At 68.2% G+C, this 57,671-nt stretch carries 53 protein-coding genes (2 of these 53 running past the window's edge); 10 read left to right on the top strand and 43 right to left on the bottom strand.

Annotated elements, in window-relative coordinates:
* The 3 genes from ABT352_RS23170 to ABT352_RS23160 form a co-directional block, all read right to left on the bottom strand.
* Window positions 1-179: the 5' portion of a hypothetical protein gene (locus tag ABT352_RS23170; protein WP_350946980.1), read on the bottom strand. It extends 145 nt beyond the left edge of the window; 179 of the gene's 324 nt are visible here — the first part of the coding sequence; the start codon lies at window positions 177-179; its stop codon lies off the left edge, out of view.
* Between the two features lie 54 nt (window positions 180-233).
* Window positions 234-359, bottom strand: a complete 126-nt coding sequence (locus tag ABT352_RS23165) for a hypothetical protein (RefSeq protein WP_350946979.1) — start codon at window positions 357-359, stop codon at window positions 234-236.
* A gap of 74 nt (window positions 360-433) precedes the next feature.
* A complete protein-coding gene (locus ABT352_RS23160; RefSeq protein WP_350946978.1) occupies window positions 434-685 on the bottom strand; it encodes a hypothetical protein in 252 nt (83 codons plus the stop codon).
* Between the two features lie 137 nt (window positions 686-822).
* On the opposite strand from ABT352_RS23160, the gene ABT352_RS23155 reads away from it, so the two are divergent.
* Window positions 823-1,323, top strand: coding sequence for a hypothetical protein (locus tag ABT352_RS23155; RefSeq protein WP_350946977.1), 501 nt, complete (start codon window positions 823-825; stop codon window positions 1,321-1,323).
* 288 nt (window positions 1,324-1,611) lie between these two features.
* Here ABT352_RS23155 and ABT352_RS23150 read toward each other — a convergent pair whose 3' ends face one another.
* The 18 genes from ABT352_RS23150 to ABT352_RS23065 all read right to left on the bottom strand — a co-directional run bounded on the left by ABT352_RS23150 (window position 1,612) and on the right by ABT352_RS23065 (window position 20,606).
* A complete protein-coding gene (locus ABT352_RS23150) occupies window positions 1,612-2,154 on the bottom strand; it encodes a hypothetical protein (protein ID WP_350946976.1) in 543 nt (180 codons plus the stop codon).
* Window positions 2,145-2,942: a hypothetical protein gene (locus tag ABT352_RS23145; protein ID WP_350946975.1), complete on the bottom strand. Its 798-nt coding sequence runs from the start codon at window positions 2,940-2,942 to the stop codon at window positions 2,145-2,147. Before ABT352_RS23145 ends, ABT352_RS23150 begins: the two co-directional genes overlap by 10 nt.
* A gap of 115 nt (window positions 2,943-3,057) precedes the next feature.
* Complete coding sequence (locus ABT352_RS23140) at window positions 3,058-3,708, bottom strand: hypothetical protein (RefSeq protein WP_350946974.1); 651 nt, start codon at window positions 3,706-3,708, stop codon at window positions 3,058-3,060.
* A 218-nt stretch (window positions 3,709-3,926) separates the two neighbouring features.
* Window positions 3,927-4,817: a PIN domain-containing protein gene (locus tag ABT352_RS23135; protein WP_350946973.1), complete on the bottom strand. Its 891-nt coding sequence runs from the start codon at window positions 4,815-4,817 to the stop codon at window positions 3,927-3,929.
* Between the two features lie 257 nt (window positions 4,818-5,074).
* Entirely contained in the window at window positions 5,075-5,377 is a 303-nt protein-coding gene (locus ABT352_RS23130) for a hypothetical protein (protein ID WP_350946972.1), read from the bottom strand.
* Window positions 5,378-5,388: 11 nt separating this feature from the next.
* Window positions 5,389-6,999, bottom strand: coding sequence for a hypothetical protein (locus ABT352_RS23125; RefSeq protein ID WP_350946971.1), 1,611 nt, complete (start codon window positions 6,997-6,999; stop codon window positions 5,389-5,391).
* A gap of 170 nt (window positions 7,000-7,169) precedes the next feature.
* Window positions 7,170-7,484, bottom strand: a complete 315-nt coding sequence (locus tag ABT352_RS23120) for a hypothetical protein (protein ID WP_350946970.1) — start codon at window positions 7,482-7,484, stop codon at window positions 7,170-7,172.
* Window positions 7,485-7,487: 3 nt separating this feature from the next.
* Window positions 7,488-7,940 (bottom strand): hypothetical protein, encoded by a 453-nt coding sequence (locus tag ABT352_RS23115; protein WP_350946969.1) that lies wholly within the window; start codon window positions 7,938-7,940, stop codon window positions 7,488-7,490.
* Between the two features lie 48 nt (window positions 7,941-7,988).
* A complete protein-coding gene (locus ABT352_RS23110; RefSeq protein WP_350946968.1) occupies window positions 7,989-8,459 on the bottom strand; it encodes a hypothetical protein in 471 nt (156 codons plus the stop codon).
* Window positions 8,459-9,103: a hypothetical protein gene (locus tag ABT352_RS23105; RefSeq protein ID WP_350946967.1), complete on the bottom strand. Its 645-nt coding sequence runs from the start codon at window positions 9,101-9,103 to the stop codon at window positions 8,459-8,461. The genes ABT352_RS23110 and ABT352_RS23105 overlap by 1 nt, the downstream gene beginning before the upstream one ends.
* Window positions 9,103-9,789 (bottom strand): hypothetical protein, encoded by a 687-nt coding sequence (locus ABT352_RS23100; protein WP_350946966.1) that lies wholly within the window; start codon window positions 9,787-9,789, stop codon window positions 9,103-9,105. Before ABT352_RS23100 ends, ABT352_RS23105 begins: the two co-directional genes overlap by 1 nt.
* The gene (locus ABT352_RS23095) at window positions 9,789-9,968 is read right to left on the bottom strand and encodes a hypothetical protein (RefSeq protein ID WP_350946965.1); all 180 of its coding nucleotides are present in this window, start codon (window positions 9,966-9,968) and stop codon (window positions 9,789-9,791) included. Before ABT352_RS23095 ends, ABT352_RS23100 begins: the two co-directional genes overlap by 1 nt.
* Window positions 9,969-10,034: 66 nt before the next feature.
* Window positions 10,035-12,932 carry a hypothetical protein gene (locus ABT352_RS23090; RefSeq protein ID WP_350946964.1) on the bottom strand — a complete coding sequence of 966 codons (2,898 nt, stop codon included), beginning with the start codon at window positions 12,930-12,932 and terminating at the stop codon, window positions 10,035-10,037.
* Window positions 12,932-17,185 carry an RHS repeat domain-containing protein gene (locus ABT352_RS23085; protein WP_350946963.1) on the bottom strand — a complete coding sequence of 1,418 codons (4,254 nt, stop codon included), beginning with the start codon at window positions 17,183-17,185 and terminating at the stop codon, window positions 12,932-12,934. Before ABT352_RS23085 ends, ABT352_RS23090 begins: the two co-directional genes overlap by 1 nt.
* A gap of 1 nt (window position 17,186) precedes the next feature.
* A complete protein-coding gene (locus tag ABT352_RS23080) occupies window positions 17,187-17,585 on the bottom strand; it encodes a hypothetical protein (RefSeq protein ID WP_350946962.1) in 399 nt (132 codons plus the stop codon).
* A 10-nt stretch (window positions 17,586-17,595) separates the two neighbouring features.
* Complete coding sequence (locus tag ABT352_RS23075; protein WP_350946961.1) at window positions 17,596-18,435, bottom strand: hypothetical protein; 840 nt, start codon at window positions 18,433-18,435, stop codon at window positions 17,596-17,598.
* Window positions 18,436-18,523: 88 nt separating this feature from the next.
* Window positions 18,524-20,155 carry a major capsid protein gene (locus tag ABT352_RS23070; protein ID WP_350946960.1) on the bottom strand — a complete coding sequence of 544 codons (1,632 nt, stop codon included), beginning with the start codon at window positions 20,153-20,155 and terminating at the stop codon, window positions 18,524-18,526.
* A 145-nt stretch (window positions 20,156-20,300) separates the two neighbouring features.
* Window positions 20,301-20,606, bottom strand: a complete 306-nt coding sequence (locus ABT352_RS23065; RefSeq protein ID WP_350946959.1) for a hypothetical protein — start codon at window positions 20,604-20,606, stop codon at window positions 20,301-20,303.
* 129 nt (window positions 20,607-20,735) lie between these two features.
* Between ABT352_RS23065 and ABT352_RS23060 the strand changes: the two genes are divergently transcribed.
* On the top strand, window positions 20,736-21,110 hold the full coding sequence (locus ABT352_RS23060; RefSeq protein ID WP_350946958.1) for a hypothetical protein: 375 nt from the start codon (window positions 20,736-20,738) through the stop codon (window positions 21,108-21,110).
* A 71-nt stretch (window positions 21,111-21,181) separates the two neighbouring features.
* Here the strand turns inward: ABT352_RS23060 and ABT352_RS23055 are convergent, their stop codons facing one another.
* The 4 genes from ABT352_RS23055 to ABT352_RS23040 form a co-directional block, all read right to left on the bottom strand.
* Window positions 21,182-21,376, bottom strand: a complete 195-nt coding sequence (locus tag ABT352_RS23055) for a hypothetical protein (RefSeq protein ID WP_350946957.1) — start codon at window positions 21,374-21,376, stop codon at window positions 21,182-21,184.
* A complete protein-coding gene (locus tag ABT352_RS23050) occupies window positions 21,376-24,489 on the bottom strand; it encodes a phage minor head protein (protein WP_350946956.1) in 3,114 nt (1,037 codons plus the stop codon). The genes ABT352_RS23055 and ABT352_RS23050 overlap by 1 nt, the downstream gene beginning before the upstream one ends.
* Window positions 24,489-25,994: a hypothetical protein gene (locus ABT352_RS23045; RefSeq protein ID WP_350946955.1), complete on the bottom strand. Its 1,506-nt coding sequence runs from the start codon at window positions 25,992-25,994 to the stop codon at window positions 24,489-24,491. Before ABT352_RS23045 ends, ABT352_RS23050 begins: the two co-directional genes overlap by 1 nt.
* A gap of 235 nt (window positions 25,995-26,229) precedes the next feature.
* Window positions 26,230-27,582: an NsdA family TPR-like regulatory protein gene (locus ABT352_RS23040; protein ID WP_350946954.1), complete on the bottom strand. Its 1,353-nt coding sequence runs from the start codon at window positions 27,580-27,582 to the stop codon at window positions 26,230-26,232.
* Window positions 27,583-27,753: 171 nt separating this feature from the next.
* Between ABT352_RS23040 and ABT352_RS23035 the strand changes: the two genes are divergently transcribed.
* From ABT352_RS23035 to ABT352_RS23005, 7 genes are read left to right on the top strand one after another with little or no spacing between them, the layout of a single operon-like run.
* The gene (locus ABT352_RS23035; RefSeq protein WP_350946953.1) at window positions 27,754-28,737 is read left to right on the top strand and encodes a glycosyltransferase family 2 protein; all 984 of its coding nucleotides are present in this window, start codon (window positions 27,754-27,756) and stop codon (window positions 28,735-28,737) included.
* Window positions 28,734-29,972, top strand: coding sequence for a methionine adenosyltransferase (locus tag ABT352_RS23030; RefSeq protein WP_350946952.1), 1,239 nt, complete (start codon window positions 28,734-28,736; stop codon window positions 29,970-29,972). The genes ABT352_RS23035 and ABT352_RS23030 overlap by 4 nt, the downstream gene beginning before the upstream one ends.
* 56 nt (window positions 29,973-30,028) lie before the next feature.
* On the top strand, window positions 30,029-30,880 hold the full coding sequence (locus ABT352_RS23025) for a sugar phosphate isomerase/epimerase family protein (RefSeq protein WP_350946951.1): 852 nt from the start codon (window positions 30,029-30,031) through the stop codon (window positions 30,878-30,880).
* Complete coding sequence (locus tag ABT352_RS23020; protein ID WP_350946950.1) at window positions 30,877-31,926, top strand: Gfo/Idh/MocA family protein; 1,050 nt, start codon at window positions 30,877-30,879, stop codon at window positions 31,924-31,926. The genes ABT352_RS23025 and ABT352_RS23020 overlap by 4 nt, the downstream gene beginning before the upstream one ends.
* Window positions 31,913-32,782, top strand: a complete 870-nt coding sequence (locus ABT352_RS23015; protein ID WP_350946949.1) for a nucleoside/nucleotide kinase family protein — start codon at window positions 31,913-31,915, stop codon at window positions 32,780-32,782. Before ABT352_RS23020 ends, ABT352_RS23015 begins: the two co-directional genes overlap by 14 nt.
* A complete protein-coding gene (locus ABT352_RS23010) occupies window positions 32,782-34,401 on the top strand; it encodes a carbamoyltransferase family protein (RefSeq protein ID WP_350946948.1) in 1,620 nt (539 codons plus the stop codon). The genes ABT352_RS23015 and ABT352_RS23010 overlap by 1 nt, the downstream gene beginning before the upstream one ends.
* A 17-nt stretch (window positions 34,402-34,418) precedes the next feature.
* A complete protein-coding gene (locus tag ABT352_RS23005) occupies window positions 34,419-34,883 on the top strand; it encodes an NUDIX hydrolase (RefSeq protein ID WP_350946947.1) in 465 nt (154 codons plus the stop codon).
* On the opposite strand, the gene ABT352_RS23000 is transcribed toward ABT352_RS23005, so the two are convergent.
* Window positions 34,873-35,859 carry a GNAT family N-acetyltransferase gene (locus ABT352_RS23000; RefSeq protein WP_350946946.1) on the bottom strand — a complete coding sequence of 329 codons (987 nt, stop codon included), beginning with the start codon at window positions 35,857-35,859 and terminating at the stop codon, window positions 34,873-34,875. The two genes, ABT352_RS23005 and ABT352_RS23000, sit on opposite strands and share 11 nt — an antisense overlap.
* On the bottom strand, window positions 35,856-36,494 hold the full coding sequence (locus tag ABT352_RS22995; protein WP_350946945.1) for a hypothetical protein: 639 nt from the start codon (window positions 36,492-36,494) through the stop codon (window positions 35,856-35,858). The genes ABT352_RS23000 and ABT352_RS22995 overlap by 4 nt, the downstream gene beginning before the upstream one ends.
* Before the next feature lie 153 nt (window positions 36,495-36,647).
* On the opposite strand from ABT352_RS22995, the gene ABT352_RS22990 reads away from it, so the two are divergent.
* The gene (locus tag ABT352_RS22990; RefSeq protein ID WP_350946944.1) at window positions 36,648-37,991 is read left to right on the top strand and encodes an NsdA family TPR-like regulatory protein; all 1,344 of its coding nucleotides are present in this window, start codon (window positions 36,648-36,650) and stop codon (window positions 37,989-37,991) included.
* 15 nt (window positions 37,992-38,006) lie between these two features.
* On the opposite strand, the gene ABT352_RS22985 is transcribed toward ABT352_RS22990, so the two are convergent.
* The 16 genes from ABT352_RS22985 to ABT352_RS22910 form a co-directional block, all read right to left on the bottom strand.
* Window positions 38,007-38,132 carry a hypothetical protein gene (locus tag ABT352_RS22985; RefSeq protein WP_350946943.1) on the bottom strand — a complete coding sequence of 42 codons (126 nt, stop codon included), beginning with the start codon at window positions 38,130-38,132 and terminating at the stop codon, window positions 38,007-38,009.
* 132 nt (window positions 38,133-38,264) lie between these two features.
* Window positions 38,265-39,350: a DUF6744 family protein gene (locus ABT352_RS22980; protein WP_350946942.1), complete on the bottom strand. Its 1,086-nt coding sequence runs from the start codon at window positions 39,348-39,350 to the stop codon at window positions 38,265-38,267.
* Between the two features lie 51 nt (window positions 39,351-39,401).
* Window positions 39,402-41,024 (bottom strand): VWA domain-containing protein, encoded by a 1,623-nt coding sequence (locus ABT352_RS22975; protein ID WP_350946941.1) that lies wholly within the window; start codon window positions 41,022-41,024, stop codon window positions 39,402-39,404.
* A 15-nt stretch (window positions 41,025-41,039) separates the two neighbouring features.
* The gene (locus ABT352_RS22970) at window positions 41,040-42,266 is read right to left on the bottom strand and encodes an AAA family ATPase (protein WP_350946940.1); all 1,227 of its coding nucleotides are present in this window, start codon (window positions 42,264-42,266) and stop codon (window positions 41,040-41,042) included.
* A 157-nt stretch (window positions 42,267-42,423) separates the two neighbouring features.
* Window positions 42,424-42,813, bottom strand: coding sequence for a DUF7715 family protein (locus ABT352_RS22965; RefSeq protein WP_350946939.1), 390 nt, complete (start codon window positions 42,811-42,813; stop codon window positions 42,424-42,426).
* Between the two features lie 382 nt (window positions 42,814-43,195).
* The gene (locus ABT352_RS22960) at window positions 43,196-43,996 is read right to left on the bottom strand and encodes a recombinase family protein (protein ID WP_350946938.1); all 801 of its coding nucleotides are present in this window, start codon (window positions 43,994-43,996) and stop codon (window positions 43,196-43,198) included.
* A gap of 121 nt (window positions 43,997-44,117) precedes the next feature.
* Window positions 44,118-47,189, bottom strand: coding sequence for a type I restriction endonuclease subunit R (locus tag ABT352_RS22955; RefSeq protein ID WP_350946937.1), 3,072 nt, complete (start codon window positions 47,187-47,189; stop codon window positions 44,118-44,120).
* Window positions 47,189-48,388: a restriction endonuclease subunit S gene (locus ABT352_RS22950; RefSeq protein WP_350946936.1), complete on the bottom strand. Its 1,200-nt coding sequence runs from the start codon at window positions 48,386-48,388 to the stop codon at window positions 47,189-47,191. Before ABT352_RS22950 ends, ABT352_RS22955 begins: the two co-directional genes overlap by 1 nt.
* Window positions 48,381-49,955 carry a type I restriction-modification system subunit M gene (locus ABT352_RS22945; RefSeq protein WP_350946935.1) on the bottom strand — a complete coding sequence of 525 codons (1,575 nt, stop codon included), beginning with the start codon at window positions 49,953-49,955 and terminating at the stop codon, window positions 48,381-48,383. The genes ABT352_RS22950 and ABT352_RS22945 overlap by 8 nt, the downstream gene beginning before the upstream one ends.
* Window positions 49,956-50,764: 809 nt before the next feature.
* Complete coding sequence (locus tag ABT352_RS22940) at window positions 50,765-51,697, bottom strand: AbiTii domain-containing protein (protein WP_350946934.1); 933 nt, start codon at window positions 51,695-51,697, stop codon at window positions 50,765-50,767.
* A 153-nt stretch (window positions 51,698-51,850) separates the two neighbouring features.
* Entirely contained in the window at window positions 51,851-52,873 is a 1,023-nt protein-coding gene (locus tag ABT352_RS22935) for a site-specific integrase (protein ID WP_350946933.1), read from the bottom strand.
* 190 nt (window positions 52,874-53,063) lie between these two features.
* Window positions 53,064-53,531 carry a hypothetical protein gene (locus ABT352_RS22930; RefSeq protein WP_350946932.1) on the bottom strand — a complete coding sequence of 156 codons (468 nt, stop codon included), beginning with the start codon at window positions 53,529-53,531 and terminating at the stop codon, window positions 53,064-53,066.
* A 116-nt stretch (window positions 53,532-53,647) separates the two neighbouring features.
* Window positions 53,648-54,825, bottom strand: a protein-coding gene (locus ABT352_RS22925) for an IS3 family transposase (protein WP_502992890.1) whose coding sequence is annotated in 2 segments (ribosomal slippage) — window positions 53,648-54,567 and window positions 54,567-54,825 — 1,179 coding nt in all. Because the reading frame shifts where the segments join, the coding sequence is not laid out codon by codon here.
* 29 nt (window positions 54,826-54,854) lie between these two features.
* The gene (locus tag ABT352_RS22920) at window positions 54,855-56,333 is read right to left on the bottom strand and encodes a P-loop NTPase family protein (RefSeq protein ID WP_350946929.1); all 1,479 of its coding nucleotides are present in this window, start codon (window positions 56,331-56,333) and stop codon (window positions 54,855-54,857) included.
* 609 nt (window positions 56,334-56,942) lie between these two features.
* Window positions 56,943-57,128, bottom strand: a complete 186-nt coding sequence (locus tag ABT352_RS22915; protein ID WP_350946928.1) for a hypothetical protein — start codon at window positions 57,126-57,128, stop codon at window positions 56,943-56,945.
* Window positions 57,129-57,329: 201 nt separating this feature from the next.
* Window positions 57,330-57,671, bottom strand: partial view of a hypothetical protein gene (locus ABT352_RS22910; RefSeq protein ID WP_350946927.1) — the 3' portion only. The gene runs 195 nt beyond the window's last position; 342 of the gene's 537 nt are visible here — the last part of the coding sequence; its start codon lies off the right edge, out of view; the stop codon is at window positions 57,330-57,332.

Here is a 57,671-nt window from a genome sequence, read left to right as displayed (position 1 = left end):
ACGCCGAGGAGCGCTTGGATCAGGGCGGCATCGCGTTCCCGGTCGGCTTCGCTGACGGACTTGGAACCACGGTTTCCGGGGTTGCTGCAGCTGGCTGCCAGCAACGTCCGGGAGGTGGTCAGGGAGTCGATGGCGGCCAGCAGGTTGTCCTGGCCGGTTTTCGGGTGTGCGGGGGGCATCGGTTCTCCTGGCAGACAGGCGAAAGGCGCCCCGTTCTGGGGCGCCTTTCGCGTTTACAGGTCATGGAGGTCGAACAGGCCGTCACCTTCGGTTCCGGTGGCGGCGTGGGCGTCGAACAACGGCGGCGGCGTTGGTTTGATGCCGAAGTCCGTCGGCGTGGTGTCGATCCATGCAGGCATGCGAACCTCCGCAGCTCATCCAATGAATGCAATTCATACACTACACATGTGTGGTGACTGCTGCAAGTGTTTCACTACACCCTGCGGGGAGGGCGTTTTTTCGTGGAAGTCTCGGTCACCCGGGATGGGCGCGGCAGGTGGCGCAGCTGCGCCCGCACCTGGGCGCCGGTCCCCGACCCCATCAGCAGGTGCGCGGAAACCTCGGGGCGGCAGGTCCGGCAGGGGCTGACGAAGTCACGGCCATCGGATCCCGTCAGGGTGATCCACCCGTACTCACAGCCGACATGCAGGCACTCGCAGGTCGCGAACGGGCAGGGGATCGCCATGTCACCCACACCTCCTAGGAGGGGACAATGATGATTGACATCCTTCATGTGGAGGATACGCGTCGCGACCGACAGAAACACCTGCATAAGTGCGATCACACGGTGTGCCCGTCACTCACGGGACACAATCGGCTGCCATGAGCGACGACGTGTTCGATGTGCGGGCACTCCTGCCCGGCCTCGACGAATTCCCCCCGACCCTTTACCTGTCACCCGAAGTCGGCGACCCGGCGGCCGACCTGCTGCCGCTGATGACCCACCTCGGGCTGGCACCCCTCACCCTCACCGGCGGCGGCGGCCACACCACCATGAGCCTCTACAAGGCGCAGGGCCGGCAGTGGCAGGTCAGCATCGGCGCCCGCCGCGACGTGGAAGTGCACTGTCCCGGCCCGGCGGGCGGCGACCTGCCCTTCCTCACCGGGGTCACGATCACCGACCCGGCGCCGTGGTGCGGCGCGGCCCTGGAACAGGGGCGGGCGCTGCTGTTCGTCGGCCCGCCCCTGCCATGGAAGCGCGGACAGGTGAGCATGCCCCAGGTGCTGTCCATGCTCGGCACCCGCGCGGCGTGCGCCGGCATCGTCCCGGTCCGGCCCGCCCACCTCTGCGACCCCTTCCAGAACACGGCCGCCACCTCCTGACGGCGGGCACGAAGAAGGGCTTCCGCCCTCGACAGCGGAAGCCCTTCGTTCACGCGCGGCGCCTACCCCCACTGCACCGCCGGAGCCCACCAGGACAGACCCGGAAGCGCACGGTTACCGCAGGTCAGAACAGTCATGACTTTTTCCTTCCACGGGGGCTATTGATGCAATTCATACACTACAGGCGTGGGGTGTCAGTTGTACATTGTCCCCATATCTCAATTACATAAAGAAGCGCCTGGGAGGCCCGCTTCGGGCAGGAGCGCGCCGCAGCGGCACCGCGTGAAACTACTCCGGGCAACAGTCGTACGCCGACACCGTGACGGACATCTGACCGCCCACGCAGCCGCCGTCGGGGCCGAGGGGCCGCCACGCGCCGACGAGAAGTTTCCGCGCTGAGCGGCGCCCCTCCTCGCTGTCACGGAAACAACAGGTCACAGCGCGGCGCATCGCGGCCGCATCATCCAGGATGACCTCAGCGTCGCGGGTCATCCGATCCGCGCTCGGAAACCGCCCCCGATTGTCGACCTTCGCGGCGCACCGGTAGGCGCCCACCTCCAGCTCGACCGCCCACAGATTCAGCGGGCACCTCTCCACCTGGGCGACCCGCTGCGGCCACGCCGCGGTCGTCGGCCACATCTCCGCCACCCGCACCCACGCCTGCCCGTTACCGTCGCCGCAATCGCAGCACAAATCCGCGGCGACCTGCGCGCCGGGCAGAATCGAGCACCGGCACGCCGCCCCGCCCACGCTGGCCGCCAACGCCTCGCAGAAGCAGCCCAGCAGCTCCTCCGCGAGACCGAACGCCACCTGGTCGACGTTCACGGCCATGACGTCCTCCTCAGCCGGGGCCGATCCGGCGACAGCACCCGGGACCGTTGCCGCAACCCGTACGGGTTCACCGCGCTGAGCCACAGGTCGACTTCGGGGATGCCGGTCCGGCCGCGGTCCAGGAAATCCATCGGGTCGACGAAACCAACTGTCACCCCCTGCCGGGTGATCGTCGTCACCCGTTCGGGGAGCCGGCAGCAGTCGTCGCCGTTGCACGCGTTCAGCAGCTCACACGCGTACGTCGAGTAGGCGTGCATCGCCGCCTCGTCGAGCGGCAGCCCCCGCGTGTACGTCACCAGGAAACCGCCGCCGCCGACCTCGTCGACAGGGGCGGTCAGGTCGGCGCATTCGGGCCAGCATTCGCCGTCGACGCGCACCAGTTCGCGGTGCAGGTCGATCCGGTACGCCTCCGGCGGCAGCTGCACCCCGTCGACCACCACCCGCACGATCTCCTGCGCCGGGCCTTCCAGATCGACTTTGCACACGTGGCAGCAGGAGCAGGCGCCGGAACAGACGCGGCAGTTCACCCACCCGGCGCCGGTCAGCACCGGGTAGAACGGCGGCCCGACCCCGATGTCCAACGGCCCGCCGCCACCGCACGTCTTCCCGCACGGGCGGACCGTCAGCTCGCACACCCCGTACTGGTTGCCGGCCAGCGGCGACAGGATCCTCGCGGCGATCCTTCCCAGGCGGGTCCGCAGCGCCGGGTCGGCGTCCGCCCAGCCCGGGCAGCACGACGGGTCCGGGTCAGGGTCCGGCCAGCAGGGACCGTGGTCGATTACCCCCACAAGCCACCCCTCTCCCCCAACCACACTGTTACAAAAACGCCCCTTTTCAGGGGTGAGGGCTCCGTCTTCGAAGGCCGAGGGCGGAGCCCTGGGGCCGGAACGCCCGGCCGTGCCGCTACGCGGCCAGCGGGACGCACCCGCAGGCAGGCTCGGGCGGCGGCACCGTCGTCAGGTGCAGGTCCATGTGGTCTTTCGACCCGATCGGGGTGAGCAGCGGCCCCGCAACGTTCGCGGCATTGGTCGCGTCGACGTCGTGCGGGCCGACACCCCAGCCGGACCCCTTCTCCGACCGGCCCGACAGGGTGAACGTCGTCTCGCCGTTCTGAATCTCAAAATCACCGATGATCATGTCTTTGAGCCACGGGATCAGGAAGTACCCGTACTGCGGCAGGCCCGTCGCGCCGCAGCGCTCCCCCGGCACCTCCGACCAGATCTCCAGGCCGACACCACCCGCGCAGAGAATGTCCTCGCCAATACGGTTTCCGACACTGGTGCCCTGCCAATCCAACACCGTCTCATAACCCGACAACAGGGTGAAAAGGTCTGGGTCCACACCGCAGAGGTTGATCTCGAAGTTCACCCATTTCAGCTGGGGGCAGTCCTTCGATGCTATGCAGATCTTCCCCGCGGCGTTCTTCACCTCGATCTCATCGCCCTCCGCGATCTCAGGCGAGTACGACGCGGTGATGAGCCCGTCCGTAGTAACAACGGAGCAGGGACCCACGACCGGAATACCGCACGCGTCGACCTTGGTCGCACGGACCACCAGCCCGTGAATCGACTTCCAGCATGTCGCCGGCAAAGGACGCACCTCCCATCGGAGTTCGCGCCCGGCCCACGACCAGCGGCAATCTACGAGGTCAGGCTATCCGCTGCGCCGCTCCCCTTCCGCCTTACCTCGCACGCGGCATGTCTGCCCCAGGCCAGTGCGCGGCCAGCCGATCATCCCTGCCGACTGGCCGCCGCTGTTCAGCCCGCACCAGGCTAAGAACGGGCAGGCTCCTGGCCCAGAGTATGCTGCAGCTTGACAACGTTCAGGCCCGCCGCGCGGGCACGGGTCGACTGGCCGGTGTCGTAGGTGAGCAGCGTGACACCGCCATCCACGAGTGGACTGATCGCCACCGCCCTGTCGATGATCTCGTCATCGGTGTTGGGCAACCGCACATGCCCCGGCGGGTCAAAAAGAATCTCCGCAGTGAACTTACCGACAGGCGCAGGGTTCCCGTCGCTGTCCTTAGCCAGAGCACTCCGCTCCCGGATCACCGCTATTTCAGCGGGCGCCTCAAACCTCCGGTCGATGAAGCTCAACGTATACCCCGCCCGCCACCGCACATGGTTCTTACCGCTCTCCTTCAGCTGGTCGAGTTCGTCGATGACCGCCATCGGGAACAGCAGGTGAACCTGCTCCCCTTCCACCACGTCCAGCAGAGGGCCGGGGTTCACCTCTTCCAACTTCTCCGAATGCTGAATGTAGAAGGTGGTGTCCGCGACGACGAAACGACCGCCGAACGACCAGCGGCCCACCTGCTGCGTCAACGCCTGGACGGCGGCGGCGAACGCGGCTTCCCGCTCCAGCATTTCGAGGTAGACGTTGCCCGCGAGCGTCATACCGAGAGCACCAGTGATCGCACCGGCAGACATGATCGCCTGCTGGAGTGCCCAATACCGGTCGGTGAAGATGAGCCTGTTCATGTCCGCCGTGCTGATCTGGCCACGAAGGGCTGCGGCGGCTTCCTGCGCCCACCGCAGGAAGCCCACGCACCGCTGAAACGAGTCGCCTTGACTCTGAACAGCGTTGACCAGGTCGAGATGGGCGCGGTGAAGAACACCTTGAACGTTTTCCTTTTTCGCCCCAGGCAAGACGGTTATGAGCATCCGTCCAGCATGCCATCCTCAGACCACCCGTATGCCACGAACAGCACCGTGCCGAGCTTCCGGTGTGCCCGTAGGATCGCCGCACGGCGCTCGGGCTTCTGGCCGGGTCGACGGCGGGTGGGGGCTGACCACGTCATGGTGTGCCGGTGCCGGCCGACTACCCCGGGCTGTCCCGCGCCCCGCACAAGGCCGCCCCCGGCTCAACACGCCGGGGGCGGCCCTCCTCGCCAGGCATCGAGCCGGGCGGCACGCGCGTCTCAGCGATTACGACGTTCCGCGTCGTAACCAGACAGACGCTGCGCTGTTGCCTGCGGAATCCCGGCGGCGCGCAACGCCTCGTAGTCCTCCTCGGCCCGCTCAGCTTCGGCCTCCTCCAAACCGGCGACGTGCTCGGCGACCCTGGTCTGCCACCCGGCGTAGGCCTCCTGGAACTCCTCCTCGGTGATTTCCACCGCCCCTTCGGGCAGACCCCCGGCGCCCGGCTGTGACTCGTTGATCTCACCGATGCTGCCGCCCTGGCTGCGGAAGTACCGCGTGTGCTCGCCGTTACGCGTTTCCATACGTTCCCCTTCTACAGTGCGAACACCATCGCACGGATGTACGACTGAATCCTGTTGTAGGTGGCTCCGGCCAGGCCGAACCCCAACGCGATGTCCAAACTCACGGTGATCGTGGCGCCCGGCGGAATCGTCGTGTTGCCCAGCACTTTGGTGGTTTGAGTGTGGACGTCCGACACGGTCGCGGAGCCACGATTTTCGAACCGGTACATTTCGTCGCCGTAGACGAAGTGGCCGGCCCTGCCGCCCGGTGGAATAACGAAGTCGACGTCGACTTCGACCGACGTGATAGCGATCGCTGGCCGACACGTGTCCGGGTTCGTGATGTCCAGCGTCCGAGTGGTCACCACCGTGCCGCCTGTCGTGGTCGTCGCCGGCACGACAGGGTTTGCGGGAAACAGCTCGTTGAGCGTGGTGGTGAAGTACTGGTACTTGGCGCGCGGCTCCGCCCGGAGCTGTCCGGAGCTGTCGCAGTACACACCGCCCGCGTTGCCGTTGACGTCACACGGGTAGGGCCACGCCTGCACCGCGGCCCTCAGCGGAGCTCCCGCAGACCCGTCACCAGTTAGGCCGCACTGGAGCGCGAGCGTCGATGCTGTCACTCGTAGCCCGTTCGGGCCGCACTCCAACGTGTTCGCCGGGTCCGGGTCGACGACAGGGGAGGCCGTGATCGGGTTACCCGCCGAGCCGTCCCCTGACATGGCGATGCAGTCGCTGTCTGCGGTGACGACGCTCGCCCCGCCGCCTGTCGGCACGTAGATGCCGCCATCGCCGCCGAAGGCCGCGCTGTTCCCCGCATCCGTGCTCAGGCGCGCACGCATCTGGTTGGCGGCGTCGTCGTACACCAACCCATCGCCAAAGGCACCGCCGACACAGTCCTGCACCGCCTCGCACATCACCGCCACCCCGGCCGGGCCGGTCGTGAGCAGGTTACCCGCGGCGGGATCACGAATCACAGCGGCGGTGATCGGGCTCCCCGCCGACCCATCCCCGGACATGTCCACCGTCGGCGAGTCCTGCACGGCCACCGTCGAGCCACCACTGGCCGCCACGTAGAGGCCGCCGTCGCCGCTGATGGACACCTGGTTACCCGCATCGTCGGAGATGTTCGCGGCGATCTCACCAGTTGTCGGGTCGTAGCTCACCCCCGGCCCGGCGGACAGGCAGCCGCGGACCTGCGCGCACTCCACGTAGAGCCCGTCCGGGCCCTCCTCGATGAGGTTGGTGCCACCGCCGGGCGGGGTCGGGTCCAGGATCACGTCACCTTGGACGACGTACGGGTTGCCGGCCGACCCGTCGCCGGTCAGCTCCAAGTCGAGGGTGGGGCTGTCCTGCGCCTGCAACGAGGTGCCGCCGGGCGGGACGAACAGCCCGTCGTCGGAGCCGAGGGCGACCTGGTTGTCCGGGTCAGCCGAGATGGCGGCGCCGATGACGCCCGTGGCGGGGTCGTAGGTGGCACCGGCCCCGGCCGACAGACAGGGCCGCACCTGCTCGCAGGTGACCGCGGCGCCGGTCGTGCTGATCACGTACGGGGCGGTGGTGCCTCCGTCGCCTTCCACGGTGATGTTGTCGCCGGCGACGACGATGCATTCGCACCGTCCGCCGCCACAGCCGCATCTGCTCAAGGGTGCTCCTGTAGGGAGTGCCTGAGCCCGGCCCGCAACCAGCGGCTGTTCCACAGACTACCGTTGGGCCTTCTTCCAGGGCTTGCCTTGGCTGTGCGGCCGGTGAAGGACGGAGCGCAGCCAATAGTCAGGGGCGGAAACACCCGCCAGTTCATCAAAGGGCTCGGCGTCTAGATCGAACCCGCCTCGACGGCCATGCAGTGCACGGTCACCCCCGAGGCGGGCTGCGGCACCTGGACGACTGAGATGCCGAGGAGGGTCACCGCTGGGGAGCGGCGGACGTTGAACGTCACCGAGCTCGCTGACAGGGAGGTGATCCGACACTCCGTAAGGTCAGCGACGCCCGTCTGTGTCGCATGAGTGATCACGGGCACGCCGGTGAAGGCCGGATTGAAATTGAAGACCACGTTGCCCGAAGCGTTGGTGATGCCTGTGGCGGCGAATACACGCCGTCTTGCTGGCGTGTATTCGCCACTGGTGGCCACTGGTTAGATCTCGCGCGTGGAAAGCACGGCGAAGTCGCTGCCGACTACACCGGTGAAGGTGAACTCGTCCTGCAGGCTCTCGCCGGCTTCGCCTCCGCGGTCCACGCTCCAGGTGGCCGTGGACCCAGCGGGAAACACCACCGCTGCTCCGCCACCGATGCTCACGGTGGGCGCGCCAGCGAACACCATGAACGTCACCGAGCGGGCGCCCGCCGCGATGGTGACGGCGCCTGCCCCAGCCTGGCGCTGCGCCGTGCTATCGATCTGCGGATTCACTGCGGGCGTCTGCTGGGCGTCGCAGCGGACGACGGTGCCGGTCGGAGTGTAGGCCGTGGTCCCATCGAGCGCGGTGTCCGTGACGACGGTCGCGCCATCCTCGGTGCTGTAGCGGCGCAGAAAGCTTCCGGCGTCGTCACACAGGATCTCGTACTCGTCATCGGACGTGGCTGCTGCCACGCTTCCGCTGGTACCGGACATGAGGAAACCTCCAAGAGGGGTGAGGGGCTACGCGACGCGCGCGTAGCGAAGGGTGGTGCGCTGGAGAGTGTCAGAACCGATACCGGCCACCTCAGTAGTACCCGCGATGTCGATCCGGGCGGCTTCCAGCCGGACCGTCCTCGGCGAAGTGGCCTTGTACTCGACGCTGATCGCAGCGGAGCTGTTCCACTGCAAGGCAGTGGCGGCACCCTGGGGGTACTCGGCGATCTGTACGACGATGGCCTCGCTGTTGGGGATGATGGTGCCCGCGGTGACGTCCCACAGCCGGGCGGCGATGACCGCGTTCTCACCCGTGGACATGTTGCCGAGGTTGCCCCGGACGACCGCGTCCAGGTGGTAGGTGCCGGGCGCGGGAAGTGCTAGGGACAGCCCGAGGTCGACGAATGCGCCGGAGGCGGCCGACCCGAGGTCAGCGCCTGCCGGTAGTACGGCGAAGCCGCTACCGCCGGTGTCGATACTGGCGGCTGTTCCGGTCATTAGTCGCTGACCTTTCGGAAGCGGAAGTTATGGGCCCAGAGGACTTTCTGTGAGGTGGTTCCGGAGTCGGTACGCCAGGACCCCTCAACACGGATCGTTGTCGGGCCAGCCACCTGGTGTAGCGCCGCTGCCGAGGCGTTGGCCTGGATGCCGTTCGTGCCCTCGGCGGCCTGATCGGTGAACAAGATCACTCGCCGCGCCGTCATCGGGACCGTGGCGCCGGAGGTGACGTCGAAAATCTGGGCGTCGATGATCGCGTTGGTGACACCGGTTCCCCACGCGATGGACCCCTGCACGTCCGCGACCACCTCATAGATGCCTATCTCTGGAAGCACCAGCTGCGCGCCGGTGACGGGGACCCATGTGTTGGCGGGAGCGCCGTCAAGGGCCACAGCCCCCGATGCCTGTCCGGAGACGGGCGTGAGCCGGGCGCCCACGGTCCAGGTCTCCGGGCAGGAGCCGTCAGCCGGCGCCTGAACGTCGATGTCCACGGAACGGTCCGTGCCGAGCGCCCTGCCCGGGGCAACGCCCTGGATGACCGCGCCCGGCACGAGGAGTCCGCTTGGCGTCTGCTGGAGGGCGTTACAACCGGCCGGGTCGAGTACGACCGCACCGCCGCGCAGCGCAGCGTCCGTACCGGTCATCAGTCGCTCGTCTTCTTCCAGCCAAGCCGGGTATTCCCGGTCTGGATGGCGGTGACGTTCACGGCCGTGCCGTTGATCGTGTTCCGGTTGGCTTCGAGCCGGATCGTGATCGGCCCGGTCGCTGTCACATACTTATGGAAGGTGGAGAGCGCCACCTGCGTGGTCTGGCCGCTGCTCGGGGATGCCTCGTTGACCTGCTGCACGGTGTAGTCCGTGCCGGGGATGGCGTTGCCGCCGGTGACGTTGAACAGGCGAGCGCTGATGTTGACGGCGAACGGTGCGGTAGACGCCCCCCTCGCGATCGAGGACCGCACGGTCGCGGTGACCTCGTAGACGCCAGCCTCCGGGAGCAGCACCGTCAGGCCGGTGGTCACCCACGTGCCGTTGGCGACGGGGACCAGGTCCACCATCGCCGGGAGGAACGACTCTCCGAGAACGGGCGTGAGCCGGGCCCCGACCTGCCAGGTGGCTGGGCAAGCGCCGGCCGCCGGGGCGGTCACGTCCACGTCAACGGACCGCTCCGTGGAGACGGCGCCGCCGGGGGCGAGGCCCTGGAGGGCGACGGACGGCACGAGGAGGCCGCTCGCCGACTCGGTCAGCGCGTTGCAAACCGCCGGGTCCACGGTGGCCGCCGAGGAGGCGGAGCGGACCACCATGGTTCCGCTGCCGCAGCACTTACCAGCCATCAGTTACCTCCGACGGTCGAGGCGTTGATGGAGGCGGGCAGGCTCGCCAGGTAGGTGACCTCGTCCACCTCCTCGTATCCGAGATCGAGGTACGGGGCGGCGTCCCTCAGGTTGTAGACCACCTGAACGCTCTCCCTCTCTTTGGCGAAGTAGCGGGGGTTTGGGGTGGACTCGCTCATGACGGGATGTCTCCTCTCAGCTGAAGAGGCCGTCGCTCAGGGTGCGGACGGCGGCCCCGGGGCAGGTCAGCGGAACGTGTAGTTCAGGAGGTACTGTGCGCCAGCCGCCGCGCCGGCGAAGGAGGCCGCCGCCAGGGCGCTGTCCTCATCCTTGGCGACGGACCACGTCATGGTGACCCCGGCCGGGATCGGCACTGCGGCACCGTCCGTCATGGTCGCGTTCACGACGCCCGCGAGGACGGTCAGGCTGACGCTCTGCAGGCCGGGGAAGCTCCCGGCCAGGCTCTGCACCGCGGTGCCCGTCACAGACCGTACGCCGGTGCTGAGCGGCGTCGACGTGGCGTCCTCCTCTGCGGTGCACTCCACCGGCGCGACCGGCGTGAATGGCTTGGTGAGGTCGCCGTCCTCGTAGGTGCCGAGGAGGACCGGCGCGTCCGTACCGCACGGGTCGATGGCCCACAGCTCGGTGTACATGACGTCACCGACGCCGTCCCCGTCCTCGTCCGAGCACCCGCACCGCTCGATGACCTGCTTGGTGCACGAACTGCTCGTGTCGCCGCCGCAGCAGCCACCCGGCTCTACGGTCATGCCTTGGAACGAGAGCGCCGAGCACGAGGTGCCGCCGCCCTGGTTGATGACGCTCCACCCCACCGTCGCTGGCGGGTTGTCCCAGTACAGGTAGCCGGTGCCGTTGTTCTCAGAGGGCACGATCCTGGTGTGGGCCGCGTTCCACCCAGCGGTGCCTCCCAGGCGGGTCGGGAGCGGGTAGGTCGTGTTGATCGCGACCGGTTCGAAGGCGTCGAAGTCGAGCAGGTCGACGCGGAGGTAGCTCATCTCCTGCGCCACGGCGTCCAGGGTGAGCGTGTACGCCGCCGTGTTGGAGAACACCAGGTTGTTGATGTCGTAGGCGCCGCAGGCTCCGCCGGCCGGCGTGGAGACGTGCACGCGGATGGTGCCGACCCGTGATGGGTCGGTCTCCGGGGCCACGGTGTAGATGAAGTCCTGCCGTGCCACACCGGCCGGATCCTCCGCGAGGCTCACGACCCGCCACGGGACCTCGATCGTGGACGTCAGGCCCTCACCGGTCTCGCACTGGCAGTCCACGACCTGGACAGGCGCGTACGGGGTCGTCCCGTCCAGGCCGGTGTCGTGGAAGCCCAGCAGGGCGCCGGCGCAGTCGTAGGCGAGGTGGCGCAGGAAGGGCACGGCGCAGCGCCGCCCCTCCTCGTCCGGCTCCACGGTCGGGTCCAGGTCGCACAGCCGGATCGTCTGGACGCTGGTCGTCGGGCAGCCGTCCGGGCCGCAGCTCCCCACGGTCCCGACCGGCGCGTACGGGCTGGCCCCGTCCAGCTCCGTGTCCAGGACGCTGATGACGGCTCCGGTGCAGTCCCGGCACACGGTGCGGAGGAAGGCATGCGTGCCGTCCTCCGTGACGTCACACAGGACGGTCTGCTCGCAGTCCCGGCACTCGTCGACGGTGCTCGCCGGGGTGCACTGGCCGACCTCGCCGGTGACCGTGTACGGCTGCCCGTCGAGGGTCGTGTCCACAGTCTCGACGACTTCACCACTTGCGCAGTCCGTGACCAGGGTCCGCAGGAACTGGGTGCTGCTCGTGACCTCGCAGCCCTCCAGCTCCAGCGTGGCCGTGAACTGGTCGGCCGCCCACGATTTGGGGCCGAGGTGGTACGTCTCCAGGATGAGCGCCACGCGGATGTCGCCGGCGGCGATGTCGGCCGCCGTGACGGGCGCGGAGACGGTGAGCGTCCCCTGCCAGCCGACCGGAGCCCACTCCAGCGCGTTGTGCGTGGCAATGGCCGTCGTGCCCCGGAAGAGCCTCAGCGCGCCATCCCACGCCTGGCCTGTGTCCGGCCCGTTGTTCCTGACGCGCACGGAGATCGTCAGCGTGCCCGAGGCGCCGTCACAACCTGCCATGTCGGCCGTGATCTGCCCGGTGGCGCCCAGGTGCTCCTGCACCGGGCCCGGCCCGGCCGGGTAGATAAACGCGCCGCCCGACCACAACGCTGTGTACGGGCCGGGATGGTTCTGAAACTGCGTCTGCCCGACGTCGGCCACCACCCCGTCCACGATCGTCGTCGGGATATCGGTCGAGGAGGCGGCGGGGACGTCGCAGACGAGGAGCGTGCTGGAGTTGCGGCACTCCTCGGCGCTGCTGCTACCGGCGCAGGTGCCGACGTCCCCCACGGGCGTGTACGGGGCACCGTCGAGGTCGTAGTCCGAGTGGCCGGCGATCGCGCCGTTCTCGTCCCGGGCGAAGTCCCGCACAAACGGCGTGACCGCGCCGTCCGTGGCGATGTCGCACAGTTGCACCAGGTCGCGCTCGGGCTGCTCGACCCCGGCCGGGCAGACAGTGACAGTGCCGGCCGGGGTGTAGGTGCCACCCGTGACGGCGTCGACCAGGCGGACGGCGGAGATCGCGCCGTCCTCGTCGTAGGTGTACTCGACGAGGACCAGGCCGAGGACGTCGCCGGTCGCCTCGTCCACGTCGCAGAACGTGCCGCTCACGGTGATGGTGCGGGAGTCGCCGCAGGCGACCGTCCCAGCCGGCAGGGAGCCCGCCGACCAGGCGCCGGTGACGAGGTTGATCCACCCTTCGCTGGTCACCACGCCGTCGCAATCCCGCTGCACGGTGACGGCGATCGGCGTCCCGTCGGCCAGGCACAGGCCCACGCTGGCGACCGGCGTGGTCGGCGAGGAGCAGTCCGCCGTCTGCGGGCACGGCCCCAGCGTGCCGGCCGGCGTGTAGGCGGCGCCGGTCGCCGGGTCCACGACCCGCGTGCCGACCCGCTCGCCGGTGTTCGTGTCGTAGACGGCCTCGACCAGCGCCTGCCCAGCAACACTCCCGTCGGACAGCACGTCGCACAGGACGCTGCCCTCGACGTCGAGGCGCGGCGTCGCCGCCGCCCCGGAAACGATGACGGGCCCTTGCCCGCAGCAACCAGCCATTACAGGGTGACTCCTTGCGTCCAGGTAACGGTGACGGTGCCCGCGCCCGCGCCCGCCGAGATAGTGAGCGGTCCAGCGAGAAGGACATCCGCGTTACGGCCGACGCTCCACGTGGCCGCCTCGCCCGCGTGCAAGGTGCTCGCCCCATCAGCGGTGACAACAACGCCGCTGCCGCCGTGAGCGACCGCCGTGACCGACTGCAGGCGCGGCACCACGGAGGCGTCCCACGAGGCGCCAGCGGCGAGCTCCACCCGGCGGGCCTGGACCCCGGTCACGGGAGGAGCACCCTTAACCGGGCACTCGGTGGTCGGCGCGACCGGCGTGTAGGGCGCCGTCAAGTCGTCGGTGTACGTCCCCAGGCTGGAGATGGCGCCAGAACAGCCGTCAACCTGGAGAAGCTCCACATACGTGACGTCGCCCAGGCCGTCGCCGTCGGTGTCGTCCCAGCGGCACTCCTCCAGCAGATGCTGAGGGCATCCGCCGCAGTCGCCCACCTGGCCGGCCGGAGCGTACGGGGTGAGGGCGTCCAGGGCGGTGTCCACGACGGTCGGGGTATCCGCGCCTGGCTCATAGGTGAGCTGCCGCAAGAACGGCGTGGACGAGCCGTCCGAAGCGACGTCGCAGAGTCGGATGACTTCCGTGTCCGGGCCGGGCGCGGCGCCTCCGCCGCCGTCACCTCCGCAGCCGCCCTCTACCCCTTGCAGCGTGTACGGCGTGACGCTGTCCAGGCCGAGATCCTGGGTCGAGGTGAGGCCGCCGTCGCAGTCGAAGGTGAAGCGCCGCAGGAACGGCGTGCGCGTGAGGGTCAGCGCCGCCGTCCGCACCTCCAGCGGCATCAGGAACAGGTCCCGGTCGTTGACCGGGCCGCCGGTCGTCTGGTCGGTGAAACGGATCGTGACCGCGCCCGTGGCGGGGGCGATGAAGGCGAGCGGCGGCAGGTCTTCGGTCAGCACGCCGCCCGGGAACACGTTGGACCCGTTGGAGACGTTCCGGGTCCTCGTGGCGAGCACCGTCGCGCCGTCGAGGACGTCCAGCCGATAGACCGCGTTGTTGCTGGCCGGGTCAGGAGCTCCCGCACCGATCCATGCGGACGCGAAACTGAACTCGTACAGCACGGCCGGAAGCAGCCCGCCCACGGTCAGCTCAGCCACGCCGTTGGCCACCTGGTTGGCCTGGGCAAACCACAGCGTCGTGCCCCCATTGGCGGCCACCACGTTTCCGGTCAGCGTGAAGGCGCTCGCCGGGGTCGGGACCGGGGCCTGCGGGTCGTAGGTCAGGTCACAGAGCTGTACGACCTCGGTATCCCCGCACGGCTCCGGGGACGGGCAGCACTCGCCGCCGCCAGCCGCCGTGCACTGGCCGATGCTGCCGGTCGGCATGTAGGGGGTGCCGTCCATCGTGGTGTACGTGACCGACTCGACGGTGCCGGACTCGCAGTCGGTGACGACGTTCGCCAGGACCTGGGTGGCGCATCCAGTCTGGTCGTAGGTCGTCTCGGCCGTGAACGCGGAGAGCTGCCACGACGTCTGCCGGGCGGTGACGCCGTCGCAGGAGTCGTAGGTGTCGAAACCCAGCACCGCGGCGATCTGGCCCGCCGCCAGGTCGGCGGCGGGCACGTCCGCCTCGACCGTCAGCGTGCCCGCCCAGCCGACCGGGGCATTGTTCGGCGGCGCGTGATGGGTGACCTGCGTGGTGCCGTTGAACAGCATCAGCCAGCCGGTGGGGCCGCACGCGGCCGTCGGGCCGAGCTGGGCGACGTCCACGGACAGCGTCACGTGCGCGGTGCCGGTGTCACAGTCCGGGCGGGCCGCCTGCACGGTCGCCGCCACGGTCCGCACCACGCCCGCCGGGTGCGGGCCCGGCGCCGGGTCCGGCCCGATGGTGACGCTGCCCCCACCCCACAGGGCCGGCACCCCACCGGGCACCGGGACGGTCGGCGGGCCCCCGACGTACGCGTTCGGGTCGGTGCCGGTGACGGTCGGCGTGGGCGTGCCGCCGGTCGGCAGGTCGCAGACCAGCAGCGTGGAGGTGTTGCGGCACGGTTCGGGCTCGGGCTCCGTGGGCTGGCAGACACCGACCGTCCCGGCCGGGGTGTACGGCGTCACCCCGTCCAGCGCGGTGTCGGCGACCGTGGGCGTGCCGCCGCCGGCCGGGAAGGTGAGGGCGCGAAGGAACGGCGTGCTGGCGCCGTCCGGGGCGGTGTCGCACAGCTGGACGACCTCGGTGTCCGGCTCGACCGGCCCGGCCGTCTCCTCGGGGGCAGGCTGGCAGACGCCCACGAGCCCGGTCGGGGTGTACGGCGTAGAGCCGTCCAGGAGGGTGTCCGTGGTGCTGACGACGTCCCCGGCGCAGTCCCGGCATACCGTGCGCGCGAACTCGGCACCGAGGGAGACGTCGAGGGCGCCGAACACCCAGTGTCCGAACACCCGGCAGTCGACGTTCACGGCCCGGGTGCCCAGATACCGCGCCGAGAAGGAGGTCACCCCGGTCAGGCGGAAACGGGCGCTCGCCGCGCGGGTCGGGGTCGTGACGGTGCAGGCGGTGAGGGAGTTGTCCGCGCGCAGGATGCTGGTGGCCCAGTCGTAGGTGTACCCGGCGGGCAGGCTGACCGGGACCGCCCCGGCCGGCAACTGGACTTGGTTCTCTCCGGCGCCGGTAGCGGGCGACCAGTTCATGATGACGCTGAACTTGACGTTCACGGGCCGATCGAATGTCCACACGGTGGTGGGGACGACCGGGTTGGGGAAGAGCGCCGTGCCCCACCAGGCCGCGCCGTCGCCCTGCCTGGTCGGCGGGAAGGCGTTCGGGGCGGTGACCGCGTAGGTGACCCCGTTCGGGAGCGTCCCCGACGCCGCTGTCCCGGCGATGGTGGCCGGTGGGCTGGCGTCGGTGTCGCACAGGACGACGGTCTCGCAGTCGTGGCACTGGTCGACGCAGCGGCCGACGGCCCCGGTCGGGGTGTACGGGGTGCCGTCGAGGAGGTAGTCCGTGTGGCCGGTGATCTGCCCGTTCTCGTCGCGGGCGTAGTCCCGGAGGAACGCGGTGACGGTGCCGTCGTCGGCGGTGTCGCAGAGCTGCACCAGGTCCCGCTCCGGCTGGGCGACCCCGGCCGGGCAGGTGGTCACCTCGCCCTGCGGGGTGTAGGTCTGGCCGGTGGTGGCGTCCACCAGGCGCACCGCGGCCACCGCGCCGTCCGACCCGTACGTGTACTCCACGAGGACCAGGCCGAGGACGTCCCCAGTGACCGGGTCTACGTCGCAGAACGTGCCGGCGGTGGTGATGCTGCGGGGGTTGCCGCACGCCATCGTCCCGGCCGGCGGGTCCCCTGCGCTGTAGGTGCCGGTGGTGAGGTTGAGCCAGCCGTCCTGGGTGACCGTGCCGTCGCAGTCTCGGGTGACCAGGACTGCGATCGGCGTCCCGTCGGCGAGGCACAGGCCGAGCGTGGCCGCGGGCGTGGTGGGTGCCTCGCAGTCCGAGACGGCCGGGCACAGGCCCACGGCGCCGGTGACCACGTGCGGGGTCTGCCCGTCGAGCGCGACGTCCTCGTACGAGGCTTGGCCGGTGAGGAAGGTGTAGCGCCGCAGGAACGGCCCGGATGCGTCGCACAGGGTCACCGTCTCGGTCTCGGGGCAGCCGTAGACGCATTCCACCGGCGCGATCGGGGCGTACGGGGTGGACGGATCTGCCTGGTAGGTCAGCACCAGTTCGGCGCTGCCGTCGGCGTGGACGCACCACAGCTCGCTGTAGGTGGTGTCGGCTTGGCCGTCGCCGTCGGTGTCGTCGCATCGCTGCACGCAGATCGTTTCGACGCATCCGGCCGAGCACGCGGCGCAGTTCCCCGCCGTGCCGGTCACCGTGTACGGGGTGACCCCGTCCAGGGTGGTGTCCACCGAGCTGGTGACCGTGCCGTCACAGTCCCGGACCAGGTGCCGCAGGAACGTCTGGCAGTCGCCGTCTGGGAGCAGGTCGCACAGCTGGACGGTGGTGACGGTTGCGCACCCGCTGTCGCATGGCCCCGCCTCCGCCGGCGAACCCCCTGGCGTGAAAACGCCCGTTTGGGGGTTGATCCAGCCGGTGGCCTGCGGGTCGGCGGGGGTGGTGCCGCACTCGACGCAGCCCGAGCGGACGACCAGCAGGATGGGTGTGCCGTCGGGCAGGCACAACGCCTGCGTGGCGATCGCCGGGGCACAGCACGACGGTGGCGCGTCAGAGTCGCCGCCCCCGGGCGGGCACGGTTGCGGCTCGACCGGCATGTCATCGCCCCTTCTCGCTCTTGCCGCGGCCTCGCCGCCTGGCTGAAGCCGACACCGAGCCGGCGGGCTGGTCTTCCTGCACGGCCGCAGGCTGAGAGGCAGGCTCGCCGCTGGCCGGCGGTGGCTGCTCCTCCTGCTCGCCGGTGTCCTGGGCGGCAGATGAGGGCGGCACCTGCCCCTGGTCGGCGGCCCCTCGCGTAGCTCGCGCGTCGGGGGCAGGTGCCACGTACAGCTGGCCATCCAGCCAGGCACCGGCGAGGAGGTGCTCAGGGATGGCTGGGATGAGAGCGTCGGGGACGGCGAACTCGACCGGTGAGGTGGTGCGGACCTTCGGTCGTTGCTGCACCGCCCACGCCGCGAAAGCCTGACGGAGGTCTCGACGGGGCCAGATTCTGATCACGCGGTCTCCCTCAGGGGCAGCACAGGCACAGGTCGACCAGCACGGCTTCGACGGCGCACGTCGTCGAGGGGACGAACGTCCTCTCCGCGAGCACCAGCCGGTCGTTGTTGCGGATGTTCACCGAGGCGGGCGCCTGGCCGGGGATGACGTCAACGGGGCCGCGCCGCACCACCACCGGGCCGGACGCGTACAACCACGCCTGCCCCGCCGGTGCGGGTGTCCCATCCGGGCCGGTGTTGACGGCGTAGCCGGCGCCGAGCACCACGCAGTTGCCCAACCAGGTGCGCAGCCGGGAGCCTTGCACCATCAGCTGGCTGAATCGGCCGAGCAGCGCGGCCGCGCCGGCCGGGACGTGGATGACGCCGACGCCGCCGTAGTCGGCGGCCAGCCACCCCTCCAGGATCGCGATGCCCTGCGTGACCGACACGGGTCCGGCCGCCGGGGTGCGGTCCACCGCCTTCGGGGCGAGCACGTCGCGCCAAAACCACTCCTCCAGGGCGCGGCCCTCGCCTTGGGACAGGCCGGCGCGGGCATGCTGTTCCGCCTCCGCGTACGAAAATCCCGGCGCCGAGCACACCGCCCCGGCGTAGATGGTGACCGGGCCGGCGGTTTCACTGTCGGGCCTTTCGAACGTTTTCGGGCCGGGTGCCGGCAGCGGGTTGCCGGCGTCGTCGGTCGGGCACCAGTCGGTCGGGTGCGCCTCCTTGCACGACAGGCTGATCCAGTCGACGCCGAGCAGCTCGTGCGGGTCCTCAACGTCGAGGATGGTCGTGCAGCCGCCGAGCAGGCCGTTCGGCATCGGCGTGCCCGGGATGGCCTGGACACGGCGCCGCATGCCGGGGTGCGGCATGCTCCCACCTCCTCACGAGGGGTTCGTGCGGTGCCTGGGCGCGGGGGAGGGTCCGCCTCGCGCCCGGGACGATCCGGCCGGGGTGAGATCAGGCGATCGGGCAGGCGGCGGTGATCTGCGCGGCGGTGGCGCCGTTCGGGCAGATCGGCATCGTGACCAGACGCAGGTCCGGCCCACGATTGATCAAAGCGACACATTCCTCACTAAATAGGGCCGTGTAGTCGTTGACCTGGAACTTTGTGCTGTCATGGATGACGCCCAGGCTGATTTCCCCGCCTCGGCCGGCCTGCAGCGACCCGGCCACGTAGATGAGGAACTGCAGCTGGGCGGGCCAGTCGACGGCGGGGGTGTTGCCGCCGATGTCAGTCGGGACCGCCGGGCCGAGGCCTCGCGCCCACTGGATACGCACACCCAGCGTGGCGAACAGGTCGACGAGCTCCTGCACCCGCACTTCGTCCAGGCGGCGGCCGTTCTGCCGTGCCAGGTCGGCCAGCATCAGGCTGCGCGACCACCACGGCAGCGTCACCTCGATGTTGATGCTGTCGCACAGGCTGTGCCGTTCCACCATGTCGGCGGCCTGCAAAGCGATCGCGGCATACACCGCCGATAGGGCGCCGAAAGTCGGGGCGATAGCGACCGGGGTGGCCTGCGCCAGGGCCTGCTCGAACAGGTGCTGGCGGATCCGCAGCTCGTGGGCGACCATCACGTTGCGCTGGTACCAGGCGACCAGCTCAGGGAAGTGCCGTTGGGTGAGGATGCCCGACTCCAGGCAGACGCCGATCGCGTCACACCGGACCTCGATCGGATCCGGGCACGGGATCTTGAAGCAGGGTTTCGTCGACCCGGCGATGTCGTCGGCCTCGGTGTGTACGAACGTCATGCTCGCGACGTCGAGGCTGGGGATGGGGAAGTACCTCAGCCCGCCGCGCGCCAGCTGGATCTCCGGCAGGTCCCACAGCATCTCCGGGCAGGCGATGCTCGCCAGGTCGTACACCGTTTCGCTGGGCGCGCACCAGCCGCCCGAGGCGACCAGGTCAGTGCCCGGCAGGCGGGACTGGTCGGAGGCAAGAAGCACCGCCCGGGTGCCCTCGGTACCCGACGACGAATCGTTGACGATCAGCTCGCGGTTGAACGGCAGCCGGTAGGAAGCGGTCAAACCGACGCCGCCGCCCGCGGTCTTCAACGCGTTGGCGCGGCGGATGATGCCCTCGGTGACGCCGTCCATGTCCAGCGGCTGCCCCGGCTGGTAGCCGGGCACGTCGACGGACGCGGTGATTTCCGGGCCGGGCGGAGGAGGAGGCGGCAGCACCGACGGCATGCGGCGCCGCACCCCGGACAGGTCCAGTGCCGGGCGGCGCTGCACCACGGCGGACGACGCGGTCACCGGCTCCTCCACGGGAGCGGCGGGCTCCTCAACGGCGGCCGTCTCCCCGCCCTCTGCGGCGGCCTCCACCGGCTCGTCGCCCGGGGTGCCACGCACCTGGGCTGCCAGCTGGTCGATCTCGGCGGCGGCAGCCTCAGCCGCCTCCAGGCGAGACTGCATCTCGCTGCGAATGTTGTTCACCGCAGCCGACAGGCGGCGCAACTCGGCCAGGTCGTCAGCTGACACCCGGTCACTCGTGGACAGCGCGTCGAACGCGGCGACAGCACCCGCAAGGAGCTCTGACAGTTCGGCGTCGTCCAGGGCAGTGATGTCGTCGGGCAGCTCGAACCGCTCCACGGTCTCTCCCAAAGATTTCGGAGAGCCCGGCCCACGACCAGCGGCTATTGCCGGTAGCGTACCCGCAACCTGGCCTTTCGGGCGTCTACCCCTTCAGGGGTGGCCGCGTTTCGCCGACCCGCCCGGCACACCCCCGGGGCCGCGGTTATTCCGCCACGTCGTACACCGGGTTCCACCCCGCCTCGGCCAGGGCGTACAGCTCGACGTCATCGCAGATGAGGTGCTGAATGTCCCGGCCGACCTGTTCGAAAACGCTTTTCATCGAATCCCCCAGATCGGGGTGGCGCAGCAGCAGCTGCAGGCCGCCCATCACCACGTACGCGTCCCGGCGGCTCACCCGAACATCAACGGGCGGGAGACCAGACCAGCGTTCGTAGGCGCTGAGCAACAAAGCCACCCCAGCCGCCTCAGCCGCCTCGCTACCGCAATGACCGTTTTCGTTGTCCGTCACCTCGGTTACGGTACGCCGACCGCCTACCCGCCGGGGTTCACAGCCCGAAATCCGCCGGGCGGAAGCGTGCACCAAGCCCTGGCCGGCCGGTTCGGGTAAAAGTCTTCCGCGCTGGGTACCGTCGCCGTCATGGCTTCTCCTCCCCCCGAGACAGGCCGGCTGACGTACACCGACGAGGACGTCATGGCCTGCCCCCGCTGCGGTGGATCCCTTGGCCCGCATCTCAACCACGTCTACGTCGCCGCCCGGAAGGAAGGCGGGGAATTCACCAACGTCCACGTCGACGCGAGAACCGGCGAGGTCGACGCCCTGTTCGCGATGGTTGCCCCGGTGGGCAGCCTCGGTGAAGGGCGCCGCCACCGCATCGCCCTCACCGGCTGGTGCGACTCCTGCCAAGGAGAGTTCGCCGTCATCTTCACCCAGCACAAAGGCACAACCCTCGTCGAAACCATCCCGATCAACGAGGGGCCGATCTACCGGACGGGCCACCCCGGGGGGCGGTAACAGCAGATCTCACACGCTTCGCAGGTCGGCGCCGCTGTGCCTCCCGTTCCGCATACCGCAGTCGCAGCCGGTCATCTGTTCGGGGCGGCGGAACCGCCGGACTCCTGCGGTGCCTGCTTCGCGGTGACCTCGCCGCCTGGGTAGCGGCTGGCGACCCCGTCCGCGGCCGGCCGGGACGTGCTTTCGTACACGACCCGGCCGGAGGCGTCCTTCACCTGCCACACAGGCCGGTTGGCGGCGCGGGCCGCGCACGGCGTGCACGCCATCACGCCGCCTTGATCTCAGCGGCGAGCGCTTGTGCGATCTGCGCGCGGATCGGCGCCAGCCCGGCAGCCAACGCCTCGATTTCAGCGCGGGCCGCTTGCCGGCGTTCCATCTCGTCGACCACAGCGACAGCCAACTGCTCGTAATCGACAACCGGAACCGCCGGGACCGCCAGGGCGGGGGCGGCGGCCGCGGTCAGCGCCAGGTTCGCTCGGCCGATGACCGCGGACGCGGCCAGCCGGGACGGATGCCCGGGGACCGGCACCGACAGGACCGCCCGCAGCGCCCATCGCCCGGACTGCTCCTGCCGCATGTGGTAGCTCGGCTGGCAGGCGGTGAACACCGTGCGGTCCCAGTCGCTGAGCCAGGGCGCGGCCGCACCGCTGAACCACATGCCGCGCTCGTTCATCCCCACGGTGATCACCCCGGCGACGGTGCGTGAGTCGTCGAACTGGCAGGCGGCGGTCTCGCATTCGGCGCCGTCCCGGTGGTGGCCGACGTTCATCGTGAACGCGCCGACCTTCACCGTTGTGCCGTCGTCCAGGTTCATCCTGGCGCGCAGGAAACCCGTCAGGTCGATGTCGCCGAGGCTCTCGATCGTCAACCGGCGGCCGGGGAACCCTTCGTGCGGCACACCGGCCTGCGCCACCCACCCGTAGATCCGGCCGTCGGCGTAGTGGACGCCACCCGAGTCCGGCGGCAGCTCCTTCAGCGTCGGCTCGTGGAACCACGCGGCGGGCAGAGCGGGCAGGGCTTGCAGCTCGTGCCACGCGGACGCGGTCAGCGGGTCCATCACCTCGAGTTCGCTGCTGCTGTCGCACTCCTCGCAGTCGCCGGAGGCGGCCAGGCCCGGCGCGGGCGCGCCGACTGGGTCGAGGGTGATGCACGCCTGCGCGAACGCGGGCATGGCCACCAGGGTGGCGCCGCGTACCCGCGCCTTCGTGATGCGCATGACGAAGTCACCGGCCTGCTCGGAGAACAGCACTTCGCCCGGCTTGTCGTCGCCGTCGCCGGCGGCCGCGGCGATGCCCGCTGCGGTGAGCGCCGCCCGCAACCCGTCGCCGCTCATCGCGCCCTGCTCGCCGGTCGTCCACTCCACCACCTGGGTGGCTCGCACCGACCAGGCGCCGCCCGGCAGCTGCGTGACCGACGCCTCCTTCAGGGACGCCAGCAAAACCACCTCGTCCTCATCGGGGTGCTCTTCGCGGCGGCGCCGGTCGACGAGCTCCATGTCGACGTCGTCCAAGTCGACGGACACCCCCAGCGGCGCCTGCTGCTCCAGCAGGTCGATCGCCGCCTGCCCCGCGCCCCGGTCCGGGTACAGGACGCCGCCTCCGGTGATACGGCCACCTACCCGGTTGATCTGCTGAATCTCCCCGGCGAGGACAGCGCCCTGGTGGCCGCCGCGCATTTCGTCGGCGTACTGCAGCGGCCACGACTCGCCGTCCCAGTACAGGGCGCGCGGCGCGAAAATCCGGCCGTCCCCCGTCTCCTCGTCTTCGAACGCGAGCGCCGTCTCGCCCGGCGTGGACCAGCGGCGGGGCGGCTGCGTGGCAGCGGAAAGGTCCTGGTCAGGCATGGCGTCTCCTTCAGAAGCCGCGAGTGGAATGTCGGTGATGTCGCCGTTGAACACGACGCGCAGCCGATCAAACGTGATCGGCCCGGTCCGGTCGACCAGCCCGGCAAGCTGGGCCAGGTCGTCGCTGTAGGTGAGTGTGACGTGCGCCACCCACGGGGTGTGCTGGGCCGGGAACGCGTACACGTCGCCGACGCAGTACGTCACCGCGTTTTTCACCTGTGCGAGGTGTTCGCCGCCGACGCCGAGCACAAGCGCCGTGTCCGGCTCGGAGCCACCCGGGTTGAACGCGCTGAGCGCGAACCCGTCGCCCTGCACGGGCAGCGGCACACCGTCGACGTCGCGCAGCTCCGCGACACACCCCCGCAGCCGGTCCACGATCTCCTGCCGGGTTTCGGCGTCAACGTCGTCGCCGTCGCCGAGGAACAGCAGCGTCAGGTGCAGGTCGTCGGCGAGTTCGCCGTCGTCGACCAACAGCCGGTCGATGTCGGCTTGCGACGGCACCAACGCCACCATCGCCCCGGTGTACGGGCCGCCCGAAGCGGCACTAATGTCCCTCACAACCCCTCGCTTTTCGAACGCGTTGACGACATCGTTGATTTCCTGGTCTGACAGCCCCTGCCGGCCGGTGTCAGGCGGCGGCTCGGACGACTCCTCGGAATGGAACGTCATCGCACACCGGCAGTTCACCGTGTTGCCTGGTGAAGCGATCGGGTCGCCGGGGAAGTCGAGGAACTCGCCGCCCACACGAAACACCCCGTCCAACGGCACCACCTGCCCGTCAGCGCGGAAATGCGCGTCGCGGGTGCGCAGGTCCAGCGTCGCCAGCCAGCTTTTGAACAGCGGCCGCGACCCGGACGGCTGGGAGCGGGCGACATGCAACGCCGCCCAGTTCCACGCGGCCAGCGTTTCCGTACGGGCGATACGGGCGGCGCGGGCCTCCCCCAGCTGGGCTCCGCCTTCCCGGAACGTGGCCTGCAGCCGAGCCCGCAACCCGTCCATGGTGTCGCCGGCGGCGACCCCGTCCGCGAGGGACTGCCGGGCCGCCCGCCACAGGCTGTCGCCGACGTCACGCAGCCGGTTCTCCGCGGCGAGCAGGTAGTCACGAACCACGTCGGGCAACTCCAGCGGCCGGTTCATATACAGGTCGACCAGGTCTGGGATGTCAGCAGGCCGGTCCGGTTCGCCGGCCTTCACCAGCGAAGGATCAGGCGGCGGGGTGCTGGGCTGCTGGTCGGGCACGCCGAGCGCCCGCCGCGCCGCCACCAGGGCGGCACCGAACACGGTCAGCAACGCCAGCACGATCACGAGGAGCGCCGCAGCCCACAACTCCGAGACGCGGCGCGCGTCAGCGTCATCAACCGGCTCCCCCTGAGCCACCAGATCCCCTACGGCGGTGGATGCTCGCAGGGAGGCCGCGTACTGGGCGGCGACCCGATCCAACGCTGCCCGCACAGCGCGCCCCACCATGGGTTCCAGCCCGGCCAAAGCCCGCGCCACCTGATCACGCTGCCCGGCCCGCGGATCACGCCCGGCCATCACGTCTCCTTGGAGTGCAGCAGCACCAGGCCATACAGCACATCCCGTAGCTCATCGTCGTTCAAGCCGTGCCGGCGCTTCATCTGCTCGACCAGGTCGCGCCCCCTGCCGTCCATGTGGGCGAGAGTCCCCGCCGGGTCGTGCACGGCTGCGGCAGCGGGCAGTGTGTCCGGCATGTTCTCGGTCTCGTCGACCGGCAGCCCCGGCTCCCGCCCGATCGACTCGTCGCGGGCGTCGCGGGCGGCGCGAGCCTGCTTCTCCTCCAAGGTGGGTGCGTCGTCGTCGTCGAACCCCGTCTCCCGACGCAGCGCCTGATCAGAGATGACCCCGCGGTCGTGCACCTCCAGCGCGGTCTGCGGCCGGTTCGCGCGGATCCGCAGCAAACTGGTTTCGTACCAGACCAGCGCCTGCTCAGCGTCTGGGTGGCTCTCGTCTTCCAGAGTGGGTCGCAGCCACTGCGTGGTCAGCGCGTCAGCGAGGGTGCCCAGGCGCGGCTCCACCGCCAAAGTGATCGCTTCCTCCTTAAGTTGCCAGCCACTCCAGTGATTGACCTCGCCGGTGCCGAGCAGAATTTCCGCAGGCGTGTCCAATCCGGTGGCGAATCGGCGGATGGTTTCCTCGCGGAGCTTCGCCGCCAGGTCGTCGAAGTCCGACTCAAACGTCACCCGTTCGATCTTGCCGATCGCGTCGGCCGGCACCTCCAGAATGATCGGCACCGCGGCCGCCGCACTCTCGGGATCCTTGTACGCGGTTTCAGCGACCTGCATGAACACGTCGATCAGGTCGTCTTCTTCGCCGTCCAGCACACCCGGCTTGGACGGGAACCGGGTGCCGTGCGGCACCAGCAGCACGCCGCGCCCCGTCAGCCGGGAACGGGCGATCGACGCGACGGCCGCGTTCAGCAGCCGTAGTTCTTCCAGCAGGCCCAGCGACGACCGGATCGGTGAGTCCGCTTCGATGTGCCGGCGCGGATGCGGATCCCACACGCGGATCGCGGCCGGCGCCAGCGGGTCAGCGGGTTTAGACGGGTCGTGCGGCGGAATCGGCACCGGCTCGCCGTCGATCTCCGCCTCCAGGTCCTGGCCTTTCGACGTCACCTCCAGCACCGACAGGACCCTCCAGTCCTCACCCGTGCGCTGCCCGGTGCGGGCGTCCTCGGTGGGGCGGATGATGATCCACCCTTCGCCGGCGACCACAAGGTGCGGTCCGAACGCGGCCAGCAGCTGCGACTGCCCGGCCGGGCCGCCGGCGATGGACGCGACCAGCTCGGACGCCCGGTGGCTGTCAGGCAGCGGTTTGACGGTGCCGTCGTCGTCGCGGACACCGGCGAACAGGCGGCCTTTGCCCATGGCGTTGCCGATCCACTTCGACGCGAACCGCACCTCCGGCGTGGTGTCGTAGTAACTCCACGCCCGGTGCTGCCACGACTGGTCGGGTTGGGCGGCCCTGAACCGGCGTTGCGTCCACCGCTGGGCGGCCGCGACGAGTTCCCGCGCCACCTTCACGCTGGGCCGCCGGGCTGGTAGCTGGTCACGTCACAGGCCCCCTGAGCAGACGCAGGTGCCCGGCCCTCAGCTCAGCGGCGCGCGGCCCACACTACCGGTCGCCCTCGCGCCGCCACAGTTGGACGCAACGCCAGTAGGCCCGGCCGGTCAGAGCGGGCCTACTGGTAATGCTGTTGGCGGCCAGGTCAGGCGGCCATCCTGGAGCGATACAGCACCCGCTACCTGCTGATCGGCGTTAAGCGGTGCGCTCAAGGAAGTCCCGGACGGCAGCGGTGCCGGAATGGGCGCTCACCCGTTTACGGAAGTCCACGAGCGCCCCAGAAGGACGAGCCGAGTCGACCCCGCTGCTTTGGGCCAATGCCTGAGACGCCGTCGCGCAGGCCACGTCCAACTCCCCCAGCGCCAAATGCGCTTCAGCCGCGCGAGTGAGGTACAGAGCGTTGTCTCGGACGTATCCCTCGCCCGCGTAGGCGGAGTGCCGAGCGGCGGCGAAGTGCTCCAAGGCGCGGCGTGGGTGACCAAGGTCGAGTGCGGAGGAGCCGGCGAGCATCTCGATCTCACCCGCGGTGAGCCAGTAGGCCCACGGCGGATCATCGTCGTGGGGACCATCGACGTAGGCGTCTCGGGCCGCGTCGAGTTCGTGAGCACACGCCTTCAGATCACCGGTCTTGGAGAGAGCCCGAGCGGCGCGGGCGTGCAACATGGACCGCACGCGTGCCGTGGAACACTTGGAGGCTTGGTCCTGGGCGGTGCGGACGAGATTGACCGCGTCTTGAGGGTTGCCCGTCGAGTACGTCTGGATGGCCATGAAGGCCAGCACGTTCGCCCCGACCGCAGGGTCAGCGGCGCTGGCCGAGGCGCGCAACGCGAGGACATAGAACGATTGAGCGCCTGCGTGACGGCCTGCGTCGAAATGGATCCAGCCGCAGATCCGCGAGGCCTCGGCCAGGGCGGAAAACAGGCGGCGGCCCGCGCGGTCGTCGTAGACCCCATCGGCGGCGAGTTTGTTCATCAGGTTGAACTCGGCCACGGCCAGCGGTCGCAGTTCACCGCCGCCTAGGACGTCGTCAAGGTGACGCAGGTCGCTGAGCCGTTGTTCCAAGCGTGTCACCATGGCCGTCGTCAGCTGGCGGCGGCCAGAGGCCGAAGCGGCGGGCACATCCTGCAGCGCGCCGGCCCAGTTCGCCGCAACAGCCGTGAGCGTCGCGCCGGTGGCGATCAGAAAACCACGTCGATCCATGGAACACCCCTGGGAAGCGGCCATTGATGCCACGGTACCTGCTGAAGTCCACGGGCTGTAGAGCACCGCGTGATCGTCAGGGAAGGCCAGCAATAACCAGTGCGGCCATTTCAGCTCCTGCACGGCTTCACGAGGAACGCCATGCAGGTCGGCCATGGCGAGTTGGGCGGTGACTTCGGGAACACACGTTCCGGCTTCCCAGCGGGCGGCCTTCTCCCGCCGGGTGGCCATCGAGCCGTAACCGAGGTCACGGTGGCGGGTGTCGAGCTTCTGCAGGTACTCGGTAGCCGACAGGCCGAACTGGGCGCGCAGCGCGGCCAGAGGGTGCCGGTAGAACTGATCGCGCATCCGGTGCTCCTCATGAGATCCCCGATGCCTGCTCCGCCACAGTAACGGGCGCACCACTACGCGTGGAGACCGTCGGCAACACCAAGGCAACACCGCGTGGCTTTCCTCACGGCCGGTATCGGCGTGACAGTTCAGTCATCGCCTCTCGTACCTCCCGCATTGGAGGACTTCATGAATCGATCTGACCCGCTGGTGTCAGTCGTCGTCAGCGCCCGCGGCAATGGTGGGCGTCTGCGCAACCTGCTGAACGCGCTGGCTGCTCAGACGTTGCCGGCCGATCAGATGGAAGTGGTCATCGTCGACAACGACCGGCCGGGACCACGACGCCCCATCGCCCAGCTGATCAACGGGGGCGTCTGGCCGTACACCGTCCGCCTGTTCCAAGAGCCGGAGCCGGGTTTGAGCGCCGGCCGAAACCGGGGGATCTGCGCCGCCCGCGGCCGTTACATCGCCATCACCGACCCCGACATCACCCCCGACCCCGGCTGGCTGGCCGCGCTCCTGGCCGCCGCCCAGGAGGAGCAGGTGTTTTGTGTGGGAGGCCGCAGCATCGTCGACTACCCCGACGGCAGCGCGCTCCCGCTGAACGAGCCGCTCCGCGAATGCCACGGCGCGGTGAACTGGCCCACGCAGCGCACGCCCGCTGATTGGCCGTACTGGGTCACCGGCTGCAACCTGCTCTTCGAACGGCAGGCAGCGCTGGAGATCGGGCTGTTCCGCACCGACCTGGGCCGTAAAGGCCGCTGGCTGGGCGACTGCGAAGACCTCGAATTCGTCGACCGGGCCCGCCAAAACGGTCTGAACATCCTGATCGAACCGGCCGCGCTGGTCACCCACCCGGTGTACTGGCCGGAGACCACCGCCCGCTACTTCCTGCGCCAAGGAGCCGGCCACGGCGTGTGCGTGGCCCGCATGCACCTGAGCGTGCGTGTGGAACCCGCCGCCATCCGCGCCGACCGTGAAGCCATCCTCGACGCAGCCGTTGGGCTGGTCATGAGCTGGGGATTCCTCGACCAGGGCCGCGCGGTGCAGTCGTTTCGCGACCTGACCCGGATCGCCGCCTACCACGGCGAGCGTGCCCGGCTTCGGCTACTGGGCCGCCGCCCCTCTCTGCCCTCCTCCACCGTCCGCCCTCCCCAAGGAGTCGCCTCGTGAACATCGTCACCGCCTGCGGGCTGCCATTCACCGCCACCTCTGGACTGGAGCTCGTCGAACGCAAAGGCGCCGGTCACCCCGACACCTTGACCGATGGCGTCGCTGAGGCGATCTCCCGCGCCTACAGCCGCTACTGCCTGGAGCGCTTCGGCGCGATCCTGCATCACAACACCGACAAGACCGCGCTGCTCGGCGGAGCCGCCGAGGTCCGCTTCGGCTACGGGCAGATGACCGCCCCCATCTCGGTCCTGGTCAACGGACGCATGACCAACCGGCTGGGCGAGCAGACCATCCCGGTCGACGACATCATCCGAAACGCCACCTACGACTTCCTCTCCGGCGCCCTGCCGCTGCTGGACGTGGAGAACTGGGTGCGAATCCAGCCGCGTCTGTCGCTGGCCTCCAGTCCCGGCGCGGTCCAGGGCCCGACCAGCGACCAGCAGGCCGGGCGGCAGTTCTGGTTCGCTCCCCGCAACCTGGAGGACCTGGCCGAGCGGCACCGCATGTTCTCCAACGACACCTCCGCCGGGGTGGGCTACGCCCCGCTGGGTGTCGCCGAACGGCTGGCATGCGAGGTGGAGTCCCACCTGACCGGCGAGGTGTTCCGTGCCGCCCACCCCTACTACGGCACCGACATCAAGCTCATGGTCACCCGCTGCGATGAGCAGGTGAACATCACCGCGTGCGTGCCGCAGATCGCCTGCCACACCCCTGACCTCGACACCTACATCGCCCGGCGCGTCCAGGCGCGGAACCTGATCGCGGAGACAGCCGAGCAGATCGCCCCCGATCACCGCATCACGGTGGCGATCAACACCCGTGACAACGACGCCCGCCAAGAGCTGTACCTGACCGCGACCGGTTCCTCAATCGAATCCGGCGATGAGGGCGTCGTCGGACGCGGCAACCGCTCCAACGGGCTGATCAGTATGTTCCGGCCGATGAGCATGGAGGGCGTCTCGGGCAAGAACCCGGTCTACCACGTCGGCAAGCTTTACAACCTGGCCGCCAACGAAGCCGCGCAACAGCTGTATGAGATGACCGGCCGGGCAACCGCGGTCGCACTGGTCTCCCAGGCTGGCCGCGACCTCAACGACCCCTGGCAGGTCCTCGTCCAGCAGTCCGGAACCGAGCAGGTCGATGAGGTCCTGGCCGGGCATGTGGTGGCCGAGGTCATGAACAACCTGGACGAACTGCGTGCGGCGCTGCTGACCGGCAAGCTGGTCACCGCATGAGTAGCCTCGCGCCTGACCGGTTCGCTCCGTGCCTGAACCCGGCCACGCTGTCGGGTGTGGAGCTAACGGACTTCGTCGCCATCGCCGCGGCGGCCGGATTCCCCGCGATCGAATTGTCCATCCAGCAGGTGCAAGCCCACCGCCCGCACCGGGTGCGTAACCTGCTGTCCGCCCACAAACTGACCGTGGCGGCGGCAAGCGGCATCCTGCCCGCTGGGCCAGTGCTTCCGCACCCGCTGCTCGTCGACGACGCAACGTATACGGCGTGCCTCGCCGGCCTGGGCGAGCGGCTGGAAGCCTTCGCGGAGATCAACTGCCCGGTGGCCACAATCGTGTTCAACCCGCGCACGGCCCTGGAGCCACAGGCCGCCATGGACATCGCCGCGGACCGGCTCGCGGTGCTGGCCGACGCCGCCGCCCAGCACGGCGTGGCCCTGGCTGTCGAAGCCGTCAGTATCCGCACCGGCCTGGACACCACCCTGGACGGACCTCACCGGCTGGTGAGCAGCATCGCTGAGCTGACCACGCTGCTGCAGCACGTAGGGCGCGACAATCTCACGCTGCTGGTGGACTCCTTTCACTGGGCCGCAAATGGCGCCCCGGCAGAGCACATCACCGCCCTGGCGCCCGGCGCGGGGGGTACCGTCCGCATCGGACACGTGCAGATCGCGGACATCCCCTTCGGTGAGGCACCCGAGCACCTCACCGACGCGATGCGGCAGTTTCCCGGCGAGGGCGCCGCCCCCTGGGACCTGCTGGAGGAAGCCTTGACGAAGGCCGGCTACCACGGGGCGGTTTCCGTGGAGCTGTTCAACCCCGCGCTGCGTGCCCTGCCCGTGAAGGAGATCGTCTCCCGGGCTCTGAACGGGGCCCGTCACTGCTGGAGCACAGCGGAGGTGTCTCCATGACCCTCACCCATCGGCCGTGGCGACTGGTGGTCGCCGGGTGCGGCGCCGCCGCGTTCGGCCTGCACCTGCCGCACCTGGTCGGTGACCCGGCGTTCGAGGTAATCGCCCTCACCGACCGTGATCCGGCTCGCGCCCGCGCCGCCGCGCAGCACTTCGCGGTACCCCGGGCCGCCGCCAGCATCGGGGAGCTGCTGGAGGGTGCCGACATGCTGGTGGTCCTCACCGGTGTGCACGAGGAACTCATCGACGCGGCCCTATCAGCTGGGGTCCATGTCTTCACCGAGAAACCGGTGGGCTTGGACGTCGACCGCAGCCGAGCCCTGGCCAAGCAGGCGCGTAAGGCCGGGCTGTTGCTCGAAGTCGGGGCGATGCGCGCCCATGACCCGGCCCTGCACGCCGCGCTGGCCGCGGTCCCCGAACCGGCCGGGGGGTGGCTGGTCAAGGCCGACGGGGTCGACGAAGCCACCCGCCGGCGGCTGCTGCCAGACGGGTTCGCCCCCTACACCTTCGCCGACGACCCGCCCCAGCCCGTTCCGCCGGGCCTGGAAGGCCACCAGGTGACGGCGCTGCAGATCTTGCTGTGGCAGGGCTACCATCTGCTGACCGCCCTGGTTCTGGCTGCTGCCGGCGTCCAGCCGGTCGCCTGTGTCGTAGCCCCTGCCAGGCAGTGGCTGCACGCCACCCTGCGCGGCCCGGCCGGGCAACTGTTCACGCTGATCATCGGCGCCACGCCAGCAGGTGTCTTCCGTGAGCAGATCCACCTGGCCGACGCCGTCGAGGCCGCCACTGTGGATTTCGCCCGCCCGTATGAGTCGGCTGCCGCTACCCGCCTCACTACCGGCGCTGACGGTAAACGCGCCGGCTTCGGTGACCCGTTCGCCGCCATGTGGGCGGCCATCGATAAGCGGCTGTCGGCGCAGCACCCGGCCGACCTGCCGACCAGCGCGGACCTCGCCATCAGAGTGGAAGAGCTCGCGCTCGGCCTGGCCACCATGACCACGCTCTGCCCGCCCCACACGAAGGACATCGATCATGCCTGGAGCTGACGCGCCCATACTCGTTCTGGACGGCCCCCCGGGGGCGGGCAAGACGTCCCTGCTCGCGCGGATGCTGCCCGCCTTGGGCGATGGGTGCTTGTGGTTCACCGAACCCAACGCCCGCCTGGCGACGGGGCTACGCGCCCCCGTGCACCCTTCGCCCGCCGGGCACTCGCTGTGGTTCCTGCGGCACGAACTGGACAAGGCCCGCGCGATGACAGCTCTGTCGGGCGACCCCGCCACTGAGCTGCTCATCTCCGACCGTAACCACCTCGGCGCGCTGGCCTACTGCTGGGCCACCCAGGCTGCGGACTCGCTGCCCTACCGCACCGCCGCGGACTTCTACACCCGGCGCATCGCCCCCTGCCTGCCCGCACACGTCCTGACCGTGATCTTGCTGGTGAGTCCCGGGCAGAGCTTGGACCGGCGGGGCAACGTCGCCGAACGGCCTCGCTGGCAGCAGTGGTTCGACGAGGGGCTCCTGGAGCGGCTGCACACGTTCTACACCGGCGTCGCCCCCACCCTGTGCCCCTCCCCTCCGCTGATCATCGACACCGATGGTGTCTCACCGGACGCCGTCCTGGCGCAGGTTGCCGCCCTGCTCGGCGACGCCGGGCTGCCCGGCGTCGCCCAGTCTCTGCTCGCCAGCACAGCACCGGCTGCCCGGCCTGAGCTGGCGCCGCACTTCGCCGACACCTACGAGGCGCTCGGCGGGCTGGAGGCGCTCGGCCATCCCATCACCAAGCCGATGAACCACCGGGGCGGAAACGTCCAGTTGTGCCAGCTCGGCGCTCTGCACCGCGCACCTTCCGGCCGGACCACGCTGTGGGACCTGCTGGCAGATGACTCCCTGCGGGCGGCGTGATGAGCGCCCGCACCCCATGCGTCGCCGGAATCAACCTCGGCCACGACGGCGGCGCCGCCCTCATCACCCCCACCACCATGATCGCTATCAGTGAGGAGCGGCTCAACCGCACCCGCTACAGCCCTGGCTGGCAAGCCGCATTGCTGTACTGCCTGCAGGCGGCCGACCTACGGCTGGACGACCTCGATCTGGTCATCGTCAGCGGCATCGGCCACACACCGCCCGAGCCCGCCCAGACCGGCTTGCAGCACCTGGGCGTCGACAGCAACCACATCAAGATCGTCGACCATCATTTGTCGCACGCCTACACCGCTTACTGCCTGTCTCCGCACCAGGAAGCGACCGTGCTGGTCATCGATGGCGCCGGTAACAACGGCGACACCGAGACCTACTACGCCGCCACCACCGACGGCATTCACCGGCTGGGCGGCAACCCGCCCGGCCGTCGACGCGCAGGAGGTATCGGCGCCACCTACGAGGCGTTCACCAACTACCTCGGCTGGCACGAGCAGGAAGCCGGCAAGACCATGGCGCTGGCCTCCTACGGTGACCCTCACCCCTACCCCGAGCCGCTGTTCGACGTACGGAATACCGACGTCTACGGCCGCCTGAACGCCACCCACTCCCGCGGCGTCGCCGAGTTGATAGCCGCCACCGGATGGGACTTCGGCCCGCCCGGCAGCCGCGGCACCCACCCGCGCGGAATCGACGCCGCCGCCTACCTGCAATTCCAGACCGAACAAACCCTCTGCGCACTGGCCGAGCAGGTCATTGCCGAAACCGGCCTCCCCGATTTGTGCATGGCGGGCGGGGTCGCGCTCAACTGCGTCGCCGGAGACAAGATCCGCCGTATGCCGGGCGTCGATGGCTACTTCGTGCCGCCGCCGGCCTCTGATCGTGGCCAGGCTCTGGGGTGCGCGCTGTACGGCTGGCACCAGCTCACCGGCGCCATGCCTCGCCGTCCACTGGCCGCTGACACCTTCGGCCGCCTCTACACCGACGCCGAGATCGAACAAGCGTTGCGCCGCGATCCCCGTTCCGGTCTCGTCGAGCGCCGCCGCACCTCCTACGCCTGGCATCGCGAATCCAACATCGCCGCCACCGCCGCCCAGCTGATCGCTGACGGCAAACTGATCGGCTGGTTCACCGGCCGCAGCGAACTGGGCCCGCGTGCGCTCGGCCAGCGCTCCATCCTGGCCGACCCGCGCACCATCGCTGCCCGCGACGCCCTGAACGACCGCATCAAGCACCGTGAACCGTTTCGGCCGTTCGCTCCCGCCGTCCTATCCGACCACGCCGGCGACTGGTTCGACCTGGACGTAGCCTCCCCGTTCATGCTTCTGGCACCCCAGGTCCACCCGGACAAGGCCCACCGGATCGCCGGTGTCGTCCACGTCGATGGCACCGCCCGCGTACAAACCGTCGACCCGGCCGTGACTCCCGCCTTCGCCGGGCTGCTCGACCACTTCCACCGCATCACGGGCGTGCCCGTCCTGCTCAACACCAGCTTCAACGACCGCGAACCCATCGTGGAAACCCCTGCTCACGCACTGGCCACCTTCCAGGCCAGCGACCTGGACGCCCTCTGTATCGGGGATTACCTCGTCACCAAGACGTAGCCTGCGACAATAGGCGCATGCCCACCCCGACCCTGCGCCACGCTGCCCGCGTCATCACCCTCGATGAGCACGACCGGCTGCTGCTGCTGCGCTATGAGGAAAACGGCGGATTCTGGGCCACCCCCGGTGGCTCCCTGGAACCCGGTGAAGACCATCACAGCGCAGCGCAGCGGGAACTTCGCGAGGAACTCGGCGTCAACGACGTCACGCTCGGCCCTGAGCTTGCCGTTCGCAGCAAGGACCACCTGGTCGGCGGCCAGCCGGTTCGGCAGGTCGAGAAGTACTACGCCGCCCGCGTCCACGCCGATGACGTCGACCCTGAGCATGCGACCCAGCCTGATGACATCCGCGCCTGGCGCTGGTGGACCCTCACTGAGCTGGCCACCAGCGACCAAACCGTGTACCCGATCGGGCTGGGTGACCTCATCGCTGGATACCTTCGCGACGGCGCCCCGGCCACACCGCTCGAACTCACCGATTGAGCCGGAGCGTCAGCGGCGCCTGGTAGGAGCGGACTTCCTCCACCGTGGTCAGGCCTGCCGCGTGCAGATCAGCCAGCAGGGCACGTTCGGTGGTCGAGACGACGGCGCGAGCCACCAGGGCGTCGTGCCGGGCACCTGCGTCGAGAACTGCCGCGATCAGCGGGCCGACCAGGGCCGCCCGGTCTGCGCCGGGGTGAACGAGCACCTCAGCTAGCAGCGCCTCCGCCGGCTCTCCGGGGTTGGCGTGGATCAGCGGATACATCAGGGCGGCCGCCTGTAGCTCCCCGTCAGGGCTGGCCACACCGACCAGACCATCGGTGACGAACCGCTCGTCGGTGCTCCACCGCCGGTAGATGCCTGCGGCGACCAAAGGCTCACAGGTGGGGTGGACCGCGTAATACAGACGGCCCAGCGCGGCGGCATCCGCCGCGTCCAAGACCCGCACGTCCGGCAGGTCTCCACCCGGCGCGGGAATGGTCAGGGTATGCAGCAGGGCGGCAGTGGAGTGCAGGCGCCACCCGGCTTTCGTGAAGAACGCGCAGCCGTGCCGTCGGGTCGCCGGGATCTCCGCGGTGACCAGGCCCGTCTCACGATCAAGCAGGCATGCGTTGACCTGCTCCAGCAGGACGGTGCCCAGCCCTTGCCTTTGCCAGCCCGGGTCGACCACCGGCCCCCACAGGCGACCCGGTACGCCGGGCCCGGCGGGATAGCACAAGGCTGCCGCCGCGACCAGGTCGCCGCCCGCGGTACGGGTCAAGAACATCAGCGTCGGAGGGGAACCCTCGAAGGTCCGCAGCAGGGACCGCACCAGGGCCGCCGTCATCGGCCGCTGATCCGGCCAGCCGCGCAGCGCAGCATGGCCGAGGTCGGCGAGCTCCGCGTCCAGGGGCGTACCGGGCTGGTAAACGGAGATGCTGACCGGCAACGTCACCGGCGCACTGGCGTAGTCAACTGGCGACGCACAGCTGTTACTCACGAACGTTCCTCCTTGAAAGCGATCAGAGAATCGAAGAAGTTCGGGCGTTCGAGTACCAGCCGTGTCGACAGGCAGCGGGTCCGCAGCAACTCCTGCAGCTCACGAACGGCCTGGGTGTCGGGCAGCGTGCCCTCACGAACGGCCCGGCGCAGCGCGAGCAGCCGGGGAAGCCTCGCCTCGAGTTCGGCCAAGCCGACCGTTTCACGACCGAGCCACTCCGTAAAGCGCTCCTCGGTCATGACCTCCCACACCGCGATGTCCTGCCATGTCCCGTCAGGGCCTGCAGCGGTGACCAGGTGCGGGAGGCGGCACAACCCGAGCCGAGGCAGGGGCGGCCGCAGCGGGCTCGTCACCCACGCGCCGTGCAGACCATGCCGACGTCGTACTTCGTGCAGGTGCTTGGCGAAGGCCAACGCCAGACCGGCCTGGGCCAGGGCGGCGCCGACCGGAGCGACCGCCACGGCGTCAACCCAGGAGCGGCGGGCAACGCCGAGCGCGACACGCACCGCGGCAGCCGGGTCGTGTTCCTCGTACCAAACCCGGCGCCCCGTGGTGCTGCTGGTGACGATTCCCGGGCCGAACAGTTTGGCCGCGTCAGCGGCAGTGAACCACCGCTCTCCCTGCTGGGTAATCAATCGTCGGCCCCTCCCGTCGCGCTTCGCTCTCACACCGTCACGTTCTGGTCTCACTGACGAGTGAAGGGCGCAACGACCTGATCGAACAGGGCTTTCGGTATTGGATGGTTTTGGATCCTCGGGCCACATGGAAAGCGACACGAGGGGATAGAAATGCCGAGACAACGACACCACCCGGTGAAGAACACCGCCCTGCGGGAGGCGATCGCGGCCGCTGGGAAGCCCTACACACACATCGCGAAAACGATCAACGCTGTCGGGGCTGAAACTGGGCAGGGTATGTACTACGACCCGGCCGCTATCGCACACTGGCTGTCGGGGACCATCCCTGCGTCGGCGGCGGTTCCCGTCATCGTCGAGGCGTTCGCCCGGCTGCTCGGCCGTGACCTCGCCGCTCACGACCTGGGGTGGCCACACAACGAAGCGGCACCTGAGAATCCGTGGGAGTGCGATCCCATGACCTGGGTGACCCGCTTAGGGAGGGACGACATGCTCAACCGGCGATCGCTGCTCAGCGCTGGCCTGTACTCGCTTGCCGCGCTGAACCTGCCGCCCGCACTCCTCACCACCGTTGACCGTCCGGGGCAGCCTCGCCAGGCCGGCGACTCCGACGCCGAACGCATCCGCGTGATGAGCAGCCAGTTCTCCGCCGCTGACGACCTGTTCGGCGGCGGCCACGCACGCACCGCCGTCCTCGCCTACCTCGTCCACGAGGTGGGGCCCCTGCTGCAGGGCACCACCGGGCAGGCCCGGCCCGCGCTGTTCTCAGCCGCCTCCCAGATGACGTATCTGGCGGCGTTCATGGCCTCCGACGCTGGGGACTCCCCCGGGCTGGCGCAGAACTACTACATTCAGGCCGCCCGGCTCGCCCAGGAAGCCGGCGACCCGGTGGCGAAAGCGACCGCTTTGCGGGGCCTCGCGGTCCAAGCCGTCGAGCTCGGCCACCCGGCCCGCGCCGTCGACCTCGCCGAGGCGGCGGCGTCGACCCTACGCGGCGGCGGCCCGCTCCGGGTCCGCGCCTGGATGGCCGGCATGTGCGCCGAAGCACACGCCGCCAACGGCAACCCCAAGGCCGCGCTCACCGCGCTACGCCAAGCCGAAACAGATGTGGAACGCGCCGATTCCGTGCCCGAGTCGCAGTGGACGGGCGCCTACCGCCGCGCCGCCCTGGAGCACCAGACCGGGATGACGCTCGCCCACCTGGCGGACCTGCCCGCCGCCCAGCGGCACCTCATCGACTCCAACCGTGCCCGCCGCACCGTCGAACGCCGCTCCCGCGCGCTCATCACCTGCCGCCTCGCCGACCTGCAGGTCCGCCAGCGTCACCCCGACGAGGCCGCCGCCACCATCCTGCAACTCCGGGCGGATCTTCCGCTGCTCACCTCGGGGCGCGTCAAAACCGAGCTCGGCCGGTTGCGGGCCTCCTGGGTTCCCGCCCGTTCCAACCCCACCGTCGACGAGGCCGACCGGCTCATCGCCTCCTTGTCCGATCGCTGATCCGAACACCAGCCGCTAGCTGCCGCCGACCTGCACGGCCTCCTCCCCCGCGAACACCACCTGGCCGGGCAGGCGCCCCGGCAGGGGGGCGGGAAAACCGTGCGGGGGCGGCGCTGAGCGCGCCTGTAACGCGGCGTCCACCGCCCGCAGGGGTACCAGGTGGGGGTTGAGCCGGGGAAGCCGTACGGTTCCGCCGACACGGAAAACCCCACCCCCTCTGTGCCTGCCGGCCGGGGGGTGGGGTGGTGGTTTCCGCTGCGCCGCCTGGTCGCGTCACCCGCTGCGGGCCAGCAGGTTGCTGAACTGGGCGTTGACCAGCAGCAGGGCGTCTTTGGTCTCCTCCAGGGAGGAGCTGAGCAGCGTGGAGTGTTCGGCGGTGGCGGCCTGCAAAGCCCGGAACCGCTTGTGCAGGCCGGCGATCGTGGCGTCGGAGTGGCCTTCCCGCTGGGCTGCGGCGATGTCAGCGGCGAGCTTGTTGAGGTCTTCTTTGGCTTTCGCGGTGAACGCCGCGATGACCATCTCTCGCATCTCCTCCTGGTCGGGGAGGGGGACACGCACCAGGTGGCTGCCTCCGCCCATGCGTTCGGCCAGCTCGCGCAGCGCCGCCAGCGTGTCGGCGTGGGCGCGGTGGACGAAGTAGACGCCTCCGGTGGCGCGGACCCGTACCGCCTGTAGCGCTTCCACGTAGGTGCGGATCACGGTGCGCAGCCGGTCACTGGTCAGGTACCTGCACTGGTACCGGAACTCCTCTTCGATCTTGTCGAGGGTTTCGCGGACCTTCGTCTGCTCTTCGGGGGCCAGCGCGGTGATCGCGGCGTGGTCGGGGATGACCTGCAAGGTTCCCTTGCCGGGTTTGCCGGAGTCGAGCGGGTCGCGCCAGAACACGACCTCCGCGAGCCGGGTGTCGTAGGTGAGCCGGGAGCGGCCTTCGTCGCGGACCTCCCGCACCAGGTGTCTCACCAGCCGCAGCCCCTCACGGCTGACGTGGCGGATCATCAAGGTCGCCTCCCGCTCCTTGTCGCCCGGCGCGCGGCGCCGCCGCCCGGCCGGGGCGCCGTCCAGCGAGTAGGTGACGCGGACCCCGGTCTTGCCGGTCACCCGCTCGTAGGCGTCGATCTCGCGGATCTCGCCGGGCACGAACGCCGAGTCCAGGCCCAGCTCCAGGAACCAGCGGTGCATCATGTCGACGGTCACTTTCCCCTCGAAAATCGAGTACAGGACGAGGTGCCCCAGGATCGGCGTCTGCCCACCCTCCAGGGAGGCGTAGTTGCTGAACGCTGCGAGCGTGTCGAGGGCTCCGCCCTCCTGCGGTGCTGCCTGCTGGGCTGCCTGCGGTGCTGCCTGCGGGTCGATGCTCATGATCCGATTCCCTTCTGCTGCTTTAACGGGCGTTTCAGTACCGTGGTGGGGTCAGATGAGGCGGAACAGGTCGGCGGCCGTGTCGAGGTCGGCCAGGTCGGTGACGGTTCGTACGCTGTCGCAGAGCTCTTCCAGGGCCGGGCTGGGGCGGACGGCGACCGCCACCCCGAACACGCGGTGGCCCAGCAGCGCCTTGCGCCGACGCCACTGCGTCATCCACTCGTCGTCGACGCCGCACTCCCCGTCGGTGATCAACACGATGTCGCCGTGCCGGGTTCCGTCGCCGTCGTACTGCCCCTGCAGCACGTCGGCCGCCGCGTCCAACGGCGCCTGGAAGCTGGTGCCGCCGCCGAAGAAACGCTCGGCGAACTCCAGCACCTGCTCCAGGTCGGCGCGGCCCTCCCGGAACGTGAACACCTCCACCTTCTGGGCGTTGGCGAACAGGACGCCAACGAACGTGCGGCGGCTGGCGCGGGCCTGGTCCAGCAGGGCCAGCGCGCACGCCTTCGCCCACGCCTCCCTGGTGACGCCGCTGCCGTCCTTCGACGTCATCGAACCGGAGCAGTCGACGCAGGCGATGATGGCGCCCTCCCCCGCGATGTCCTCACCGCGCGTTTCGTACGTCATCAGCCGCCGCTCGGCCAGACGGCTGACGAAGTCGCCGCGCAGCGGCGGCACCGCCAGCGCGGCCAGCTCCGAGGGGACCAGCCGGCACAGGTCGTCGCCGAGGGTGACGCCGACCAGCTCGCCGGGCGCGCCCCGCACCTTGCTGGCCCGCTCCCCTTTCGCCATGGCGCGGAACCGGCCGATCAGTGACGCGAACTCCGCCAACCGGTTACCGGCCAGCCGCTGCGCGAGCTGGCTGCGCTCCTCGAAGCTCATCCGCTGCAACTGCCCGGCTTGTACTCCCCACCCGGCCAGAACGTCGGCTTCGTCGCTGGCCTGCTGCGCGGCTTCGGCGGCGGCGGCGCGGGCGGCGGCGTCGATGCGGGGGCCGGCTTCGGCGAGCGCCGCGTGAGCGTCCACGTCGGCCTGGGCGGCGGCCTGGTCGGCGGCTTCGGCGGCGGCGATCGCCGCCGCCACCTGCTGTTCGGCACCGTCAGAAACACCACCGCCACCGCCACTGTCGCCGTCGGCTGCTGCTGCGGCGGCGGCTTGTAGGGCGTCTTGCACGGCGTGTGCCGCCTGCGCGGCGAGCTGGCGGGCGTCTTCGGCGGCTTGGGCGGCCTGCTGCGCCTGCCGGGTCTCCTCCAGCATGGCGCGCAGCGCGGCGCTCTGCGCCAGTACCGCCATCGCCGCGGCGTAGGGGTCGCCGACGGTGTGGCTGCGCAGCTGCGTGAAGTCGGCGCTGCCCAGCAGCGCGGACACCACCCGGTGGTTCAGCAGCCTGGAACGATCCATCTCGGAGCTGGGCCGCAGCTGGGGCGCCGCCTTGTAGGCGGCGCTCCACACGTCGCGCAGCAGGTCGTCGGTGTGGTCGTGCCGGTCGGCCAGGTCGTAGGCCAGGTCGCGCAGCGCGCCCGCCTGCTCGTAGGTGTCGCGCCACGCCATCTCGTCGAACGGGTCGCTTGCGATGGCGCTGGTGTGCAGGGTGGGCGGGGCGGCCAGGCCGAGCCACCGCCCGGCGCGGGCCGCGAGGTCTTTCAGCGCGGTCAACGGCTTACGTTTGATCATGTCGTTTGCCCCTTCTCAGACGGTGATCATGGAGGCGTCCATGCCGAGCGCCTCGACCATCACGCGGGCGTGCACGGCGCGGCGCTTGGCGTCGATCTCGGCGATCTGGGTGGTGGAGCGGCCCGCCGCCTTCGACTGCTGAAGCAGCTCCTCCAGGCGCTGGCCGGCCTTGCGGAGCTTCCCGTTCGCCTCGTTGATGGCCCAGTCGGCGACTTCCTCCCGCGACTTGCCCGCGAGCGCGTCCAGCTCGACCTCCAGCGCGGTGACGCCGTCCAGCAGGGTCAGCGCCTCACGCGCGTGCGGGTTGATGAGTTGCAGCACCTCCCGTTCCACGGCGGGCTGGTCTTCGGGGGCGTCCCACAGCACGTGAGTGAGGATCTGCAGGTCGTTGACCTCGACGCTGGGGCGGCCCTCAAGGAACGCCAGCGCCTGCAGCAGCCGCATCGCCTGCCGCCACCGGCGGTCGGAGGCGATGATCCCGGTGCGGCGCAGCGCGGTACGCAGCTTGCACACGATGTCCACGATGGGGTCGGTGACGGCGACGGCGGGCACGTGGGTTCGGATGGCGGTCTGCAGGTCGGCCAGCGCCACCGTGGTCGGCGCCATGGCGACGGGGGCGGAGGTGGAGCGCAGCAGCCGCGCGAAGTTGCTGAGGTCGGCCAGGTAGTCGACCCTGATGCGGACGAGCAGCCGGTCGTAGATGGCGGCGCTTTCCTCACCGGACGGCAGCTCGTTGCTGGCCGTGATCGCGGTGAGCAGCGGGCATTCGATCGGGGCGCCCCCGTTCTCCGGGTGGTACAGGCGCTCGTTGAGGAGCCCCAGCAGTTCGTTCAATGCCCCGGGCCCGCATTTGAAGATCTCGTCGATGAACGCGATGTCGGCCTGTGTGGCACGGCCCTCGAACACCTGCGTGTAGGTGCCCTGCATCAGGGCGGCCACGTCGATCGGGCCGAACATGCGCTTGGGGTCGCTGTACTTGCTGAGCAGGATCTCCCACATCCGGGCGCCGGTGATGCGGCCGGTCAGCTCCCGCGCGAGTTCGGATTTGGCCGTTCCGGGCGGGCCGAGCAGCAGGCTGTGCTGGCCAGCCAGCATGGCGGCCACCAGCGTCTGCACCACCCCGGAGCGTTCCATGTAGCGGTCGGAGACCTCGCTGACGATCGCCCGCAGCTGGGCGGCGGTGACACTGCCGTTTCCGGGGTCGGCCGGGCCGTGCGGGTGTTGTGCTGCTGTGGTGGTCATTGCCCCTCCTGGTCGGTGCCGGGAGCCCTGAACAACTCCCGATATATCTTCATCATATCTAGTTATACTATTGATAGTCGCAGGTTTCGGGGAAAATAACTCTGAATTCCCCGCCGCCGGGAGGGCGCCCCACGAAGGGGCACCCTCCGGCGGCCGGCTACGCGTCGTCCACCACGTCCCGGACGCGAAGCTCCTCCCCCCGCACCTCGACGACCGCGCCGAGCGGCAGCCGCCCGGCCAGGGCGATCAGCGAGTCCGCCTCGACCGCGATCGCCGCCTCCATGCCGGGGACAGGGAAGGCGTACGCGGAGACCAGCGCCTGGACGTAGTCGTCGCGGCTCATGTCGACCTCGCGCACCAGGGCGGTGGTCGTGGCCTTCGCCGAGTCGAACCCGGCGAAGGACCGGGCGCAGCCGCACCCTCCGGCAGGGTCGCCACCGTCGCGGGCACAGGGGGACGCGAAGCGGACGAGCTCACCCTCCTCTCCGTTGTGGAAGTCGTCGTCGCGGCGGCCCTGCGTCTGAGTCGTCGATACCAGCAGGTGCATGCAAACCCCTCCTTTTTGTATATCAAAAGCATAGCAAATTATGAACTTGATATACAGCTGGTGGTGTGATGAATTCCGCACCTCACAGGAACATCACGACGCCACAGCCGCCGGCCTACGAGCAGCCCCAGCCCCGGCACTCACCACGCGGGCGGGCGCTCCTGATAGCCGCACGCCCCGCAGTAGTCGTTCGCGGCGTCTTGCGGGTGAGCCGATCCGGCGCCGCACGTCGGGCAGTGGAACACGTGCCCGCAGGCGCTGGGGCGACAGCAGGGAGGCGGCCTGCCCAAGCCACCCGGCTGGACAACGATCGAAGAGCCAGCCCCCCCCCGATCATCTCGTAACGGCCGTTGCCGCACAGGCCATACAGCCGACACCAGGACTATTCATCGCGGTGAGGCACCCGCTCCTCGCCCCGGGTCACGATGACAGCGAGCGTTCTCGGCGGGAAGTGCACCGCATGCTCACCGCTGACCAGCACACCCAGGTCGTAAGGGGCGCAGCTGACGGTCAGCACGGCGACGCCCTCGCCGGCGATGTTGTACGGCTCGGACACCACGGCGAACAGCTGACCCTCACGCCACCATGACGAGCCGTGATCCAGCAGCCCGCCGTAGTCGATGTCGCAAACATCGTCGCGCCGCTCGTGGGCGGCGCGACGCTCGGGGTGGCGCAGCAAACACGGACAGCACCAAGGCTTCACCGTGACCCGCAGATCCTTCTCCAGTTGGCTGACGCGTTCGGCACGTTCAGCGAGCTGCCGCTTCATTTCGGCGTTGCCGGCGACGCGCTGGGCGCGGATCTCCTGCCGCCAGCCGCACACGATGGGCGCGGCCGCCACGGTGAGGTCACTGGCGACGATACGCCCCTGCTGCACGGAGCGAAGGTCGGCTTCGGTCTGCAGCACCAGCTGCCTGACCTGTTCAAACTCCTCCATCTTGCGGGTGAGCCGGCTGAGGTCGAAGACCAGGACACGGTCCGCGCTGCCGTCGCCAACCTGGGCGAACGCGGCGGCACGGCCGGACCGGTGCGACCCGATGTCGCTGTGCTCGCCGACGACCACCCCTCCCTCGGAGGCGACGTGACCCCGCATCACGGCGAACTGACGTTCCAGCGGTTCATGCGCGGCATCGGCAGCGAAAGCGTACAGAACCCACCTGACGGGGTCAGAAATCAAAGTCATCCACACAGCGTAAGAATTCAATCACCCGTCGTGGCATGACGTTATGAATTCGCGGCCTCGTCTGCCCAGCGAAGCAAAACGCGGAGGCCCGGCAGCCGCGCGGGAGCCGGGCCTCTATTCGTCAGTCGACTAGGTAGTGGGCTTCGATGTAGGCGACGGTGGAGTCATATGGCTCCCCTACCGGCTTCAGCATGTACCTGCGAAAGACTGCGGCGGTGGCGCGACGGGCGCCTCGGTTTCGGGCGTCGGCGTTGTCCCATGACCGGGCGAGGGTGCGGGTGACCACTTGGTCGATCTCCTCGGCCAGGTTCCTTTCCGTGATAGTGAGGCCGGGCGGTGCATGGTCGCGGATGATCCGCGTCAGGACACCCACGTGATCGTCGTCCAGCACGACGGCTTCGTCAGGGTGCTTCCCCGCGTTTACGATGGCGCGAGCGATCCGGAGTGCCTCGGACAGGAACTCCAGGGCGTCCTGGGAGTTCTGGATGATCCGATCCCGCAGCAATTTGATCCGCTCTGCGAGGGCGGTGTACTTCGCGGACCCTGGTTCGACGCCCTTTTCGAGGGCGGCTTTGATGTGATCCAAGATCTCCGCCGCGGACGGCGGCTTCTTGTCGCCGTCGTCCCTGCCGGGCTTGGGGCGGACAAGGGACAGCAGTTCCTTGAGGATGGCGATGCCCTGCGCGTCCAGGACGAGGGCTTCCTCTCGGGTGGCGACCACGGAGAAGGAGTGGACGTGGGCGTTGATGATCTCCAGGACCATCGGCCCCAGCTCACTCAACCGCTCCTTCCTGTCCTCGTCGGAGGACTTCTTGAACAAGGTCGTGTACACGGACCCGAACAGCCCTAAACCGTCGCGGTACTTGGCCACCCGCTTGTCGGTGCTGATGAGCGGGTACAGGCGAGCCAGGAGCCGGTAGTCCTTGGTGAACACTTCGGCGGCGCCAGGGTTGGCGTCCAGGAAGGCGTTGATGGCCCGTACGGACTCGTATCCGTGGACCGTGAGGTCGAGGCCGTCCACGTCTACGAAAAGGTCTTCGATGCGGGCGAAGGTGGTGCGGAACTCGTCGACCAGTTCGGACAGGTCGGTGACGAACCCGCCGCCCTTGCCGGCCTCCGACGAGGTGGGGTCGATGACGGCCCGCTGGACTTCTTCGGCCAGCCCGATGTAGTCCACGATCACGCCGGAGGTCTTCACAAATCCGGTCGGGGACACCCAGGTGCGGTTCGGGCGAGTGATCGTCTGGAAGAGGGTGTGGGCCTTCAGCGGCTTGTCCAGGTAGAGGACGCCCTCGTTGGGGGCGTCGAACCCGGTCATCAGCTTCGCGGTCACCACGAGAAAGCACAGCGGGTCGTCGGGGGTGAGGAACCGCCGCTTCTGCTTTTCCTCCTCGGCCTCCGAAAGCTGGAACGGCCGCATGGCGGGGTCTTCGCTCTTGGCATCCGAGACGGAGATGTTCACCTCGGCGGTGATCCGGCCATGCTTGCCGACCTCGGCGAGCACCTGTGACGCCTCGAAGCCAGCCAGCAGCTCGTTGATCTTGTCCGTGTATGCCACGGCCAGCTCACGGTTGTAGGCGACGACCTGGGCCTTCAGGCCGTTGCGGTAGGCGCCGGCCAGGTAGTGGTCCACGATGTCCTGGCAGACCGCGTGGATGCGGTCGGGGTTGGCGAACACCGAGGTGAGGCGCCCGAATTTGCGGGACAAGAGCTCACGGTCGGGGTCGTCGAGGTCGAAGTCGTCGGCGAACTGATCGAACTCGGCCTGCAACGCCTGGTCGTCTAAATCGAAGGCGACCGGGTGCGGGTCCAACAGGACCGGGACGGTGGCCCCGTCCAGTAGAGACCGGGACACCGAATACCGGTGCAGAACCCTGTCCGGGTCGGTCTCTTCACCGAAGAGGGCGAAGGTGTCGGTGGCGAGGTTCCTGATTGGGGTGCCGGTCATGCCGAAGAACTTCGCGTTCGGCAACGCTGCGCGCATCTGCCCGGCAAGGGACGTCGACTTGGCGGACTGGGTGCGGTGTGCCTCGTCGACCAGCACGATGATGTTGTCCCGCATCGACAGGTTCTTGCCGGCGTCGGCGAACTTATGGACGGTCGTGGAGATGACGCCCCGCACGTCGTCGGCCAGCAGGGAACGTAACTCCTGACCGGTGGCGGGCTGGTGGAAGTAGGCGCTCCCCATAGCGGAGGTGAAAACCCCGGAGGTCTGGCGGACGAGCTGGGTTCGGTCCGACAGCAGGATAATCGTGGGCGACTCGGTGCGGGTATCGGCCAGCAGCAGCGAGGCGGCAAACACCATCAGCAGCGTCTTCCCGCTGCCCTGGTGGTGCCAGATCAGACCTTTCCGGCCGCCGGCCAGAACTCGCTCGTGGATGAGGTGGGCAGCCTCCATCTGGGGGTAGCGGGGCAGGTACTTCATGTCCACCCCGCCCCCAGAGGTGTCGAACAAGGCGAAGTTCGCCAGCATGTCCAAGACGGTGGCCGGGTTGAACAACAGTTCGGCGGAGCGCTGCACGTCGGCCTGTCCGGACAGGTTCTCATCGTCGGCAGTGGACCGAAACGGCTGCCACAGGTTCGTGGGGGCACCGGCGGCACCGAACCGCAGCTTCAGCCCGTCGGAAGCAACGGCGAAGACGTTGGGGGTGAAAAACCACGGGTACTCGGTGGCATACACGTCGTTGATCTCGCGGACCGCATCCGCCCAACCAGACTTCGCGGTCGGCGACTTCACCTCGACCACCACCAGGGGCAGGCCGTTGACCCAGTACACGAGGTCAAACCGACGGGAGGTCTTGCCGGGGACAGTGATGGTCACCTCGTCCGACACAACCAGCGTGTTGGCGGTCGGATGCTCGAAGTCGATGACCTTCAGGGCATGCCACACGCCGTCGGCATCCCGGAACTCCTTGTGCCCGCGCAGCAGGCGCAGCACCTGCTCATTGGCCCGCACCAACCCGCCCTCGACAGCGTTGACCGTGGCGACGATCTCCTGCATCACCGCGTCCACGTCGAACCCGTCGATCACTCCAGGATTGAGCCGGACAATGGCGTCCCGCAGCTGGCTGGCGACCACCGTCTGCGTCGTCTCACGCGGCAGTGACCTGCCCGCTGTGAAGCTCCAGCCCATGGGGAGGGACCATTGAATGATCAGGTTCTGGAACTCACGTTCCCGAACACCCTTCGCCATCAGACAACCTCCAGCCCGGCAGGGTCGATGATGATGGTCTGGTGCAGCAGACCTGACAGCAGAGCCTCACGGACCTGCCGGAGCCTGTTGGCCTCTGTGCGCAACGCACCCCCGAGTGAACGCACCGAAAGCACCGTCGAAGCAATATGACGCTGCTCAGCCAATTCAGGCATTGGAACTTTGAGCTCACCGATCTTCGAGTGACTGATGTTCTTCATGGAAGCTGAGCCAGAAGCAGCCATAGTGATCTGCCCCCGCACCCCCGAAAGTGCCATAGCAACAACCAGGAAGTCCGGATCGAGGTCATCGGCGGGAACCATACGGAGCGTCTTGTCGCTCAGGTACAGACCGCCTCTAACGTCAGAGGGGACACGGCAGACCGCACCGACGCGCTTGATGGCACCACTTGCCCGAGTGATCAGTACGTCCCCTGCCTGCACCTCGGCCGACTCTGGCATCTTCGTTCCCAAGGCAAGTGTCTTGGACTCATCCGCGATGAACCGAAAGGCTACGACCGCACTAACCTTTAGGACGCCTTCCTCATCATCTGTGGGCGGTCTATCGACCGCCTGCGGACTACGACCGCCCTCGATGCGATCAAGATGGTTCCTGACCCGGACCGGAGCGTGATCGGCCAGCATCGATTCGGCAATTGCACCGGCGGCCATCTCGGCAGCATTTGCTTCGCTATCGAGTGCGGTGATCTGGTCGTCGACTGCGTCGAGTACCTCGACGATCTTCGCTTGTACCCCGCGGGGTGGGATCGGAAGTTCGATCTGCAAGAGTTGCTCGGGGTTGAGGCGCTTACGCCGTTGAACTGTCCCGCTCACCCGGTTCTTCATTTCTGCCCACAGTCGTGGTGAGCGGCAGACGTGCCTCATCCAGTCGGGCACCAGTTCTGGGCCAAGCGTGAATGTCGGGAACTCGTTGCTAACAACGAATCCATCAAACTCGGCAGGTACTACGGTGATCGGGCCTTCCCACGCGGTCAGCTTTCGCATCACGACCTGGTCGACGCGCAGCACGTTCATTGCCGCGTACTCTGTGTCTCCGCCGTCGAGTTCACCTTTAGCGACAAGCCCCTGTCCTGCGTTCAGGACCCCGGCCAGACGGTAGGTGGTTGCAGGCATCATCGGTGTGCGCTGGACATCGAGGCGCATCACCTCTCCGAGCCGACGAAGCGGATAGCCGTCACTCATCGAAGCCCTCGATCCCTGCGGCGGCGAGGACAGCGAGCATGCGCTGTTCGGTCTTCTGGCGCTCGGCTCGGGCGATGTTGTAGGCGTCGATGAGGGCGCCAAGGTCTTCCTGCTCGGCGGCGGCCTGCTTGATGTACCGCCCGATGTTGAGGTCGTACCCGTTCGCCACGATCTCCATGGTGGGGACGAAACGCGCCGCGAGTCCGCCTTCTCCGTTGGAGTCCACCGAGTTGCCGTCGGCGTCGAACTTCGAGTGGTAGGCGGTCACGACATCAGCGATGTCTGCGTCAGTGAGGATATGGCGATTCTTGGCCTTGATGAACCGCTTGGAGGCGTCGATGAACAGTACACCGCCCTGCCGCTCCGGAGTCTTGGTACCGGGTGCACGGAACACCAGAATCACCGTGGGGATGTCGGTGCTGTAGAAAAGGTTGGCTGGCAGGCCGATGACGGCTTCGAGCAGGTCGTCGTCCAGGACGCGCTGGCGGATGGCTGCCTCTTGGCCACCCCGGAAGAGGACACCGTGCGGCAAGACAACTCCAGCGCGCCCCTTCTGTGGGCCCATGCTAGAGATCATGTGCTGCACGAACGCCCAGTCCGCTGACGACTGTGGGGCGACCCCGCCGAGGGCGCGCGGGTCTTTGGTCCAAGGCTTCCACTTCAAGCTATAGGGCGGGTTAGCGACGATCACATCGAACTGCGCAACGGACCCGTCCGGTTTCTTGTAACGCGGGTCCTTCAGGGTGTCGCCGACCTCGACTTGGAACTGGGTGAGGTTGTGCATGAAGAGGTTCATGCGGGCTACACCTGCGGTGTCCGGTACTGCCTCCTGCCCGTACAACTTGAGTGTGTAGCCACGTCCGCCGCGGGCCTTCAGGAGGTTAGCGGAGGCGATGAGCATGCCGCCCGACCCGCAGGTCGGGTCGTACACCGACTCGTAGCCCTTAGGGTCGAGGACTTCGACGATCAGCTCGACGACCTCGCGCGGGGTGAAGAACTGGCCAGCGCGGGTGCCGGACCCGTCGGAGAACCGCTTCAGCAAGTACTCGTACGCCCCACCGAGGACGTCGTGGGACATGTTGCCATCATGCATCTTCGGAGTGCGGTCCATCGTCTGCATGACCGCCGCCAGTACCTCCCTCGACAGCACCTCTTCGGAGGTCCAGGTCATGGCCCCGAACAGGCGGGAGAACTTGTCAGGGTTGGCTGTCTCGATGGCCTGCAGAGAGGCGCGGACGCGGTGGCCGAGGCCGGGCTGGGTGATGGTGGCAAGGATGGATGTCCAGGAGGCGCGACGCTGCTGGACAGTGTTGGGGTGGATAAACGGGATTTCGAACGACTGGTAGTCGCGGTACTCGATCTCGTGGGCTTCCTCGGGGGACAGGTCGTCCAAGCCCGCATTGTCGGACAGGAACAGCTCATGCTGGTGCTCCCAGGTATCCGACAGGTACTTCCAGAACATCAGCGGGAAGATGACGGAAGAGTACTGCGCCTCGGGCATCGCCACGCGCAGCTCGTCGGCGGCATCCCACAACCGGTTCTCAATCTCCTGCTGGGTCACTTTCATCAGTCGGGGGTCCTCGCTCGTCAAGGTGGCGACCCGAAGGCCGTGGGATTTCTGCTGGTCACCCAATCGCGGGCGTAACCGGCATGTGTGCGCCGGACGCGGCCTCAGGAAGAACACACAAGGTGTCGTACTCCTGTGTGAGCGACCCACCAACGATATCCCTCGCCAGGATCACGGACTTCGACAACAGGCGATCCTTCTCCGCACTCAAACAGGCTGCCCTCCTGCTATAGGTCGGCATCTCCGTCCCAATCTCCCAAGAGCGGCATCATGACAGACCCCACCGACAGAACGAACTCACAACCACGGAGCCTCGAGAGCATCAGTGTCCTGCACCGAACCCGCTAGAGGAGAGGAATGACCCACGTCACAAGGTTGAGCTGCCGAAATGGGTCTCAGACACCGAATGGCGGGGCTGTTGTAGGGTCTCAGTCTCCGCACCACCTTGATCTTGCGTGACCTGTGGTTTTCCGCGCTGTCTCACGGGTGTGGCGAGCCACTTGTCTCACCGACATGGCGGTTTCCTCGTCGGCAGGAACTGACGGTCAGGATTGGTCTGCGACGGGGTGCTCGTCGAGGGTGTAGCGGACGTGCTCGCTCGTGGTTCTGCTGGCTGTGATGATCTCCTTCGGTAGCCATGGCCATCACGGTTCAGTGCTGGACCGCCGCCGCTATAGAGACATTGCCAGTGAAAGCGATGGCTCGGAATCCAGTCCAGTCAACAGCCAAGAGCGACTTCGCAACACCCCCGAGATGCAACACTACGAGCCGTTTTCGGTCCGAAAGATAACCGCAGCCCTGCGAATGCGCTAATCAGAAGCCGTGTTCGACAGGGAAACAATTTCTCCCAGTAGGACATAAGTTGACAGGAAAAGATACATAGCCTCAGCGGCTGCGACATCGTTATGAACGCCAGTTGACACACGGTCATAGATGTCACTAACGGCGCGTTTGAGTCGATTACCACGACTCTTGGTGTTCACATGGTCATCGATGTATGCCTTGAGCCGGTTCAGGCGCTGTTGATCACCAAGCTTGATTATGTTGCCCTGGCCGTCAGTGCGTGTAGATTCCGTCGCCGGAAAGAGCGCGTCTGCAACGGCATCAATAAGGCGGCGGACGCTATTCATTGCGCCGGAAATCGACTCGGGATCGCCGGCAGAGATGTTCGTATACGCCGATTCGATCTTGCGTAGGACTTCTCCAGGGACCTCAGCGAGAATCGCGTCGATATTAGCTTTGGCGGCATCGAACATTTCGCCTTGATGAGTCGCGAAGCGCAGCATGTAGAAGTGCTTGGCCGTGAACATGTGGAGCGTATTTCTGACGGCAGTCAGAATCCGCTGATGCTTTATGACTTCATTGCGAATGCTACTGATATGGTTACGAGTTTCTCGAAGAGCGATCGACGCGTACTCACCAGAAACGTCTGGCAGACGAAGGTTCCGTAGCTCTTCTTCGAGAGTGCCAACGAAAACTGCGAGACTGGCGGCTCCAGCGTAGACTGCACCCTCTTTATCATTGCCGCGCATAGTAAGCCGCCAGTGCAGCCCGTTGAAATCATCGGCATAATAGTTACCGAGCTCCTTTCTGATCCACTCAGAAAAGTCGTCATCTTCGGTCAGGCGTGAGAGTCGCCCGCCTTTCAGAAGGAGCTTGTCCAACGGCAGACGGTCCAACTCAATATCTGCCAGCAGTTCGTTGGCCAATTCCAAAGCGTGCGAGCGTTCGTCGGGCGTCATCGAATCTCCCTTGTGAGGATATGAGCCGAAGAGTCTATGTGTCGGAGGGGAAGCACGGCAACCAGCGAGGATTCTCCTACAACAGCGGATCCGCCAATGGGCCGCCAAGATCAGAGAGAATCCGCCACGAAAACTGAGACCCTACAGCTGTTTTCACAGTCCGACACCGCGCATGGCGTTGTCACGCCAGCGGTCGACGGCGCGGATGTAGCGCAGCAGCACGGGCGAGGTCGGGGACCATCGGCCGTGCTTGGCGATGACGGAGATGGGGCGGCCGGCGGCGTAGGCGACGGTGGCGCCGCCGGCTCGGAGGCTGTGCGCGGTGTACTCCGCGGCGCGCGGGACGCCGGCCCGGATGGCGCAGGAGCGGACGATCTCGTTGACGGCGTCGCCGCCGAGGGACCGGCCGATGGTGTCGTGCACGTAGAGGCGGCGCAGCAGGCGGCCGTCGTGGTGGCCGGCCTCGTCGAGGAGGCGGGTCCAGGCCAGCCAGGCGTCGACCGGGTCGGTGAGCGGGTGGTCTCCCCGCGGGACGGCGATGATCTCGCCGACGCTGTTCTTGTCGGTCTTGCTGGTGCGGATGGCCACGTCCAGGCCGTGCTCGGCCTGGGTGACGTCGGCGCGGTTGAGGGCGACCAGTTCGGAGCGGCGGCCCATGAGGGCCAGGCCGAGGACCAGGAGGAGCCGGTCGCGGATGCCGACCACGGTGTTCTCTGGGCAGGCGTCGACCATGGCGCGCAGGACGGGGATGGTGACGGGGGGTGCTTCCTTCTGGTGGCGTTGCCCGTTCTCGGCGAGGTGGCGGCGGTGCTGGCGCAGGACTTGCAGGGCGGCGCGGCCGTGGGGCTGGCCTTCGTGTCCGGCGGCGGTGTGGCAGCTGCGGATCGCGCCCATCGCCTGTTCGATGCTGGCCGGGGCGTAGCCGGTGTCGGCGAGGTATGTCACGTAGTCGGTGAAGGTCTGTGCGGTCGCCGGCAGCGGCACGCGGCTGCCGTTGGCGGCGCACCAGGCGGTGAAGGCGTTCCATTGGCGGGTGTAGGCGCGGCGGGTGTTGGCGGGGACGCTGTCGGCGAGCCGCACACGCGTGCTGTCCGAGATGGCGAAGTCCGCAGCCGTGTAGGCGGGTTCCGCTGGTATGGGCGCGGTGCCTGCCTGGTCGGGTATGGCGAGTTCCACCCCGATTTCTCCCCTGCTTGTCGAGTACCCGCGATAAGCCACCTTATCGCGGGTATAAAGCCAAGGTCAGGCAATCCTCGAAAGGCCCAAGAGAGGGCCACGCAAGATTCACGCAAGTCCATATGGAGACTGCGGTGGGGACTCATCTAATGGGACGTCGCCGATCAATTCGGGGTTGTCTACGCATACCTCACCACGGATCGCTGATCCGGCCATCAGCTTCCAGCCCGAACCGAAGAAGATCACTCCAGCACCCCTTGGCGCCAGCTTCCTCCTGACACTGAGCCAGGAACTCCAACGCGTACTTACTTCCAGCATCAGCCGCCTCCCGAGCCATCCGTTCAGCACCCTCCCAATACCCTGCCTCTTTCAACAGCAGAGACAGAAACCCCAGCGCGCCGACCCTCCCAGCAGCGGCTACCTCCCGAGCTATTCGCTCCACACCCGCCCGATCCTCCAACTGAACCAGGGCATCCCAGTCAACCGCCGCATCCCGCAACTGAAGCAGGGCATCCCAGGCATCGGCCGCATCCCGCGTGAACCGCTCAGCACCGGCGCGATATATCCCTTCCTCCCGCAACCGATCCAGGAATTCCCTCACGCCAACAGCGATCTCTGCAGCAGCGTTCGCATCCTGAATTATCCGCTCAATAACCATGTGATCCCCCGCCCTATCTCGCAGCCGAGCCAAGGACCACAACGCATCAGCGTCCCCCGCATCGGCCGCTGTGAGGGGCCGAGATCATTCCGGACAGCGGAATCTGCGGCGGCGAGCTACGCCACCGACTGAAGCGCTGTGTACTCGTCGAGGACTTCGAATGGCGTCCGGTAATCAATAGATGAATGAAGTCGGCGCCGATTGTAAAATCCCTCGATATAACGGATCACAGCTCGGCGAGCCTTTGCCCGGCTGGTGAACACGTACCGCTTCAGCCACTCGTTCTTCAGCGCCGAAAAGAACGATTCGGCCATGGCGTTATCATAACATATGCCCGTACGGCCAACGGACCTCCGAATATTCAACCTCTTCAGCACGGCGCCGAATTCATCGGACGTGTAGTTCGACCCTCTATCGGAATGGAAGATCGCATCCTTTTCGATGGTGAAGGTCTGTGCCGCGTTCTCTATCGCCTCGGTGATCAACTCGGTGCGGTAGTGATCGGCCACCGCCCACCCCACCACGGCCTTGCTGTAGCAGTCGATCACGGTGGCCAGGTAGCAAAACCCCTCCCACGTCGGGATATACGTGATGTCGCCCACCAGCTTGACGCCAGGCCGAGCGGCGGTGAAATCTCGTCTGACCAGGTCAGGGATGCCCCGGAAGGCGCCCTGCTCGGTGAGCTTCGGAGTGAAGGGCCGCACCTGCGCCGGCAGCAGGCCCAGCTCGCGCATCAGCACCCGCACCAGCTCGTCGGAGCACCGCTCACCGCGGCGCAGCAGCTCGGCGTGGATCCGCCGGTAGCCGTACACCTCCTCGTGCTCGTAGAAGATGTTCGCGATCAGCTCCTTGAGCAGATCGCGACGCCGCGCGGTCGCCGAAGCGGGCCGGTCGCGCCACTCGTAATACCCCGAGCGGGACACCTCCAGCCAGTCGCACATTTTCACAATCTTGTGGTTGGCCTTCTCCGCGTCGATCAACTCGAACTTCGCGGTCACCGATTGTTCTCGGCCGCGAAGAAGGCCGCGGCTTTTTTCAGGAAGGAAAGCTTCTCGCGGAGTTCGGAGTTTTCCCGTTCGAGTTCACGCAGCCGGGCGCGCTCGGGGCCGCTGAGGGAGTGCGGTTCTTCTTCCGCACGCGTGCGCTTGTAGGTGTTCACCCAATTGCCGAGCGTGGTGTCGTGGACGCCGAACTCTCTGGCGACCTCGACGATCGTGCGGGGGCCGTCGAGGACCATGCGCACAGCCTCGTCCTTGAACTCCTGGCTGAACCTACGCCTGGAACCTTTCGGCATGTTTCTATCTCCTTCGGACTGTTACCACCCTATCGAGCGGTCTGTCCGGAATCTCTGGAGCACCTCACTGCTTGGTAGAGGGTTGCGGCGTGACGGTAGCGGTAGCGGCTCTTGGCGACGTCAGCCAAGACGATGAGGTCGATGGCATGAACGGCTGCCTGCCAGAACCCAACCGGAGGGCACAACAGGCGACGCTGAAGGGCACCGTGCTGTTCCAGGTAGTCAGCCAACCGATAGCAGGGCTCACCACCGTTCATGTCGGCCGTGCCTGCTGAACTGCCAGAGCGGGGGCGGATGCGGGTCAGCGGCGGCCGGGGGCCCCGGCAGGGCCGTGGATCGGTCAGGTAGGCGAATGCCCGCTCCAGCCAGTCGTCTGGAAGCAGGGCCCACTGCTCGCCGGTCAGATAACCGGCGGCGGCCTCTTCCAAGAACCGGCGTGGCAGGGCTAGTCCGTGGCCCAGGCGGCGGGCGTCCATGGCCGCCTCCACGATGGCCCGGGCGCCGGATTCAGCCTTCTCGTAGCGTTCGATCAAGGCCGGGCCGCCAGCCAGATACTGTGTCAGATGCCCCGAAGCGGCTCGGCTGAGAGCTTCGGCGAGCCGCGGGTCTGCGCTCTGGTCCGCGCGGCGGATTGCGGCTTCATGGTCGGCGCCGGTGAACGTTTCCGGCATGCTGATGCTGGTGCCCTTGAGAAGTTCCCGGGCCTGGGCGTACGGGTCAGGTAGGGAGCTGGGCGGGGTTGTCAGGGTGTTCCAGTACTTCCGCCATAGCGTGCCGACTACCAGTACGGGGCCTCGTTTGGGAGTGTCCAGTAGCTCGCGCAGTTCCGCGGTGATCTGCTCGCCGACGGCCGGATCGGCGGTCATCAGGTAGTGCTGGGTCTCGTTGAGCCACACCACCGTGTGCGGGCCGACACGGGCCAGATCCGCTACGGCAGCCGCAGGTTTTCCCGGGTTGAAGGGATGCCACAGCCGCCACGGCTCGCCCAGGCTGCGGACCGCTTCCCAGCAGGCGCGGGTCTTGCCGGTGGAGGAGTCGCCGACCAGCATCACCAGGCGGCAGGCGCCAGTCTGGACTTCCTTCACGATCGCGTCCAAGGCGTCGTCGTGGGCGCGACGAATGTAGGCCGGCAGTACGTCATCGTGGTCGAGCGCGGCCGGCCCGGCGGTAATGGCGGGGTGTACCTCCAGCGCCAGCGGGTTCAGGCCAGCGATTGGTCTTCCCAGCCGATCGGGTGTCCGGGACGCAGCCAGCTGCGCGGCGGTCCACAGGCTGCGGGCCTGGGCGGCGGCGTCGGCTTCGTCCCAGCGCGCTTGGCGGGCCAGCACCCTGACCACAGCTACCACGTCGGCCTGGTTCGGGGGGAGCTGTGGCGATCCGATGATCCGGTTGACGCTGTCGCGTCCAGGGCGGCCCGGCAGATTATCGTCAGCGATCATGGCGGCCGTGATGTCGTCCAGGGACGGACGATCGGCCTGGACGTACAGCTCGTACAGCAGGGCCTTCAAATCGGCTAATGGCCCCGGCGGCACGCTGGGGCGGACGATCGGCCGTGGTCGACGCTTACCGTCCTCGCTCCCATCGCGACTCATCGCTTCATCATCACCCCGTCTGGCGCGGTCTGCAGTCTCAAGTGCTCACAAACCGGCAACGGTAAGCCATCTCATCGCAACTCGTCCCGGCGCTTCGGGGCGGCCGGAAGCTGGTCTCGGCTGGCCAGCCCGTCCTTTCCGAACCACCATGCAGGAGCCGACCATGCATCATGTCCCCGAGTGGATTCCGGTGATCGCCAGTTGCGTCAGTCTGGCCGCCGCCGCCGTCCGGCTGATCACCGTGCGCTTGCAGTACCGCAGTGCTGCTTCCGAGTCCGAAGCCGATGGCCCCTCCCGGCCAGCGCCGGAGTCCTCCACCGGTCGCGAGAGCCGGTAAGACCAGCGGGCGAGGGGCCGGAACGCTCGTTTTTACCGGCCCCCGCTCGCTGGCGCATCCGCATTCCGGGGGCTCTGCGTGCCGCTCCACTCTCTCAAGCGCGACCAGGCAGACTTAACCCCGACCAGTTCTCAGATTCCGCTGGACCGCATCCGCCCCCAGCTGAGCAGCCTCCCAGCCGCGATGGCCTACTGGGCGTCGAGCAGCAGGGCGGCCTGTACCTTGGCGAGGGCCTCGACCAGGACGTTGCTGAATCCGTCGGCCGAGGCGATGTCGGCGTCCAGGGCGGCCAGACCGACATCGACGAGCAGCATCTGCAGCTCGGCGGCGTCGCCCCGGTGGTTCGGCTCGTTCCGGCAGTCGCCCATCGCCATCCGTACCTGTTCCGTTCTATTTCGCGTCCGTTCTCAAGGGAAGCTCGGCGAGCGCACCGAGAGCCAGAGACGGGCAAGCGAAGGAGTCCCCGCCAACAGGGACTCCTTCGCGTTGCGCTGGCCCTCGATTCCTATCGTCGGAGCCGAGACCAGCGTAGGAGGCAGAAAACCCCACGCAGGGAAGCGGGACTCCTCGGCCCGTTAACCGTGATCCACGGGAGACACGAGGTGCTCCGGGTCCCACCAGATCGGATAGAACACCCGCGGGGACTCGTTTGACAGCACACCCCACAGGCGGCCCTTTTGCATGATCCGGAAGCGGAACAGCTCATCCCAGTCGTCCAGGCCGAGATCGCCGAGCCGCTTCTGTGCCTCGGTGCACAGGCTGCCCACCGGCTGGGCGTGATGCTTGGCCAGGGAGCGGCTCTTGCTGTGCGCCTGCTGGACGCGGATCTCTCTCCAGGTCAGCCGCTCCATCGCGGTCAACGCTTCGATGATCGTCATCAGGGTGGCGCCGTCGATCTCCCATGACCAGCTCCCATC

The sequence above is a fragment of the Streptosporangium sp. NPDC000563 genome, from assembly GCF_040299985.1.
Classification (GTDB): Bacteria; Actinomycetota; Actinomycetes; order Streptosporangiales; family Streptosporangiaceae; genus Streptosporangium.
Note: the sequence above shows the minus strand (reverse complement) of the source record. Positions and strands in the feature narration are given on the sequence as shown.

Excerpts from the sequence above, each read along its gene's own strand:
- ABT352_RS23165 (WP_350946979.1), bottom strand. The coding sequence starts at position 359 with ATGCCTGCATGGATCGACACCACGCCGACGGACTTCGGCATCAAACCA.
- ABT352_RS23160 (WP_350946978.1), bottom strand. The coding sequence starts at position 685 with ATGGCGATCCCCTGCCCGTTCGCGACCTGCGAGTGCCTGCATGTCGGC.
- ABT352_RS23155 (WP_350946977.1), top strand. The coding sequence starts at position 823 with ATGAGCGACGACGTGTTCGATGTGCGGGCACTCCTGCCCGGCCTCGAC.
- ABT352_RS23150 (WP_350946976.1), bottom strand. The coding sequence starts at position 2,154 with ATGGCCGTGAACGTCGACCAGGTGGCGTTCGGTCTCGCGGAGGAGCTG.
- ABT352_RS23135 (WP_350946973.1), bottom strand. The coding sequence starts at position 4,817 with ATGCTCATAACCGTCTTGCCTGGGGCGAAAAAGGAAAACGTTCAAGGT.
- ABT352_RS23130 (WP_350946972.1), bottom strand. The coding sequence starts at position 5,377 with ATGGAAACGCGTAACGGCGAGCACACGCGGTACTTCCGCAGCCAGGGC.
- ABT352_RS23110 (WP_350946968.1), bottom strand. The coding sequence starts at position 8,459 with ATGACCGGAACAGCCGCCAGTATCGACACCGGCGGTAGCGGCTTCGCC.
- ABT352_RS23105 (WP_350946967.1), bottom strand. The coding sequence starts at position 9,103 with ATGACCGGTACGGACGCTGCGCTGCGCGGCGGTGCGGTCGTACTCGAC.
- ABT352_RS23100 (WP_350946966.1), bottom strand. The coding sequence starts at position 9,789 with ATGGCTGGTAAGTGCTGCGGCAGCGGAACCATGGTGGTCCGCTCCGCC.
- ABT352_RS23095 (WP_350946965.1), bottom strand. The coding sequence starts at position 9,968 with ATGAGCGAGTCCACCCCAAACCCCCGCTACTTCGCCAAAGAGAGGGAG.
- ABT352_RS23090 (WP_350946964.1), bottom strand. The coding sequence starts at position 12,932 with ATGGCTGGTTGCTGCGGGCAAGGGCCCGTCATCGTTTCCGGGGCGGCG.
- ABT352_RS23085 (WP_350946963.1), bottom strand. The coding sequence starts at position 17,185 with ATGCCGGTCGAGCCGCAACCGTGCCCGCCCGGGGGCGGCGACTCTGAC.
- ABT352_RS23075 (WP_350946961.1), bottom strand. The coding sequence starts at position 18,435 with ATGCCGCACCCCGGCATGCGGCGCCGTGTCCAGGCCATCCCGGGCACG.
- ABT352_RS23060 (WP_350946958.1), top strand. The coding sequence starts at position 20,736 with ATGGCTTCTCCTCCCCCCGAGACAGGCCGGCTGACGTACACCGACGAG.
- ABT352_RS23055 (WP_350946957.1), bottom strand. The coding sequence starts at position 21,376 with ATGGCGTGCACGCCGTGCGCGGCCCGCGCCGCCAACCGGCCTGTGTGG.
- ABT352_RS23050 (WP_350946956.1), bottom strand. The coding sequence starts at position 24,489 with ATGGCCGGGCGTGATCCGCGGGCCGGGCAGCGTGATCAGGTGGCGCGG.
- ABT352_RS23040 (WP_350946954.1), bottom strand. The coding sequence starts at position 27,582 with ATGCGCGATCAGTTCTACCGGCACCCTCTGGCCGCGCTGCGCGCCCAG.
- ABT352_RS23035 (WP_350946953.1), top strand. The coding sequence starts at position 27,754 with ATGAATCGATCTGACCCGCTGGTGTCAGTCGTCGTCAGCGCCCGCGGC.
- ABT352_RS23020 (WP_350946950.1), top strand. The coding sequence starts at position 30,877 with ATGACCCTCACCCATCGGCCGTGGCGACTGGTGGTCGCCGGGTGCGGC.
- ABT352_RS23015 (WP_350946949.1), top strand. The coding sequence starts at position 31,913 with ATGCCTGGAGCTGACGCGCCCATACTCGTTCTGGACGGCCCCCCGGGG.
- ABT352_RS23010 (WP_350946948.1), top strand. The coding sequence starts at position 32,782 with ATGAGCGCCCGCACCCCATGCGTCGCCGGAATCAACCTCGGCCACGAC.
- ABT352_RS23005 (WP_350946947.1), top strand. The coding sequence starts at position 34,419 with ATGCCCACCCCGACCCTGCGCCACGCTGCCCGCGTCATCACCCTCGAT.
- ABT352_RS22990 (WP_350946944.1), top strand. The coding sequence starts at position 36,648 with ATGCCGAGACAACGACACCACCCGGTGAAGAACACCGCCCTGCGGGAG.
- ABT352_RS22980 (WP_350946942.1), bottom strand. The coding sequence starts at position 39,350 with ATGAGCATCGACCCGCAGGCAGCACCGCAGGCAGCCCAGCAGGCAGCA.
- ABT352_RS22975 (WP_350946941.1), bottom strand. The coding sequence starts at position 41,024 with ATGATCAAACGTAAGCCGTTGACCGCGCTGAAAGACCTCGCGGCCCGC.
- ABT352_RS22970 (WP_350946940.1), bottom strand. The coding sequence starts at position 42,266 with ATGACCACCACAGCAGCACAACACCCGCACGGCCCGGCCGACCCCGGA.
- ABT352_RS22965 (WP_350946939.1), bottom strand. The coding sequence starts at position 42,813 with ATGCACCTGCTGGTATCGACGACTCAGACGCAGGGCCGCCGCGACGAC.
- ABT352_RS22960 (WP_350946938.1), bottom strand. The coding sequence starts at position 43,996 with ATGACTTTGATTTCTGACCCCGTCAGGTGGGTTCTGTACGCTTTCGCT.
- ABT352_RS22955 (WP_350946937.1), bottom strand. The coding sequence starts at position 47,189 with ATGGCGAAGGGTGTTCGGGAACGTGAGTTCCAGAACCTGATCATTCAA.
- ABT352_RS22950 (WP_350946936.1), bottom strand. The coding sequence starts at position 48,388 with ATGAGTGACGGCTATCCGCTTCGTCGGCTCGGAGAGGTGATGCGCCTC.
- ABT352_RS22945 (WP_350946935.1), bottom strand. The coding sequence starts at position 49,955 with ATGAAAGTGACCCAGCAGGAGATTGAGAACCGGTTGTGGGATGCCGCC.
- ABT352_RS22940 (WP_350946934.1), bottom strand. The coding sequence starts at position 51,697 with ATGACGCCCGACGAACGCTCGCACGCTTTGGAATTGGCCAACGAACTG.
- ABT352_RS22930 (WP_350946932.1), bottom strand. The coding sequence starts at position 53,531 with ATGGTTATTGAGCGGATAATTCAGGATGCGAACGCTGCTGCAGAGATC.
- ABT352_RS22915 (WP_350946928.1), bottom strand. The coding sequence starts at position 57,128 with ATGGCGATGGGCGACTGCCGGAACGAGCCGAACCACCGGGGCGACGCC.